Genomic DNA, 56,475 nt, shown 5'->3' on the forward strand with positions numbered 1-56,475 from the left:
GAAATCACAGAATCGGTCACCATGACCAGCGCAGCCCTGTTTGAAAGCAAGCTCGCCAAGCTGAAGCAAATGGGTGTGAAAATCGCCATCGATGATTTTGGCACAGGTTTTTCTTCACTCAGCTATCTGGATAAATTACCAGTAGACAGGCTGAAAATAGACCGCGCTTTCGTCAATCAAATCGATACGCCTGAGGGGCCGCGAATCGCCGAACTGATTACGCAACTCGGTAAAAAACTGGGCTTACAGGTGATTGCAGAAGGGGTAGAACATGAAACCCACTGGAAGACACTGGCAGCCATGGGTTGCCATGAGGGCCAGGGCTTTTACATAGGCCGGCCCATGCTGGAAGAAAATCTTGTTTCCTGGATCAATCTCAGAAAATAAAAGGCTGTCACAAAATGAGGGATAAATTCATCCTCCACCTCGCAACAGCCTTCTACACTTTTCTACCCTTAGTCTGAATATCAATGCCTGCATACGGCAAGCACTGATTTTTTTGAGCTTACTTCTTGTCTGTCATCGGAGGGTGATCGCCCGCTTTGTGGCCAGGACCATGTTCACCCATTTGCTTGCCCATGCGTTCACGCATATGGGATGCCATACGTCGGTGGCTTTCATCAAAAATCTTTTGCTGCTCAGGTGTTAACACGGCATAGAAAGTTTTCAGGGAAACCAGACGTGTTTGCATTTTCGCCAAATGCTCTTTCATTTTTTCCAGACCTTTTTCCATGCGTTCTGGTGTCGTCAATTTCTCCATTTCCTTGCGGTCAGGGCGGGCTGGCATGGCACCTGGATTCATGCCATCAATGAAAGTCTTCCAGGCTGGTTCTTGTGCCGCCGTGATTTTCAATTTGTCATGCAGTTCGGCCTGGTGTTTGGCCATACGCTCTTTCATCTTCTCTGCCCACTTGGCGGGATCGCCATGCGGCTGACCGTGGCCTGCAGGTGCAGAAGCAGATGGCGGTGCCGAAGATTGCGCCAGGGCGCTGCCAGCACTAGCGGCTATGCCCAAACTGATTGCTGCCAAAGCTATACAGAATTTTTTTTGTAAGGTTTTCATATTTTTTCTCTTTCAGAACAGAAGAACAAACTCATGCATCTGCAATATACATTTCACAAAAATACATCCACAAAATGCTGAGTTAACCTGGCTGATTGCTTTCTGGACTTGAATTAAATCCGGCATTGCTGTCTCAGACATGTGGTGTATCTTGCAGCAAGCTTGTAACGTCGAAATGTCCGTCTGCTCTCGCTTTGTATCGACGTGTAACAGTCAATAATGATAAGGTGGTATCTTACGGTTTAAGATAACAAGACGATACAAAATCAGGGTTTTTATCGACTAGATCGGGCTCATAATGAAGAACATGGACACACCAAATAAAATTCTCATCGTTGATGATGACCGCGACATCCGCAATTTGCTGGCTGATTATCTCGACAATAATGGCTACAGTACAGTCACGGCTGCCGAAGGTAATGCCATGTGGGCAGCCCTGCAAAACCACCAGGTTGATCTGGTCGTGCTGGATTTGAATTTGCCTGGCGACGACGGCCTGACACTGTGCCGTACCTTGCGCAGCAAATCAACTTTGCCCGTCATCATGCTGACTGCGCGTGGCGAACCGCTGGACCGTATCCTGGGTCTGGAAATGGGTGCAGACGATTACCTGCCCAAGCCTTTCGAACCACGCGAATTACTGGCGCGCATACGCAGCGTTTTGCGCCGCACCCAAACCAATGTCAATACACATTCTGGCGAGGCCCTGCAAAAACTTAAATTTGCTGGCTGGACGCTGGATTTGACGGCACGTCATCTGATCAGCCCGGATGGCATGGTGGTGTCATTGTCAGGCGCCGAGTTCCGCATGCTGAATATTTTCCTGGAACATCCTAACCGCGTGCTGAACCGTGATCAGTTACTGAACATGACGCATGGCCGCGATGCCGATCCGTTTGACCGTTCCATCGATATCCAGATCAGTCGCTTGCGACAAAAACTGCGCGAAGATGCACGCTCACCGCAGATCATCAAGACCGTCAGGAATGGCGGCTATGTATTGGCCGTTACCGTCGTCGTGGAGCAAGAAACATGAAAATCCTGTCGTCGATGTGGGGCAGGGTATTTGCCATCCTTTTGCTGGGTGTAATCGCTTCGACGGTACTGACCTGGTCGCTGGCTTTTGGCGAAAGACAAAAAACCATATCGCAATACCGGGATTCACACGCAGTTGAACGGGCTGAACAACTGGTGCTGGCGCTGGATGCCCTGCCAGCAGAAAACCGTGAAAAGTTTTTGGCCACGGCACCACGCCTAGGCTTGAAAGTTGCGACCCTGCCTGCCGAGACTACTGACCAGGCACCGCGTTCTGAATATGCTGCTGCTGTCAGCGAGAGACTGGGCAAGACTTTTCGTGTAATGTCTTTGGCGCAGGATCCGGAATCCTGCCCGCGCAATCCACAAAATATACAAACCAACCGCCTGCCTTGCGAAGCCCTGGGCATCACCCTGCATGACGGCACGGCCCTGCGCCTGACGGTATTACCACCGCGTAATCCTGCACCACCACTGCGCCCTGATTTCTTGCAATACCTGTTCCTGTTTTTGGCCAGTATTGCCGTGCTGGCATTCCTGATCGCCCGCATGACCATGCGGCCCTTGCAGCAAATGGCGAAGGCAGCCACTGCCCTCGGGCAAGATATCAACCGTCCTCCTTTGCCAGAAAAAGGCGCGACTGAAATCTTGCAGGCAACACGCGCCTTCAATGCCATGCAGGCACGCATACGCCAGCACATCGCCCAGCGCACCCATATGCTGGCGGCAATCACCCATGATTTGCAAACCCCGCTGACGCGTTTGCGTTTGCGCCTGGAAAAGGTCAGGGATGAAGAATTGCGCGACAAGCTCATAGAAGATTTGTCGGGCATGCAAATGATGATACGCGAAGGCCTGGACCTGGCGCGCAGCATGGACAGCAATGAAGCCTTGAAGCCGCTGGATCTGGACTCACTGCTCGACAGTGTCTGTGCCGATGCCGCAGATGCTGGCCAAAATGTCAGCTTTGTAGGCAAACCCGGCCTGACCGTCATGGCCAGGCCACAAGCCTTGCGCCGCTGCCTGACTAACCTGATCGACAATGCCGTCAAATATGGTCAATACGCCACGGTCAGCCTGGTGGCAGGCAAGGATGCCGCCAAGGATGTCTTGCATGTGCTGATACGCGACGGTGGCCATGGTATTCCGCCTGAATTTCAGAGCAAGGTTTTCGAGCCATTTTTTCGCATGGAAACTTCGCGCTCCAGAGAGTCTGGCGGCACGGGCCTGGGTCTGACGATAGCCCAGAATATCGCCCAGCAACACGGCGGCCAACTGCAATTGAGCAATCTGCCTGAAGGTGGCCTGGAAGTTCGCCTGACGCTGCCTTTGCAAACAGCTTGAGATGGTTTGACGCAGTTTGAATGGCTTGAGTTAGTCGCCCTTGCTTGTATCCTGTACCAGCCCCGCTGCATCGCAGTGGGGTAATCCTTCCTCAAGTCCTGCCTGCACGACAAAAACCTGCTGCTGTCAGCAAGGATGGTCAAAAAGTCTGCATTCCGTTCGCCCAGGCAAGCCCTCGTCCCTGTAAAATCCCGGGAAAACCTGAGGACTTGCACATGATTAATCTACAACTAAGTGATGTCAGCCACATCATACAACTCTCAATCGCCCCGGTGTTCCTGCTGACCGGTGTGGGTACCACGCTCTCGGTCCTGACCAGCCGTCTGGCACGCATCATAGATCGCTCCAGGGTAGTGGAAGACCTGTTGCATAGCGAGAATAGTCCGGCCATCAGCCCGCCGGGGGTCGAAGAAGAATTGCACGAATTGTATGAACGCTCGCACCTGATCAACCGCGCCATCACCCTCAGCACATCCTGCGGTTTGCTGATCTGTCTGGTGATTGCCACCCTGTTCATGGGCGATGCCACCAGTCTGAACCTGGACAAGCTGATTGCCACCCTGTTTGTGGGCGGCGTGTTTTCCCTGATAGGCAGCTTCATTTATTTCATGCGCGAGATTTTTGTCGCCACCAAAACCCTGACACGCCAGCGCAAACTGGGCAGGCGCAAAATCATAGAACGCGAATAAATCCACGTATCCAGCAAAAAGCCCCGCTATCTTTCGATGCGGGGCTTTTTGCTGGGTGCTTACTTTATTTCACGCTGTTATTTCAGGCTGTTATTTCACTACGGCTGGTGCCTGTACCGTGACGATGACATCAATGGAAGCCGTGCCAGGATTAGCCACGGTAATTGGCTGATAACTGCCAGTCGCCCGGAAAATCAGTGTCCCCGGTGTGCTAGGCGAAATAAATCCGGCATTGCTGGTACCTGCACCGGCTATGGCAACGGTGGTACCGGCAATCTGCGTCCAGCTGTAATAGATGATATTGCTGGTGTTTGACGGCGCATCGACTTTCAGGGTCACTGCACTATTGGTCAGCACGACTTGTACAGGTGTGTATGACACCAGTGAAATCGGTGGCAGAGGGTCTACATAAAACACCACGTCCAGTTGAACCAGCGGGTCCAGCGAAAAACCGCCAGGCTGGATGACTGAATTTGAGGCATTAAGGGTAAATACAAACGGGGTACGGGTATCGACAAATTTGGGCAGGGCGGCACTGGCCACGCTGCTGAATGCATTGAAAATTTCTACCGAAGGACCGGATTTTTGCTTCCAGTAATAATAGATGGGCGTGCTGCTGTCGACCTTGCCGTTGGCATCGTATTTGACTGATTTGCTGCCATCAAGAGTAATAGTAGAACCCGCAGCGACCACACCACCGCTGTAAGAGATAGGCACTACCGTCGGTTTGATGATAGGTGTCACCGTCACGGTCTGGGTGGCCGTACCCACTTTTTGCTTGTCGTCAGTGACGCGGCATTGCACTTTCAATGCCGTTGATGCTGTCACTACCGGCGCGGTAAAACTGGTGGCGGCGGTATCCGTCGGTGCCAGGGTAATGGTAGTACCAGCTGCATCGCTGACCACCCATTGGTAGGAATAAGGCTCACCCGTAGCTGCCGGTGTACCACCACTGCCAGCGCAACTCAGGCTGACCTTGTCACCCGACGTGGCGTTGGTAGTGCCGCTGACTTTGGCCACCGGATTGGCAGTTGTGGATGCTTCCTGCTTCACCAGCAAAGTGGTGGATGCCTTGATGGTATTGCCTTTAACGTCAACAGCATTGAGTGTGAGTTTATAGGTATAGTCCGCCGTCAAAAGAGTCGGCGGGGTGACTTGCAAGACACAACTGGCATCAGCACCCGTGGTGCTCTTGCTAATGGTCTTGCAATCTGCATTCGTCACTGCCGCCAGCGGGTTAGCTGACAGGGTCAGGTTCTCTACCTGCCAGTACATATTCGTGATGATACCAACGGTACTACTGGCCTGGCCACTAAAGCTAAGGGGTGCACCACTGGTCACAGTCAGGGCATCGGGAACTGCAATCGCCATTGGGTTGGCAGTCGTCCCGCCGGAAGTGCCGGTACCTGAAGTACTACCGCCACCACCACCGCAGGCCATCATAGCCAGGCTGGAAAAAACGATTAAGGCTGTTTTGATTTGCTGAAACACGCTGACTCCGATGACTTGCAAAATAGAGGAATGCTTATCATTGTAGCTTCATGCTGCCGTTTGCAATACCTTTACACCAAATGTTGACAAAATGTTTCAAGTTTCCGATAAACATCATTATTTTACGAACGACCGTGCAAAAAATAATTAGGTATGGCACTCTAATAAAAAAGCTATTCCAAACAGACTGGAGACCCTGATGAACACTTTGCATTATGCCCACTGGCCACAAGGCTTGCCCCATCATCTGATCGCGCCAGAAGCCAGCGTGTATACGAATTTGCAGGTATCGGCGCTGCGTTTCCCGGACAAGGCAGCGATCATTTTTTATGACACCGTTATCACTTACCGGCAATTGCATGAAGAAGTGCTGGCGCTGGCGGGCTATCTGCAAGAGGTTTGCGGCGTGCAAAAAGGTGACCGTGTCTTGCTGAACATGCAAAACTGTCCGCAGTTCATCATCGGTTTTTATGCCATTTTGCGCGCAGACGCCATGGTAGTGCCAGTCAATCCCATGCTGATGACGGATGAACTGGCGCATTACATCGCCGACAGCGGTGCCAAAACAGCCCTGGTCTCGCAAGAAATTTTCTCGCGCCTGCAACCATTAGTAGGCCAGGGTATCTTGCAAAATGCGATAGTGGCTACTTACTCTGATCATTTGACCGCAGCAACCAACCTGACCATTCCCGATTTTGTGAAGGCAGATCGCCAGGTGCCAGTACAGGCTGGCGTCAGTAGCTGGCAAGCTGCGGTGACAGCCGGCCATCAGGCGCAAGCCCATCAGGCGGGACCAGAAGACCTGGCCTGCATGCCTTATACCTCAGGCACGACAGGCAAACCGAAGGGCTGCATACATACCCACCGCTCAGTCATTTTCAATACGGTAGCCAGCCCCACCTGGTCGGGCAATATCGTTGCCAATCATGTCTCTCTCGCAGTGCTGCCGTTTTTTCATGTGACGGGCATGCAATCAGTGATGAACAGCATGATTTACTGTGGCGGCACCCTGGTTATCCTGCCGCGCTGGGACAGGGATGCGGCCGGTCAGCTCATCACCCGCTATGCCGTCAGTAACTGGACGCTGGTACCATCGATGATGATAGATTTCCTGTCCAACCCGCGTCTGGCTGAATATGATATTTCCAGGCTGACCCGGGTATCCGGTGGCGGCGCAGCCATGCCCGCCGCGATTGCCCAAAAGCTGCTGGACTTGTCCGGGCAGGTATACATGGAAGGTTATGGCCTGTCAGAAACCATGGCCGCTTCCCATGTCAATCCGGCACAGCGCATGAAACAGCAATGCCTGGGCGTGCCCTATTTCAATGTCGATTCACGCATCGTTGACCCAACCACCCTGCAAGAAGTGAAACAGGGCGAAACCGGTGAAATCTGGATCCATGGCCCGCAAGTCTTTCAAGGTTACTGGAACGACCCGCAAAAGACCGCCGACTCATTTGCCGAACTCGACGGCAAAAAATTCTTCCGCTCCGGCGACCTCGGCTACATGGATCCGGAAGGCTTCTTCTTCTTCACCGACCGTCTGAAACGCATGATCAATGCCAGCGGTTTCAAAGTCTGGCCCGCCGAAGTCGAATCCATGATGTACCAGCACCCCGCCATCCAGGAATGCTGCATCATCGCCGCCCACGATGCCTACCGAGGCGAAACCGTCAAAGCCGTGGTCGTTAAAAAACCTGGCAGCGACGTGACTGCAGAGGACATCATGACCTGGGCGCATGAAAAGATGGCCGCGTACAAGGTGCCGAAGTTTGTGGAGTTTGTGGACAGCTTGCCGAAATCGGGAACGGGGAAAGTGATGTGGCGGACGTTGCAGGAGAAGGAAGCGGCTAAGGTCAAGTAACAGATCTGGCAGTAATGGCACTGGTTTTGCCGTTGGGGTTGGTTTTGACTTTTGCAGTTCCCATGTGTCGATGCCTTTGCTGCAAGGCAGAAAATGGAAAAAGAAGGATCGATGTTTGAGCGCAGCGAGTTTTCGAGCCTTCCCATTTTTTGCCTTGCAGCAAAGGGAACCCCCTTTAGGGGGCAGCGACGCCTGGGTCGCCTTTCTTTGAGTACTTTCTTTGGCGACCAAAGAAAGTACTTCGGCCGCCGGGCCGAGACCCGGCTTGTATCCACGAAGGGTAATCGTTTTAATCAAAGTACGGCAATGCAACGAACGCCGCTGGAGCGCCAGCCCGGTAGCCTCCAGCCTGCGCTGGAGCGACGAATTTGAAATTGCCGCTTACGTTATGATTGCCGTTCATCGCCAGAGCCCCATAGGTCTCTCAAGGCAAAGGAAAAATCAAACATGTCGTCGTTGCATGCGCATAAATCCTCCCCGCCGCATCCACGATACGCCCCTCCGCCGTACCCACTTGTTTACCCACCTGTATCACCTTGCCCTCAGCCCGCACAGGCCCGGTCTTGCTGCTCATCGCACGGATCAGATTCACCTTGATCTCCAGCGTGGTGTAACCCACGCCTGCTGGCAACATCGATTGCACGGCACAACCAACAGCAGAATCCAGCAAGGTACAGAAATAACCACCATGTACGCTGCCCAAAGGATTGTAGTGCTGCAGACCAGGCGTGCCCTGGAACACGATGCGGCCAGCTTCACCTTCTACCGGGATGAAATCCAGGGTCTTGCCTATGTGGGCGACCGGGTATTTCCCTTCCAGGATGCCGCGTAAAAAATCCATGCCGCTGACGGCTTTCAATTGCTCAAGACCTAAGACCCCAGGTTCTGCCATGCGGGCGCGGACTGCGGCTTCCTGTTCCTGCCATTGTTTCAAGACCGCAGTTGCGTCACCCTTTGCATCATTCTTTGCGTCACTCATCATGCATCCTTCCGGGGGAATAAAATCATTTGGGTACAACGAAACAGGGCAATCGTCTTACCCTCATAACTGACTACCGCATCCCAGACCTGGGTAGTACGGCCCAAATGCACGGCAGTGGCAAGCACGCTGATGGTGCCTGCGCGGGCAGTGCCCAGATGATTGGATTTCAATTCAATTGTCGTAAAGCTTTGCGCGCCTTCAGGCAGGCTGGCGACGCAACCATAACCGCAGGCGGTATCAGCCAGGGTAACCACGCTGCCTGCGTGCAGATAACCGTTGGGAGCCAGCAAATGCGGCAAGACCGGCAATTCTGCGGTGACTTTGCCTTTTTCTACCGTCAGGATATTGATGCCCAGGTGGCCGGGTAAAAATTTGGCACCGAACTGGTTCAGGCGTTGAGCCTGTTCTTCTGCTGCGACCGTATTAGTGGCAGTATCTGCTGAGGTCATCATTTTTCCTTTACTCATATAAACTACTTTCCAGACTACATTCTAGTTATTGCAGGAAAGTGCTGACAGTGTCAGTATTGACTCTTTTAATGCAGATTACGACAAATGGCACATATCGAAGTCTGGCTCTACCCTCAATGCATGGCATCTGCGGTCACTGGCCCGCTGGATGTGTTTGCTGTCGCCAATGCCATCTGGTCGCTCAAGAACGTCGATGAAGTAGATCCCTTGTTCACCTGGAGCTTGCATTCCATTGATGGAGAGTCTGTCATGACGCCCGCCAAAGTCAGGCTGAGTGCCGACTCCAGCATACAGGCCGACAGCAAGGCCGATATCATTTTATTACCAGGCCTGTACATGGAAAACGGTATTACCGGCCTGACCAGCAGCATGCATGCCATGCGTGAACTATTTCCCATATTGCGGGCCAGACATGCGCAGGGCTGTGTGCTGGCGGCAAATTGCAGTGCCACGTTTTTACTGGCGGAGGCTGGTTTGCTGGATGGTGGTCATGCAACAACGACCTGGTGGCTGGAAAGGGCATTCAAGACCCGTTACCCTGAAGTCAGCCTGCGTCTGTCTGAAGTGCTGGATGAATATGAAAATATTCTGACCAGCGGTGCTGCCACCAGCTTCCTCAATCTTGCCTATCATCTGGTGGAACGCTTTGGTGGCCAGGATATAGCCAGCGGTGTCGCCAAGACTTTGCTCATCGATGCCAACCGCACTTCGCAAATGCCGTATATGCAGATGCTGAGCCTGACCCAGCAAGATACCCACCAGCATGAAAACATCCTGGTGCAACGCGCACAAAAATGGCTGAGCCTGAATCACCACCTGCCCTTCCGCCTGCCTGCCCTGGCCGGGCATCTGGCTGTCAGTGAACGCACTGTCATACGCCACTTCCATCAGACGCTGGATACTACGCCGGCCAGCTATGCCCAGCAAGTCAAGATGGATATCGCCAAGCGCCTTCTGGAAACCACTACGCTGACACTGGAGCAAGTGGCAGAACGCACAGGCTATAGCGACCCCAGTTCATTCCGCCGCCTGTTCAAAAAACATTCTGGCCTGTCACCCGCCAGTTATCGCGAGCAATTCAGGCCAGCGAAGCGGGTTGCCGTCAGCACTTAAGTAGAAAAAAACAAGCTACAAAGTTGATACAAAAAATAGCATGAAAAACTGCAATAATTTCCACATGGAAATTATTGCAGTAATTTTTCTCTATATAATGCTGCCATGCACAAGCTACCTGGAAAAAGAAAAGTCTCTTATGGCGCTGATACAGTAGCGCCAGAAGCGCCCGCATTGCTGAAGGATGCCGCGCTTGAAGATGGCCCTTTGACACCGCCATTTGTGCCCCCGGACTTGGGGGATGCCATCCTGGTGCAGGATACGCCCCCCTCTCAAAATGCAGCGATTTCGGATACGCTGGCCAAGTTCAATGTCGTAAAAACGCAGTTATTGCGTTCACATAACCGCTATCTGGTGAAATGGAAAATTGCCCTGATTCATGAATTCGGCGGTAAAAAACTGAGTTATTACGGCAAGATCAATGATATTTCCGAAAATGGTCTCAGCATGTTCTGTGACTACAATGTCTTTTTTAACGGCAAAGTGAAGCTGGTCATGACGCTGCCGCCCTTGAACGTGGGTATGCAAGCGCAAAAAATAGAAGTCGAGAGCAAGATGGTGTACACCATACTCTCGCAATTTTCTTTCCGCATCGGTCTGGAATTCTTGAATTTCAACGATGGCGAAAAGAAAATATTGATGGACAGGCTGGAAAGCAGCAATGCTGCGCTCAAGCCCAGCGGTGCCTGAGACGACACTCAAAGTAATTTGGAACTAGTGTCAAACTAATGCCGAACTAATGTATTAGTCAGCCTAATCTCCACCTCCGCCACAACCACCACCGCAGCCCCCGCTACAGCCCGAACCACTGCTGTCACCCCCACTGTCACTACCACCTGCATCTGCGCTACTACCACTGTGGTGCGTACTGTCGCCAAAATCGTAGGATGTATCGCTGCCGCTACTGCCACTGCTGCCGCCATAAAAATCACCGCCGCAATACACAGTACCATCGCCATTCTTGCGCAAAGCACTGCAATCGGGTTCGTAACGAAAACCATCGGCGATATTCCATTTGGCATCCAGCGCAAACAGCAGTGGCAAGCGCGTCGCGCGGCGAGGATTGATGTTTTCTTCCAGGCAGGCAAACCACCAAGTGCGGCGCAAACCCTCATTTCCACGCTGGCTGGCACCCAACACCGCAGCTGGTGTGTGGTGCATGTAACGGCCAAAAGCCTTTTTACAAAATTGTTCGTAGTTTTTTGTATATAGTATAAATTCATGCCACAGGTCATCGACTACCTGCGAAGGCATGGAAATATGTTTGAAACCCGACTTCAGATACACCAGAAAAAACTGCCGCAAGGCGCGTGCAACCAGTTGCTGGTCTTTCTGGTTCAGGTCGGGACGCTGTTTGTGTAGTCTTTCCAACAGTCCGGGTGGAAACATATACGTGCGAATATAGTCAGCCTGCGCCGCCCGCCGCCAGCGCGTCCAGACGTAGATCAGACTAACCGCCAGCACAAGTACAACAACACTGAGTAATAAGGGCATCAAGCTTGCTCTCAATCAATAGAATTTAACAAAAACATGTGCCATACATGCTTTGCGGCAAAGCAATTTTGGCATAGTATGGATACAAAGGTATATCGTACCGGCAAGCCAGACTGCACCGTAGCTTATTCCAAGAGCGGCATGAGATACCAGATTTTCTCTTCCCCGAATTCTGATATGTTGTTTTATGAAAAATATTTTTTCTAAGAACCGGTTTTACGATCTGTAGCAAGCGTGCGTCGGCGGGATCAGGGTAACAAAAACGCAGCGCAAAAAGCGGAATGTACTCTAGTACATGAGCATTTTGAGCAGCACATGAGTCCCGATCACGCTCGCGCTTAAGATCGTAAACAGGTTCTAAGGGGCTGATCTGAAATCTTGTACATCATTCACATGATTGCCTGGAGTGACGAATGAAAACGTCGCACGACAAACACGGATAGCGCTGGCATGCGACTTGCACGTTGTCATGCACGCGGATAAGTCAGGCTAAGAGCAATACCGGGCAAAGATTTTATGTAAGCACGACCTCGTAGTAACTGAACTTCTTTAAGGGAGATTCACTATGAATTTGCGTCACTTGCGCATAGGTACCCGACTCGCTGTGGGCTTTGGTGTGATACTGGCGACCCTGGTACTCATCCTGTTCATCGACAGCATCTTCAGTGCCAGTAACCGCAAGGAAATGGTTGCAGGACTGGAACTCTCTCACAGTAAAAGTGAACTTGCTGCCACCATGAAAAGCAGCATGCTGGAAAGTGGCATAGCCATCCGCAACATAGGCTTGCAAACTGACCTTGGCGAAAGCGACAAACAAAATGTCATCTCCAAAAAACAGCAGGCCCGCTTTGCTGAAGCCAGGGAAAAGCTCATCGCCCTGGGTTTGAGTGCAGAAGAAAAAAAGATTATCGATGCAGTATCCGATCTGGACAAGCAAATCGATTTTCCCATCAAGGAAGCAATGAAAATGTTGCTTGCCTTCAATGGTGAAGAAGCCGTCAAACTCATCGCCACCCAAGTTGATCCACTGCAACAAAAAGCCATATTGGAAATCAACAAACTGGTCGAGATACAAAGCAAGTCCGCTTCTGAATTATCTGCCACGGCAGAAAGCAAGGGCAAGCAACTGACCTTCACCCTGTTCGCCATTGGTGCAGTGATCTTGTTATTTGGTGCAGGCTTCTCCATCTTCCTGACGCGCAGTATCACGACACCCTTGCGCGATGCGGTCTCGATTGCCAAGCGCGTTGCTGCCGGTGAGCTGACTTTCCGTGAAGCTGCCGATGGCACGGATGAAATCAGCGAGTTGCTGAATGCCCTGAAAGAAATGAGCGATAACCTGCATAATATCGTCAGTGAAGTCAGGCAAGGTACAGATGCCATCGCGATTGCGGCGGTAGAAATCTCTACCGGCAATTCTGATTTGTCTTCCCGTACCGAAACCCAGGCGGGCGCACTGGAAGAAACCGCCAGCTCCATGGAAGAAATCACGGCAACCGTCAGACATAATGCCGACAATGCCAGACAGGCCAATGGCCTGGTCACCTCGGCTTCCAACTTCGCCATCAAGGGTGGTGAAGAAGTCGGCAAGGTTGTTCACACCATGAACTCCATCAAGGAAAGCTCACGCAAGATTGTCGATATCATCAGCGTCATCGACGGCATTGCCTTCCAGACCAATATCCTGGCCTTGAATGCAGCGGTGGAAGCAGCGCGCGCTGGTGAACAGGGTCGCGGCTTTGCCGTGGTGGCTTCTGAAGTGCGCAATCTCGCGCAACGCAGCGCCAGTGCAGCAAAAGAGATTAAAACCCTGATCGGTGATTCTGTAGAAAAAGTCGATACTGGTGGCAAACTCGTTGATGCAGCTGGCAAGACCATGAATGAAATCGTCAGCTCGGTGAAACACGTGGCAGAAATCATGTCCGAAATCACGGCAGCCGGTCAGGAACAAAGTTCAGGCATAGAAGAAGTCAACCGTGCCATCAACCAGATGGATGAAATGACGCAGCAAAATGCAGCACTGGTAGAACAGGCCGCCGCCGCAGCAGAAAGCATGGAAGATCAGGCCAATAATCTGGCCAGGGCAGTGTCAGCCTTCAAGCTGGATAATTCCAGCAATACCGTGCGAAGGGTACAGCAAGTACAACCAGTACAAGCTACTCCCGTGCGCAACGACTATACTGAAGAGGAACCCTCCTTGATCATGGCAACTGCTGGTAAACTAGTGAGGGCACTGGGTTTCAATAAAAATTAGCGAACCGTGGGGAGCAGATGCCCTTCATGGTACTGCTCCAACAAACACATTATGAACAAGTCGGCAGCATTAAAGAGTATTGTTGAACAAGCCAGCAAGGGTGATCTGGTCTTCCCGACCAATGTCAACGCCTCGCTGAAGATACAACAAGCTCTCGACGACCCGGACTGCGGTATAGAGACAGCCGCAAAACTGGTCATGACTGAACCCCTGATGTCAGCCCGCGTGGTTGCCATTGCCAATTCTGTTGCCTATAACCGCTTCGGCGGCGGCGTCACCAATATCCGCACGGCCATCACCATCCTCGGTTTCAATACCCTGCGCTCAGTCACTGCCGCTGTCGTCATGCGCCAGTTAAGCGCCGCGGTCTCTGACCCGGCCATACGCAGCAAGATGGAGGCCCTGTGGCGGCATTCAGCTTATGTAGCTGCACTGGCCCACCTGATTGCCCGCAAGGTCAGCAAGGTAGATGCCGAAACTGCGCTGTTCGCTGGCATCGTGCATGAAGTTGGTGGTTTTTACCTGCTGTCGCGGGCACAGGAATTCCCGGCCTTGCTGGAAATCGATGCTACTCCAACTGCCACAGATGCCCTGGCAGAAACCGATGAAACCTTCATAGGCCGCGCCGTCCTGAACAAATTGCTGGTACCCAAACGCGTGGTATCAGCGGTAGAAGCCCTGTGGTATGGCATGCGCGTCATGCCACCAGAAACCCTGGGCGACACCCTCTTGCTGGCGAACGAACTGGCCGCCGTGCCATCACCGCTGGACCCACGCTCGCCAGAAAGCATACGGCAGTCAGCCTCGGAAATTGATTTTGCGGTGGGCGAAGGTACCTTGACTTCCATCCTGTCTGAATCGGCTGAAGAAGTCGATGCCCTGACTGCGTCCCTGATCAGCTAATACTGGTCAGCAGGCGAACCAGTGGCTCCCAACGAAGTTGGCAGAAATTCGGCATAATAGCTGTCGCATTTACAATTTTTGTGCCTCCTACAGCAAGCTGTCAGACTAAGTCAGCAGCATGCTGCATCCCCGCCATCTTCAAAGGAAAAACCATGCAATTGAAAAGTTTGCTCCGTTCCGGCCTGTTCAGTTCTTCCATTCTCGCTGGCATCGCCGTGTTTGGCATACCTGCCATTAGCGCCCACGCTGCCGCACCGATGGCAAAAACCAGCGCGCCGGGTTTTTACCGCACCATGCTGGGTGATTTTGAAGTCACCGCCTTGTCTGACGGTACTGTACCCCTGCCAGTCGATAAACTGCTGACCAATACCACGCCAGAAAAAGTCGGCAAGGCGCTTGCCAAATATCATCAGCAGAGCCCGGTCGTCACCTCGTTCAATGCCTTCCTCATCAATACCGGCAGCAAGCTGATTTTGATCGATAGCGGTGCTGGTGTATTTTTTGGTCCTACCGTCGGCAAGCTGCAGGTTAACCTGAAAGCATCCGGTTACCTGCCTGAGCAAGTTGATGAAATCTACATCACCCACATGCATACTGACCACATCGGTGGCCTGGTGGATGGTGACAAAGCCGTATTCCCTAATGCCACCATACGCATAGACCAGCATGATACGGATTACTGGTTAAGCCAGGCCAACCTGGACAAAGCCAAAGCGGACGCCAAAGGCAGCTTTGAAAAAGCCATCGCCATCCTGAAACCCTATGTGCAGGCAGGCAAACTAAAACCGTTTGAAGGTGATACGGAACTGTCACCCGGTATCAAGGCAGTAGTAGCACATGGCCATACCCCTGGCCACAGCACCTATAAAGTCGAAAGCAAGGGACAGACCCTGATGCTGTGGGGTGACCTGATGCACGTCGCAGCCGTGCAGTTTGACGACCCCACTGTCACCATACAATTCGATAGCGACAGCAAGGCTGCCTATGCACAAAGGCAAAAAGCCTACGCTGATGCAGCGCAGCATGGCTATCTGGTCGGAGCCGCCCATCTGGCATTTCCTGCACTGGGTTATGTGCGCAAAGAAGGTAAGGGCTATGCCTGGACGCCACTGAATTATGCACCATTGCCATAATCTGAATTGTCGTCTGCCTGATTGACAGTACCCGGCAAATCGGACACAGTGCAAACTCTGTCCTTTGCCGGGTTTTTTATGAATCCTGAGTATCAGAATAACTCTTCATCATCTCTGAAAATTGCAGATGATTTTGACCTGCGCCACCTGCCCGCAGATTTTTACCAGAACCCCTATCCCTACTACCACGCCCTGCGCGAGCAGACACCCGTGCGCAAAATGCCGGATGGCTCTTACCTGCTGACGCGCTATGCCGACCTGGTACATGTCTACAAGGATGCGAAGACCTTTAGCTCGGACAAGAAGCTGGAATTCAAACCCCGCTATGGTGATTCGCTGCTGTATGAACACCACACCAACAGCCTGGTCTTCAATGACCCGCCGCTGCATACGCGGGTGCGCCGCCTCATCATGGGTGGTCTGACACCGGCAGCCATGGCGGATACCGAACCCGGTCTGATTAAGCTGGTAGATGGTTTGCTGGACCAGATGGCTGACAAGAGCGAGGTAGATCTCATCACGGATTTCGCCTCTGCCATACCGGTAGAAATCATCGGCAATTTGCTGGCTGTGCCACATGATGAACGCGAGCCTTTGCGCGAGTGGTCACTCGCCATACTGGGTGCGCTGGAACCCGCCATCACGCCAGAATTTTTTGCCTATGCCAATCAATGTGTCGCCGAATTTCTGGATTACCTGAAACAACTGGTGGCACAGCGCCGGCTGCATCCCGGAGACCCAAAAACCGATATGCTGACGCGCCTGATAGAAGGCGAAGCCAACGGCGAAAAACTGACTGAAACCGAGCTCTTGCAAAACTGTGTTTTCCTGCTCAATGCCGGGCATGAAACCACCACCAACCTGATAGGCAATGGCCTGGTCGCCCTGCAGGAATGGCCAGAACAAAAAGCCCGCCTGATCGCCCAGCCAGAAATGATCAACACTGCCATAGAAGAATTCCTGCGCTTTGAAAGTTCCAACCAGTTGGGTAACCGCATGACGACGGTGGATACGCAAATCGGCGACGTCGCTATCGCCGCTGGCAGCCGCATCAGCCTGTGCATAGGTGCGGCCAATCGCGATCCTTTGCAATTCCCTGATCCTGACCAACTCGACCTCAGCCGCGGCCCGAACCGTCATCTGGCTTTCGCCTCCGGCATACACCAGTGCGCGGGCATGTTTTTGGCTCGGCTCGAAGGCAGGGTAGCAATTTCCCGCCTGCTGGCACGCTTCCCGAATTACCAATTAAGCGCCGCACCCGTCAGGGGTGGACGCGCACGCTTCCGCGGGTTTTTATCAGTACCCTGCAAACTATAAAACGACTCACAACAAAAAATACGGAGACAAAATGAAGACAAATATACACATCAAAAAAAACCTGCTGGCAGCAGCAGCGATCATGCTGTGCGCCAGCATCAGTATCAATGCGCAGGCACAGATCAAGATAGGCGTCACCATTTCATCGACGGGCCCAGCTGCATCTTTAGGCATCCCTGAGAAAAATGCGATTGCCATGCTACCCAAAGAAATAGCAGGCAAAAAAGTCGAGTACATCGTCCTCGATGATGCATCTGACACCACGCAAACAGTGACCAATACCCGCAAGCTGATCTCGGAAGAAAAAGTCGATGCCATCATAGGTTCGACCACTACGCCCAACTCCCTCGCCATGCTGGGTGTCATCGGTGAAGGCAAGACCCCAACCATCAGCCTCGCATCCAGCAACCGCATCATAGAACCCATGGATGCGAATAAAGCCTGGATGTTCAAGACGCCGCAAACCGACACCATGATGGCGATTGCGATTGCCGAAGACATGAGCAAAAAAGGTGTCAAGACCATGGGCTTCATCGGCTTCTCGGATGCCCTCGGTGAAGCCTTTCTGGTGGAAGTGACGAAGTATGCCGAGCTCAAAAAAATCAAAGTCGTGGCGACAGAACGCTTCAGCCGCAATGATAACAGCGTGGTCGGCCAGGTCTTGAAACTGATGTCCGGCAACCCCGATGCCATCGTCGTCGGCGCCTCAGGCACACCCGCCGCCCTGCCTCCCAAAACCCTGGCAGAGCGCGGCTACAAAGGCCGCATCTACCACAACCACGGTGTCGCCAACAGTGACTTCCTGCGCGTCTGCGGCAAAGACTGCGACGGCACCTACCTGCCCACCGGCCCGGTCATGGTCGCCAAACAACTGGCCGACAACAACCCCGTAAAAAAAGCCGCCCTGGATTTTTCCAACAAGTTTGAGACCACTTACGGCGCTGGCAGCCTGGCCGCATTCGCATCTTATGCCTGGGACGCTGGCCTGCTGCTACAACAAGCCATCCCAGTCGCCTTGAAAAAAGCTGCCCCCGGCTCTGCAGAATTCCGCGCCGCCTTGCGCGACGCGCTGGAAGCGACACAAGGTCTGGCGACCACCAACGGTGTCGTCAACATGAGCAAATCCGATCACCTGGGCCTCGATCAAAGAGCGCGTGTCATGGTGCAGATCAAGGGCGGGAAATGGGTTTATCAGGGGGAGTAAGGAGAGAAAATTTTAACTGACTAGTCAACAGCAATAACCGCATTGCTGTTGCTGTTGCTGTTGAATTTAGCAGTTCCCATGTGTCGACGCCATTTGTGCATTACAGAAAATGGAAAGAGAAAGACCGATGTTTGAGGTATAGCAGGGGTTTCGGACAGCATGCTGTCCGCCTGCGTAACGACATGCGCTTGCAAGCGCATGTTCCTAAAGCAAGGCCGCAGGCGAGTTTTCGGGCTTTCCCATTTTTTGTAATGCACAAATGGGAACCCCGCAGGGGCGACGACGCCTGGGTCGCCTTTCTTTGAGTACTTTCTTTGGCGACACAAAGAAAGTATTTCGGCCGCCGGGCCGAGACCCGGCTTGCATCCACGAAGGGTAATCGCTTTAATCAAAGTACGACAATGCAACAAACGACGCTAGGCTCCAGCCTTCGCTGGAGCGACGTTAATACGATAGCGATTTATCGTCTTCAATTCATATAGTCCATCGCAAAAAAACTAACGGCAACTAACACAAGCCCCCTCCCTCTCTATCCCCCCAAAACCATATTCAATATTACCTTCACAAACCTCTATCCCAACAATTTTCCTCCAAGATAAAAGCTCATGCTGACCCCGAAGCCAGCAGTAAAAATACCCGGAGGACGACCATGCAAACCCACATCCGCAATAACACAATCTTCAGGACAGCACTACTGATCATGAGCCTCATGATCAGCATGACAAACAATCCAGCCCGCGCCGCAGAAGCACAAAAAATCTTCTACGTACGCCCAGTCCCCGACAACGACGACCCTTATTTGCAACAAGGCAGCGACGGCATCAAACAGGCAGCGCAAATGTACCAGATGCAAGCCACCACCTTAGCCAGCCAGTCCGACCGTACAGGCAGGCAAAAGCAGCTGGAAAATGCCATCAGGCTGGGGGCGAATATCATCGTCATGATAGGCTATGAATTCAGGGAATTGCTGGACAGCGTGCCACGTACAGCGCTACAAGTACGTTTCGTGATACTGGAACAATGCATCACTAATCCACCACCGAACCTGCTCTGCATCAGCTTTCGTGAAAGCGAGGCCAGTTACCTGGCAGGTATGGAGGCGGCACTAGTGTCAGCCAGTGGCAAGATAGGCGTCATTGGTGCAGTGAAAACGCCATTAAAACAAAAGCCTGTTGATGCCTTCATCGCTGGTGCCAGGTCAGTCAGGCCGGATGCTGACCTGAACCACATCGTCTGGATAGAAGGCAGCCAGCCCTTCAATGACACAACGCGTGCCGAGGCACTGGCGAAGAGCATGCTGGCCGATGGTGTGGACATGATTTATGCCACCGCTGGCAGCAGCAATAATGGGGTGTTCAAAGCGCTTGCTGGTAACACCAAGGCGCGGGCCATAGGCAGTTATGTGAATCAGTGCCCGAAAACTGCGGGCAAGGTTATCGACAATATGCAGGTGCATGGTGATACAGCTATCAGCCTGGCGGTTGCTGCCATTCTGGGTGGATCAACTGCGACCAGAATTGAATATGGTTTGAAAGAAGGCGCAGTATCGCTGACCGGTATCAGCACTGATGCGGCATATTCCGATTGCGATATCCTGCGCCAGCGGCCAGTGCTGCAAAAACTGCGCGAAGCTAGTCAGACCATTATCAAGGGCAAGCTGAAAGTTGAGTGAAGCGTATATTCTCAGCGTTCTCTGGCTTGCTTCAGCCTTTAGTTTTCTCTGACCACAATACGCCAGCAGTCGCCCAGTTATCACGACTGACATCTTGCAAAATGATGCTGACGCTTTCGGGCGCAGCACCCAGTGTCTGACAGGTTGCTTCGGTGAGTGCTTTGACAAATGCACGTTTTTGTTCCGGAGTACGGCCTTCAAACATTTGTACCTGAATAGTTGGCATATGGCTTCCTTTGAATAAGTGATTACTGGTCTGCTGCAAGATAAAGCAGACCAGTATCATATGCCAGACAGCATTTATTTTCAGGCGGCGCGCCGATGAACCAGTTTGCCTGCAGCATAGGTTGCCGCTACCGTCCTGTCATCGCCCAGCAAAGCCAGTGCGAATAATAATTCATCCAGGCTCTCGGTATGCCCGGTACGGCGTGCCAGCAAGGGTGTAGCCTGCGGGTCAAGCACGATGAAATCGGCTTCTGCATCCTTGACGAAATTACCTATCGTGCCTTCAAGCTGCATGCTGCGTGCACCACCCAGGGTTGCCAGGTAAAACATGCGCAGCGCAGGCAGGTAGGTACCTCCCAGACGTGCCATTTTGTAGGCTTCATTCATGGTGCGCAGCATGGAGAATGAAGTACCGCCACCGACATCGGTTGCCAGTGAAAGGCTGACTTGCTGGGCATCGGCGCGTTCAAAATTGAACAGGCCGCTGCCGAGGAAGAGATTGGAGGTCGGGCACATCGCCACCGCTGATTGCGTCTCTGCCATGCGCGCACGGTCGGCATCGTCGAGCCAGATGCAATGGCCGTACATGGCGCGCGGGCGCAGCATGCCGTACTGGTCATATACATCGAGGTAACTGCGTGCTTTGGGATACAGGGATTTGACCCAGGCCACTTCATCGGTATTTTCTGCGACATGGGTCTGCAGGAAAGTATCGGGATAAGCCTGCGCCAGTTCACCTGCGAGCTGCATTTGTGCGTCGCTGGAGGTAGGTGCAAAGCGTGGGGTGATCGCATACAACTGGCGGCCACGTTTATGCCATTTCTTGATCAGGGTTTCGCTGTCGCGTATGCCACCCTCGGCGGTATCGCGCAGGAATTCAGGGCAATTCCTGTCCATCAAGACCTTGCCCGCCACCATGCGCAGATTGCGTGCTTCACTCTCGGCAAAAAAGGCTTCGACGGATTCTGGATGGACAGTGCAATACACCATGGCTGTCGTGGTGCCTGAGCGCAGTAATTCATCAATGAAAAAATGCGCGACCTGGGCACTGTGATTGATGTCTGCAAACTGACGTTCAGTCGGGAAGGTATAAGTCTCCAGCCAGGGCAGCAAACCGGGCGCTGGCGAGGCGATCATGTCAGTCTGGGGGTAGTGGATGTGAGTGTCGATAAAACCCGGCACAATGAGTTTGCCGCGGTAATCGATGACCTCTGTCCCCTCGGGCAGGCTGGCATGCAATTGCGCATATTCGCCTGCGGCGACGATCTTGCCGTCGTCGACAATCAACAGGCCATCTTCATGCCAGGCATAAGCCTGCGCATGAAAGGCAGGGTCTTGCTGGAAATGCAGCACGCTGGCGCGGTAAGCTTGCAGCGTGTTTTTACTTGAAATATTGCTCATCGTGGTCTTTCTGGATTCTTGTCTTGCAGGCGCAATCAAGCCAGACCACGACTTGTTCATCAAGTCTGCCGGTCTGGCGTCACATTCGCATTGTTCTGGTGGGTGCTAAGCGCTAACAGCGAGAGTTTAACGCTTAGCCAGCAAGTGACACTCATATAGTGAACTGTAACAGTAAAAAACAGAGTGCCTTCCACTTGCGCGACGATCATGGCTGCGTTGCAAATGCTCGCGATAGTTCACTATCGCTGCGCTTTGCGCCTCGCCCTGATCGCCGGGCAAGCGTCTTTCACTTCCGTTTTTACTATTACAGTCCACTTGCCTGTCTTTCTGTATTAGATGCAAAAACATCAGCGCCTATACGCGCAAGCACGCGGCTGAGTTCTTTTTGCTGATGAATTTCATGCTCTTCCCAGACTTGCAAGAGCTGGGCAACCACGGAGGCAGCGATCACTGCGGGTTGCTTGCCATGTATGCCGGGCAAACCTATGGGGCACACCATGTCATTGAGACGGGTAGCCGGTATGCCGCGTTCACGCAGGCGGCGTTCAAACTGCACGCGCTTGGTTTGTGAGCCTATAAGGCCAAACCAGCCCACGTCTGGCAGGCGCAGGATGTGTTCAGACAGTTTTTGGTCCAGTGCATGACTATGTGTGAGCACCAGGAAAGATGTTCCTGGTGCTGCCTTGGCGATCAAGGCTTCTGGCGTATCCGTCGCTTCTACCGTGACATTGGCTGCCAGCCTGGTGGGGAACATGTCTTCGCGTTCATCGACCCAGGTGATACGGCAAGGCAAGTCAGCCATGGCACGCACGATGGCGGCACCGACATGGCCAGCACCAAACAACATCAGGTGGGCGCGGTAAGCGAGGCAGGAATCCAGCAGCCAGCGCTGGCCTGCCTTATCGGTCAAGACCTGGCAGGGATTGCTGGTATCGATTTGCACTGGCAAACCCACGGGCCAGGCCGGGCCTGTCAGGTGGGTGCCATTGGCATCACACAAGGTTGGCGCTTGCGCACTGTCCAGCGCCAGCAAACGCCAGCTATCCTGCCCTAACCGCCAACGCTGGTTCAGGCAATTCAGATAAGCCAGGCTATCAGCCTGCACGCGTTCAAAGGCCAGGTGTACGACGCCGCCGCAGCATTGCCCCAGGCTGGGGCCTAGCGGGAAGCGTTCAAAGCGGCGCTGGGCGGCAAGCTGGCTTTCGGGCATGGCCAGCATGCTGCGGGCAATTTCTGTTGCCTTCATTTCGAGATGACCGCCACCTATGGTGTCGAATAATTCATCTGCCGTGACCAGCATCTTGGCTCCCGGTTCACGCGGGCCGGAACCCAAGACAGTAGCGACCGTCACCAGTATCTTGGGTGCGGACTGACTGGCGATAGCGTTTAACCAAAGCTTCATATGCGGCTCACTTTTCCTGGCTGGATGATGCTGCCATTGCTTCTACGCCATTGATGGCGGACAAAATCGCTTCACTGGTTGCCGGTGCATTCAACGGCGGGTTGTAGCGGTACTCTGCCACGCTGGCAATCGCATCACGTATTGCAAAGAAAACAGAAAACGGCAACAGCAAAGGCGGTTCACCGACGGCCTTGGACCTGTGTATGCTGTCTTGCACATTGCGGTTCTTGTAGAGGCTCACGCGGAAGTCTTCAGGACAATCAGAAATCGCCGGTATCTTGTAGGTTGAAGGTGCATGCGTCATCAGCTTGCCACCCTTGTTCCACCATAATTCTTCTGTGGTCAGCCAGCCCATGCCCTGTATGAACGCACCTTCCACCTGGCCGATATCAATGGCAGGGTTCAGAGAATTACCGGCATCGTAGAGCGCATCGGCACGCAAGAGTTTCCATTCACCAGTCAGGGTATCGACAATGACTTCAGATACCGAAGCACCATAGGCATAGTAAGAGAAGGGATTACCGCTCATGGTCTTGGGGTCCCAGTGCAAGCCCGGTGTCGCATAAAAACCGTCAGACCATAATTGCACCCGCGCCAGGTAGGCTTTTTGCACCAGGGCTTCAAACGGGATATCAAGCCCATTGACACTGACCAGGCCTGCCGCAAAGCGTATGTCTGCCAGTTCGCCACCATAAGTTTTTACTGCAAATTCAGCGAGGCGCTGGCGCAGGGTATGCGCGGCGTTTTGCGCAGCCTTGCCATTCAAATCTGCACCCGTCGAAGCAGCTGTGGCCGAGGTATTCGCAACCTTGCTGGTATCAGTGGCGGTAGCGCGTACCTTGTCCAGGTTAAGGCCCAGCTCATGGGCGACTACCTGACACACCTTGGTATTCACGCCCTGCCCCATTTCACAACCACCATGATTAACGAGCACCGAGCCATCGGTATAGATGTGTACCAAAGCACCAGCCTGGTTCAGGTGCGTGACGTTGAAGGCGATACCAAATTTAACCGGCGTCAGTGCCAGGCCTTTTTTGAGGACGAGGCTGCTGGCGTTGAACGCTTTAATGTCAGCACGGCGCTGTTGATATTCGCTGCTGGTTTCGAGTTCTGCCACCAGTTCATGGATGACGTTATCGACAACCTTCTGGCCATACTGGGTGATATTGCGCCCCTCTTCATCATTGCGGCCATAGAAATTGATCTTGCGTATCTCCAACGCATCCTTGTTCAGGTCGCGGGCGATATTGTCGACGATGTATTCAATCGCAATCGCCCCTTGCGGGCCACCAAAACCACGGAAGGCGGTATTCGACTGGGTATTGGTCTTGCCGCACATGGCGCGGATATCGACGTCACCAAGGTAGTAGGTGTTATCGAAATGACAGACTGCACGGGTTGCTACCGGTGCTGACAAATCGGCAGAATAACCGGCGCGCGAAACCATCTCTACCCTGGCAGCAATGATGCGGCCTTCATCGTCATAACCGACTTCATAATCATAATGGAAGCAATGGCGTTTGCCTGTCACCATCATGTCGTCATCACGGTCAGCACGCAGCTTGACCGGACGTTTCAGGTGGACGGCAGAGATTGCAGCCGCTGCTGCCCATAGAGCAGATTGTGATTCCTTGCCACCAAAGCCACCGCCCATGCGGCGGCATTCAACCACGATGTTATGGCTGTGTACGCCGAGTGCGTGGGCCACCACATGCTGCATTTCACTGGGGTGTTGGGTAGAACACAGCACCAGCATGCCACGGTCTTCCTTCGGTATCGCGTAAGAAATCTGGCCTTCGAGGTAGAACTGCTCTTGCCCACCCACATACAATTCACCCTTGACGCGGCGAGGTGAACGCTCGAACGCGGCCTGTGTATCACCACGTTGCAAACGCATAGGCGGCAGGACGAAGGACTGGGCTTTTTTTGCTTCTTGCGGTGTCAGTATTGCTGGCAATTCTTCATAGACTATCTCGGCCTTGCGCACGGCGCGACGTGCATTGTCATGCGTATCGGCGACGACGATAAAGATGGGCTGGCCTACATATTCAACCAGGCCTTCTGACAGGATGGGGTCATCATGGATGATGGGGCCACAGTCATTGGTGCCTGGGATATCCTTGGCGGTATATACCGCCACGACGCCACGTGCGCTTTTGACTGCATCAAAATTCATGGACACAATATTTGCATGCGCCTTGGACGACATGCCAAGCGCCGCATGCAAGGTGCCCTGCACTTCAGGGATGTCGTCGGTATAGCGTGCCTCGCCCAGCACATGCAAGACTGCTGATTCATGCGGATGTGATTTACCTACCTCTGCCCAGTCTGCATTGTCTTTGGCGAGGTTTTTGTCAGTCAGGAAAGCTTCAGTTTGGGTATTCATGTTTTCTCCTGAGCTTAAGCTGTGACGGTGACGGGTGCAAAGACATTGATGGCTTGCAGTTTCAGCGGCGCATCGGTACGTGTCTCCAGCCAGAAACGGCGCAAGAGATTTTGTGCTGTCTGCATGCGGTAGGTATTGCTGGCACGCATATCGGTCAGCGGTGTGTAATCCTGCGTCAGCAAGGCCATCGCATTTTTCACTGTCGCTTCATTCCAGGCTTGCCCGTTCAAGGCAGCTTCGGCCAGCGGTGCGCGGCGTGAGGTAGCGGCCATACCGCCGAAGGCGATGTGTGCATCACGCACGATGTCACCATCCAGATTGATTGCAAAAGCGGCGCAGACGGCCGAGATGTCCTGGTCATAGCGCTTGGCGAGTTTATAGGTGCGGAATTGCTGTCCGGCTTTAGGCAGAGGTATGCGCACGGCTGCGACAAATTCGCCAGCTTGCATATCCTTTTTCATATAGTCGAGGTAAAAACTTTCCAGCAACAGAACGCGCTGGCCGCGCACACTGTGCAAGACTATCTCAGCACCCAGGGCGATCATCCAGGGTGCTGAATCACCAATCGGCGAACCATTGGCAACACTGCCACCGAGCGTGCCGGTATTGCGTATGGGTTGCGAAGCAAAGCGCTGCCACATCTCGGTCAGTTCATCCGGATAATGCTGGCAGACTGCGCCATAGGCATCATTCAGTGATACGGCGGCACCTATCTCCAGCATGCCATCCACGGTCTTGATGTGTTTTAACTCATCGACTTCACGCACATAAATGATATTGCCCAGGTCGCGCATTTGCTTGGTCACCCAAAGACCGACATCGGTAGAACCTGCCAGTATGGTGGCCCTGGGATTAGCTTCACGCACCTCAGCCAGTTGCTGCAAAGTGCGCGGCGCATGGAAAGTCTGGCCATCAGCCGTATAACTGAACATCTCGCCACGCTGCAAACCTTGCAGGCCACTGATGACAGCCGCACGGTCAAACTCAGCCGCAGGCAACTCACCCATGCGCTTTGCGGCGTCGATGATGGGGCGGTAACCTGTGCAGCGGCAGAGGTTGCCAGACAGGGTTTCGTCTATCTCCTTGCGGCATGGCGGGACAGTATTACCTTCTTTTTTCAGGTACAGGCTCCACAAGGACATGGCAAACCCCGGCGTGCAAAAGCCGCATTGCGAACCATGGCATTCCACCAGCGCCTGTTGCACAGGATGCAGTTCACCATTCTTTTGTTGTAAGTCTTCTACCGTAAACACGGCTTTGCCATCAAGCGTGGGCAGGAATTGTATGCAGGAATTAACCGATTGCAATTCCAGCTGCCCATGTTTCATTTCACCAACGACTACTGTACAGGCACCACAATCGCCCTCGGCACAACCTTCCTTGGTGCCGGTGCAATGCAAGTCTTCACGTAGATGCTGCAACAGCGTGCGCGTAGGCGCAGCATTGCTGACCTGCTGGATTTGGCCTTGGTAATAGAAACGAATAGGGTCAGACATGAATGCTCCGGTATGAAATTCTTATGGGGCGAGGTTAGCATCCGCGGCGCTGACATCTATATGCATAAAATGATGTAGCTTATCTGCGTGTAAAAATATAAAACACCAAACCAACACCCTGGCAGGCTGGAAAGCCTTGCCAGTATTCAGTATAGACAGTACAGGGAAAAGCGCAGACCAGTGCATGAATGGGGAATATCACGGTTTTTATATACTGAACCGAGCAATCAATACGCCTGGTCTGAGCCCCTGTTTCACTGCCTGCATGATAATCTGGCCTTGCGCTAGGAGATTAATCCACTGTAAGAACGCGGACACTGACCGCTGCAAAAATCAAAACAACATCATCATCGTTACGGTCAATATTCAAACTATGATCAACCATGAAATAAAACTCAAGAAATCTACAAATTTATGTATGATTTGCAACTCTTTTAATCAGCCGGGCTTGCGCATGTACACATCTACGTTCACTTTCAAGAAAAAACAGTACGACGATGTTTTTTATGCGCTGGATGAACAGATAGCCAGCTTGGCTAAATCCACGCCCGGTTATCTCGGTGAAGAGACTTGGGAAAACGCGGCTACGGGCCAGATTTCAAATGTATATTACTGGGACAGCCTGGAAGCCCTGCAGGCCTTGATCGCCAATCCCATACACCAGCAAGCCAAGGCTGCCCAGGCCAACTGGCTGGATGGTTATCAGGTCGTCGTGGCAGAAGTCTTGCGTACCTATGGTGATGGCAAGCTGGAACATCCCTGTGTCATCATTCGCGCTCACGAATGAATAGACCTATCTGCCTGATTTTTGATTGTGATGGCACGCTGGTGGATAGCGAGGGCCTGTGCAACCTTGGATTGCAGATAGAATTACAGCGCTACGGCATAGAAGAAAATCTCGCTGAACTGGCACAGCGGTTTCGTGGCCGCAAATTGACAGATATTTGTAGTGCCTTGTCGCTGCAGCATGGCTTGCATCTGGATGAGAATTTTATCCACAGCTACCGACGCACAGTGGACTTATTATTCGATGAACATTTGCAGGCTATTCCCGGCGTCATCGAAGTTTTGCAGCAACTGGATTTGCCTATGTGTGTGGCATCTGCCGGGCCGCAGCAGAAAATCAGGAAAGCATTAAGTCTGACCGGATTGAGCAAGTTTTTTGGTGAGCATATCTTCAGCTCGTATGACATTTCTTCCTGGAAGCCAGAGCCAGATTTGTTTTTACACGCCGCCAGGCAAATGGGTTTTTCACCAGCAGATTGCGTCGTGATTGAAGACAGCAAGGTAGGCATACAGGCCGCCATCGCGGCAGATATGCAAGCCTGCTGGTTTGGCGATGCGGGACAGGTGGCGACTTATCCACAAGTACCACGATTTTCCAGCATGAATGAGTTACCATTCTTATTGTCGAATCTGCAAATCTACTCATGAAGGCTGCAAATATGAAAACCGGTCTCAGCATAGTTCTGGTTGCCGCTTTATTGAGCAATGCACCAATAGTCAAAGCAAACAGCCAGGATGAACAGGCATTGATGGCTGGCGTGCAGGGTTTTTATGGCTGGGTAGTGAAAAATGGCAAACAGGTTTCAGCCCTGCAGCCGCAAATCAAGGATATTGCGGGCAGCAAGAAATTCCAGCTGGATACCAAAAACCTCAAGACTTTCAGTGGCAAGTTCATGGCTTCCGGCTATTTTGCACCAGACTTTCCTGCAACGCTGGAGCGTTACTATGGCAAGTACCAGCAGCAATTCAAGGCTTATACAGATGCCGAGTTTGCCCAGATGGCCAAGGATGGCCGTGGGCCTCTGATGGAAACAGAAGACATGGATATCTTCTTTTGTGCTCAGGAGTATGAGTACAAGCAGTCTTTCATCAAGAAAATCAAGGCCAAGACTATCAAGCTGGATGGTGACAAAGCCAGTGTTATCGTGGTTTCACCCTATCAGTGGGAAGCTGAATTCAAGTTCGTCAAAGTCGATCAGCGCTGGTTGATTACTGGCTACTGTGTGTTCCAATAAGCCTGTAATCCAGTAAGGCGGCTGCATAAGTCTGTGGCTCATGGCTAGGGTTTTCTTGTGCATGCTATATTATGTTTTCTTGCAACTTCCTGAACAGGGCTTATGAGCGGTCCTACCACCGTTTTGACCAGAGCCGATGCGATGCGGGTTTTGCTGTCAGCAGTAGGCATACGTGCTGCCATGGCTGTCAAGCAGGCGCATCAGGATGCCGGGCTCTTGCGCACGCAACAGAATGAGCGGCAAGCCATTCTGCAAGAACGCCTGCGTGCTGCAACTGGCTTGAGTCAACAGGCTTTGCAGCAGCAATTGCAAACGACAGAGCAAGACTATGCCGATTTATTGCTATTGGCTGAAAAAATAGGCTGCAGTGATCAGGTACAGGCTATTCGTCCGCTGTCTCCACAAGGAGCGGATGAGCAGGAAATCATTACTTACCTGCGTAACTTGCAGGCACTGGTGTATGAGCTCAGACCTGTGCTTTTGCAAGAGTCAGCCAGACGGGCCGATGCCCTCTTTGATCAGACAGATTTTGATGTAGCAACGGCCAGCAGTGCAACTCTGCCGCAAGATCGGTTGGCGCGCTTGCTGAAACGCGTCGCCCACCTGCCACAATTACCAGAAGATATCGCAGGAATGGCAAAAGAGCTGGAAATATCCCTGCCCGGTGAGCGGGCTGATCTGCTTGCCAGCGATTTGCGTCTGCACATCCAGAATTTGCTGGAAGTCGAGAAAAAGCGTGAGGTAGATGAAGCCCAGGCCCTGATACTGGAACAGACTTTGAAAGACCTTGGCTACCAGGTCGAAGAAATATCCCATACCCTGTTTGTAGAGGGCGGCACCGTTCATTTTCGCCGTAGCAGTTGGGATAAATACATGGTACGCATGCGTATAGACAGCAAAACCGGGCAGGCCAATTTCAATGTCGTACGAGCCGTCAAACAAGATGAGAATGAGCGTAGCGTACTCGATCATTTGGCAGAGGACCGTTGGTGCAGCGAATTCCCGACTTTAATGGCCGCGCTCGAAGCACGTGGCATACAAATGCAAGTAACCCGACTATTGCAGGCTGGTGAACTGCCAGTACAATTGGTCGTGGAAGACAAGCTGCCGCAATTTTCAGAAGAAGAGCAAATTCAAAATCATAGACAACAACGTAGCAACAAATTGCCATGAACGTACCTGAAACACGCTGGCTGCAAGATCTGCAGCGTTTGCTGCCTATACGATCCCAATATGTGGTTTCTGGCAGCATACGTGACAGTTTTTTGTTGCCGCTTGATACAGCATCTGGCAGTGCCACCCTGGTGCCGTTTAACCGTGCCTTGTGGGAGTTTTTAAAAAACCAGGACTACAGCCTTTTGCTTGTCTTCGACACGGTTGATGGCTTGCGTGTCTATCCTGACGAGGCGGCACAACGTGATTTGGCCGCTCGCCTGTTCGATGTGAAGTTGACGGAAGGCTGTCAACAAATGAGCCTCGAAAGCCTGGGCAAGCTGATGAAAAAACTCAGTGCTGAGCGCGAAGTACGTTGCGCCCTGGTCCTCGATTTTGCCTCACGCATTACCCGCAAGGCTGACCAATTGAGTGAGGCTGAACATCGCTTCTTTGTCGCTGCAGAAAAAATCTCGCTGAATGCCTCTGCCATAGTCCCGCGTCAGAATGGTGGACCACCGTTATACAATCCCATATTGTGGCTGCTTAACCGTGCGCAGGATTTGCCATCCTGGTTCACGCTCGATAGTGAACGGATTGCGACCCTGCATATCGGCAAACCCGACTTTGAAATGCGCCAGGCTGCGGCACAACAACTGGCACCCTTGTTTGCCGGGTTTGTCGATGCGAAAGCTGATGTCCGCACCCAATTCGTCAAAGCTTTTACTGAAGGAACGGATGGCATGTCCCTGTCTGCCCTGGCAGATATCACTGAGCTGGCGGACCGGCAAAAACTCGCTATCAGTGATATAGATGATGCAGTACGCTGCTATAAAGTTGGGGTGCTGGATAACCCCTGGCGCAAGGAATACCTGCGTGACAAGATACGCGACGCTGAAAATTTTATCGAAGACCGGGTCAAGGGCCAACGTCCTGCAGTCATCAAGACCCTAGATATTCTGAAGCGTTCGGTCATGAGTTTAACTGGGGCGCAAACACGCTCGGTCGGTAGCCGGCCACGCGGGGTGCTGTTTTTTGCGGGCCCTACCGGTGTCGGTAAAACCGAACTGGCCAAGACCCTCACACAACTGGTGTTTGGCGATGAGGCGGCTTACACACGTTTTGACATGAGTGAATTTGCAGAAGAGCATACCAGCGCCAGGTTGCTCGGTGCCCAGCTGGGTTTCATTGATTCTGAAGCTGGTGGCGAACTCACCAACGCCGTCAGGCAAAAGCCTTTTTCTGTCGTGCTGTTTGATGAAATCGAAAAAGCCCATCCGCGCATACTCGATAAATTCTTGCAGATACTCGAAGATGGCCGCCTCACCGATGGCCGTGGTGACACTGCGTATTTTTCTGAAACCATTTTGATCTTCACTTCCAATCTCGGTATCTATGTAGAAGACAATCACGGGCAACGCCATGAAAATGTCAAACCAGGCGACAGCTATGAAACCGTGGAATTCAAGGTGCGCGAAGCCATAGGTAATTATTTCAAATTCAATTTATCACGGCCAGAATTATTGAACCGCATCGGTGACAATATCGTGGTTTTTGATTTTATTTCTGCCGAAGTCGCCGCCAAGATTTTTGATGGCATGCTACGCAATGTCGCGCGTCGCTTGCAGGAAGAGCTCAAACTGCAACTGGCCATGCCAGCGACGGTGCGCGATGAATTGCTGGCACGTTGCATACGAGATCTTAGCAATGGTGGCCGTGGTGTAGGCAACCAGCTGGAATCGAATTTCATCAATCCCTTGTCACGCGCCCTGTTTGAACAGGAACTTGAGGGCAAGCAACGCGTCACCGTGACAGCGATTACCGAAGCCGATAAAGTCATCAGCCTGAGCCTGCAATTAGCATGAAGATTGCCATCAATAAAGCGCATTTCCCGGTCACGGTACTGGGGCCGGGAAGGCGCATAGGTATATGGGTACAGGGTTGCAGCATAGCTTGCAAGGGCTGTGTCTCGCAAGATACCTGGGCCAGGGATGGCAGCAAGGAAATGACAGTCGCAGCTTTGCTGAGCTGGTGCCGCGAAGTCAGTGCCGGGCAATTTGATGGCATCACCATCTCAGGTGGAGAACCTTTTGAGCAGCCCAAAGCCCTGCATGCCTTGCTCGATGGTTTGCATCACTGGCGCAACAGTTCAGGGATGGATTTCGACATACTCTGCTATAGCGGTTATCCACTCGCAACCCTGCAAAAGAAACATGCAGACTTGCTGCAAAAACTCGATGCCCTTATCCCGGAACCTTTTATCGCCAGCAAGCCACTGATCCAGGCCTGGCGCGGCTCATCCAATCAGCCGCTGGTGCTCTTGTCAGACCGCGCCAGGACGCGCATGCAAAGCTATGTCGATGCCCCCATCGATGAACAGGACAAGCGCATACAGACCATGATAGATGGACAGCGTGTATGGTATGTAGGCATACCGGCGCGTGGTGACATGCAGGCACTGGAACAATTATGTGCCAGCCGCGGCTTGACATTTGATAGCGTCAGCTGGAGACCCTGAGTGAGCCAGACCTACATACGCCGCTGCCCCGCATGCGAAACCGAAAACGCGCCCGAAGTCATGCGCTGTGTTTGCGGCACCTTGTTGTCTGGTGTGGACTTGATGGAAAAGCGCGAACAGGCAGAACCTGAAGTTGAAGTAAAACAGGCAATCGTCAGCGCGACAGAATTAATTTGCAGCTATGAAGATTGCGAGCAAAGTAATCCGCCCGGTAGTGAACTATGCGTATATTGCAATCGCCCCTTGATCAAGGAATTAGCAGCAACAACGCCAGATAGCAGCGAGTTTCATAGCCAGATTCACAGCCTGTTGTCATTGCCGCAAGCCCTGCGTGATCGCTACAAAATACTGCATCATTTGCCAACCTTGGGGGCAGAGGCCGAGCTGTTACTGGTAGAGGAAAATACCTCTGCCATACAGCGCGTCGCCAAGATATATCGCCACGGCATATATGGCAAATCTGAAGTCAGGGAAAGACTGCAAGCAGTACCAGCCGAGCACCGCGTGGTCGTGCTGGAAGCGGGTGTCTCGGATGGTCATGCCTATGAGCTCATGGAGTATTGTGAGCTTGGTTCATTAAAAAAATTCGTACAAGACAAACGACCAGATCCTGCCATGCTGGAAAGCATAGTACGTGAACTGGCAACTGCCATCGCCAGTGTGCATAAAGCCGGACTTCTCCACCGCGACCTCAAGCCTGAGAATATCCTGGTGCGCACGCTGCAGCCGCTCGATTTGATACTCACTGACTTTGGTATCTCTTCTGTGCTGGATGCCACGCAAAGGTTGACAGGCACGGCACGCACCTTGCCCTATGCCTCACCAGAAAGCCTGTCCGGCGTCATCGATGCCAAGGCAGATTATTGGGCGCTGGGCATGATCATGCTGGAGCTGGCTCTGGGCCAGCATCCGTTTGCCGGTTTGTCAGAAGCCGTGATCCTGCACCACCTGACCACGCGCGAGCTTGAACTCAATGCCGTGCCGGATGCCTATCTGCGCAAACTGTTGCGCGGCCTGCTGTTGCGTGACCCTAAAAAACGCTGGGGTGAGGAACAGATCATGCGCTGGCTGGCGCGCGATGCCAGCTTGCCAGATGCCGTTGAAACCATGGCCATGGGCGGTTTTCGCGAGCCGTATCATATAGGCCAGTATCTGTGCCACACCCGCGAACAACTGGCAGTGGCGCTGGCCCGCAACTGGGATGATGGCGTCAGGGACATATCGAATGCGCAATTGCTGGCCTGGTTCCGCGACGTACAAAAAGACCAGAACTCAGTGCGGGTCTTGCTGGATATGCGCCAGGATAAAAAGCTCTCGGTAGATGTCCAGTTACTGCGCCTGATCCTGCATCTGGCACCCGGTATACCGCCTGTCTGGCGTGGTGAAACCATAGAATTGCCCGCCATACTCAGCTATGCCAACCGTGCACTGAAAGGCGATGAAGCCGCCAGCAGTTGGCTGAACCAGCTCTATAACTATGGTGTGCTGGAAGCCTATGCCGACGCTGGTAACAAAGAGGTCGCCAGTATCGTGCAAAAATGGCAGCATTGCTGCAAGCAAATCGAGCAGGCCTGGCAAGAAGCTTTTGGCCTGGTGAAAGACTATGCCAGCAAGCAATTACCGGGTGAACATAGCAATATCGACAAACTCATGTACGGCCTTGATACAGATGACAGCGCACCCCTGCATAAATTGCATGCGCGAGTGCTGGCGCTGGCCTATGATGAACGCTGGCCAGAACGACTGCGCAAGCGCCTGGTAGTCGCCTATGCTGGCCTGAGAGCCTATTGCCCCTGGCTGGCTGCGCTGGGTGAGATAGAACAAATGCCGGTCGCTTCGCTGCTGGTACTGGAAGCCCTGTTGCCGGAAGCGCAAAAAGCCGTTGAACGCCAGCAAAAAGCCGAGACCTGGCAGCGCACTTCAGACCAGGATGCTGCACTGGCCATGAAGCAGGAAGTATTGCGCACTATCAAGGCGCTGCGTGTGGCGGCCACTGACAGTCTCTTGCCTGCCAGTGCGGTAGAAGATTTGCACAAGACATTGGACGAGTATTATGTATTGCTGGAAAAACTGCGCGCCTCTGCCAGCACAGAACTGCCATGGCAGGAAGCAAAAAAAGCGGCATTACGCGTAGAGCATATTGCTGCAAAAATATCACGCCTGCTTGATAGCCTGGTGGCACGACGCACAGAAAATCAGGGCTGGGCGGGGCAGGAGATGCAGATTTTCGTTGTCATTGCCGTTATCGCTGTGCCAGTTTTTTTCAGGGGCGGCAATTTTTACTGGATATTGCTATTGGCCCTGGCTGTTGCTGCGTGGCGCTTCTTGCCTAATTTTTTGACCATGCGCAAGATTCGTGAGTTGGGTGAGCAACTATAAATCATGGAGTGACTATGTCTGCCATTTTTACCAAATTGAATCTCAAAGATCAGAGCGAAATCCTGGTCTTGCATGCACCGGCATCGTTTGAGCCAGAAATCGCGGCTTTGGAGGGTGTCAAGGTGCTCAAGAAATTGTCTGGCGTCAAGAAGCTGAGGTTTGCTTTGGTGTTTGTCAGCAAGCAGCAAGAGCTCGATGAGATGTCTTTGGCCTTGAGCAAGCTGGTAGAAGGGGATGCCCTGCTGTGGTTTGCTTATCCCAAGGGAAGCTCGAAAAAATATCAATGTGAATTCAACCGCGATACTGGCTGGGATGTGATCAAGGCGGCGGGGTTTGATACGGTGAGGATGGTGGCGATTGATGAAGACTGGTCAGCATTACGGTTCAGGCACGGTGACTTTATAAAAAATTCTACCAGGAAGGCTGCTGGCTGAACATCCGATTATTTTACAGATAAAAATATTGACTCAATCCAGTTAGCCTTGAACTGGATTGAGCGGGTTTGAGCTTTAAGGCAGCCTGGCAAGGCAATACTTCAAACCTGCCCACTGCCAAACCAGCCTTTCATCTTATCCCTGGCGCTCTGCTTCACTTCATCCGTAATATAAAAACTGACGGTCACCAGCGCACCAGCGATCACACCCAGATCATCGCTGTAACCAACCACAGGCAGCATATCGGGCACTGCATCCAGCGGAAAAATGAAGTAACCCAATGCCCCGAAGATGACAGTCTTGGCCCAGGCTGGTGTCTCCGGCCTTTGCGCTGCATAGTACAGGCACAGCACTTTTTCTATGACTTCGCTGCCTGCCGCTTGTGCATATTTCTTGAGCTTTTCCCAAAAACCGTTTTCACTATACGCTTTGCTATGTGACATGATTTTCTCCTCAGTCATTCGCACGTTTAACTGTTGCCAGCAAACCCGCCGCTGCCACAAATACGCCGCCAGAAAACTGATTGAACATCTTTGCCTTGCCCTTGGAGCGCAGCCACGGCCCCATGCGTTCGGCAAATATGGCATACAGCATCAGCACGCTGAATTCAAAAAATACAAAGGTGGTGCACAAGACCAAAAATTGCGGCAGCTTGGCGGCAGCGGGGTTGATGAATTGCGGGAAGAAGGCGGTAAAGAACAGTAATGCCTTGGGATTGCTGATACCGACCAGCATGCCTTTGACATACAGGCGCAGGCGGGTGCCGCGCAGCTCGGTTTCTGCTGGCAAGACAAAATCACTGCTCTTGGCGCGCAAGCTGCTAATACCCAGATATAGCAGGTAAGCCACGCCCAGGTATTTGATGATGGTAAACACCAGCGCCGACGTCGCCAGGATGGCACCGATGCCTATTGCCGAGCAAGTCATGATGGCGATGAGGGAGGTGATATTCCCCAAGGCCGGGAACAGAGTCATGCGGGCACCGAAATTGATGCTATTGGTGATACACATCAACACGGCAGGGCCGGGGGTAATGGTCAATACCAGTACGGCAACGACATACAGCAACCAGGTTTCTATAGACATGAGGGTTCCCTGAAGTGATTTAAATATCCTGACAGGGATATCTTAGTCGATTTCAGGGACAGCTATCGCTTTTGCTAAAACTCAGGAAGGTTTCACCGCTTTGCGTGATGCCGGTGGTGCAGGTGGTATATAAGCGGCCCATTCGGGCTTTTGCTCTTTGCCGCTGTCGACAATGACCATATAGCGTCCAGCCCATGGATTGTCTTCACGGTTTTTGTCGAGTACCCAGAATTTCTTGCCCTCTGCCAACCCCTGTATATAGTCGGCATCCAGTACGGAATAACGGTCCAGCAGGAAGTTCAAGGTACCTGGTATGCGCACACAACCCTTGGATTGCACCGTGCCCAGACGCGATTCGAGTATGCCGGGGTCCGTGGCATGCATTTGCAGGCGCATGTCGGCGATGATTTTGTCGCCCCAGCCTTTTTTGGCCTTTTGCCAGCCAAAATCAAATACGCGCCTACCCTTGGCACCATAACCGCGTATGCCCTTGCTGTTTTTACTACCTTCAGCGCGATAATCCAGATTGGCCAGACTATGGGTATACACACCTGTCGGGGTTTCAAAATGTTCAAAGCCGGGGGAGCGTCCTGTCGATACAGGTGAAGCACCTATGAACTGATACTGCCCTTCCTGGTCCAGCCAGAACAACATGGCAACCTGGACTTTGGGATTGCGGTCGACCAGCATAATATATTGTGATGACAGATTGCTGATACTGGTACTGGCTAGTGCGACCGTCATCTGGTCTACATAAAGTTGCAGGTCTTCTGGCGGCGGCTGGACTTGCTGCACCACCGTGCTGGTATAAATGTCTTTCAGGCTCAGGGCAGACTCCAGCGCTTGAGCCGGGTATGGTGCAGCAAAGGCCAGCGCCAAAGTGATGGCTATCGCAGGTTTAAGCAGGGATGAAAGCATGTTGAATGGGAAAGGATGGTCGGCTGTGCAATGAAGCTCTGGTTTGAATACATATCGCTTGAACACTTTCAATATGCCGCAGTTTCATGCTCCCAGACAAGCATAAACAGCGCGATAGCAGGTAGGTTGTTGCAACTTTGACTCATCTCAAACACTCTAATGCCGAGCTTAGAACTCATTTCATCAATAGGGGTGAGTGCGAACAAGACGATTTGGGATGCAGTGCAAGGCGTGACGCGAAGCTAAGGCTGGTGCCTTAGCGAGGGCGAGGTAATAAACTGCACGCAGCAATGCGCCCAAATCGTCAGTTCCCGAAGGGTTTGCCTCATAACGCGTGCTGGACTGTGTTGGACTTGTTATCAATAGGCAAAGCTATTGACTGCCTCGTCCATAGTTTTACCATTGGCCAGCCCGCGTTATGAGGCAAACGCATCTCATCCCTATTGATGAAATGAGTTCTAGTATATTGATTCCTGACCTGAACACTTTACGCTGGAGTACCATGCCGTGAAATATGCAAAATTAGCCATGTTGCTGCCCTTGTCACTTTCGCTCTGCCTGAGCATGCCTGTGCTGGCGGCGGGGAGTAATTGCTCGAATAAGGATATCGCTTGTGTATCTGGCGGCATAGGCAGTACAGAACGGGAAGAGTTGCAGCAGCAGGCGGGGCAATACAGCTTGTGGCTGCGTACTGCCGCCAGCAAATCGGGCGCTTATCTGGCGGATATCAAAGTCATCGTCCGCAGTGAAAAAACCAAGGCCGTGCTACTGAGCACCAGCCTGGATGGCCCCTGGCTATTCCTGGCCCTGCCTGAAGGCCGCTACGAAGTTGAAGCCCACTATCATGACAAGGCGACCCGCTCAGACCAGATCGTCAAGAAAGTGACTGATATCAAAAAAGGCAGCCAGCGTCAGATGATGATGTATTTTGAGGCCAGCAATGTGGGTGAACTGAATTACAAACCCGCTTCCTGAAAGTGGGCGAGTGGGTGAGCACGGGATAGATTTATTCCAGGTAAATCCTGGGTTTATATACTTCCATGAAATTTTCAGGCTTGCTGAGTGGCGTGAAACCAAACTTTTCATACAGGCCAGCAGCTGTGCTGGTGGACAGTGTGAAGCGGCGCAGTTTTTTTACCACCGGATGGGCCATGACTTCTTCCATGAGTAATCTGGAGATGCCCTTGCCACGCATGTCGGTCACGACAAACACATCAACGAGGTTACCAAAGGTCGCCATGTCGGTGATGACGCGGCAAAAGCCCACCATGCGGTCTTGCTGGAAAATGCTGAAACACAGGGAATTGCGCAGGGATTCTTCTACCACAGCTCGTGAAATGCCGGTAGCCCAGCCACTCTCGGTTGTCAGGAATTGATGCACAAGATCAATGTCGATCTTGTCCTTGTCTGTGGTAATCCAGTATTCGCCAGCCTGTGTTGCATTCATGCTGTCCTGTCCTTCTATTTGGATGTTTGAAAATCTCTCAAAAATAGTTTGCCAGGTTCAGACCACAAAGCCGTTTTCAAGTTCATTCAGATGGCTGCTCAGCGACGCTGGCCAGGTAATTATTCTTGATGCGCACATAGTGCTCGGCTGAGTATTTGAAATAGCTGATTTCCTCCGCAGTCAGGGCGCGGACTTTGACTGCCGGGCGGCCTACATACAGATAGCCGCTTTCCAGCACTTTGCCCGGTGGCACCAGGCTGCCGGCACCCAGCATGACATGCTTGTGGATAACTACGTCATCCATGACGATGCTGCCCATGCCTATCAGGCATTCATCGCCTATGCTGCAGCCATGCAGGATGACGGAATGGGCAATCGTCACATAATCACCAATGATCAAAGGTGAACCGGCAGGCTTGCTGGCATTCTTGTGTGAGACATGGCCCATGGCCAGGTCCTGGAAATTGCTGCTATGGCCTATGCGTATGTGATTGACATCGCCACGCAAGACGGCATTGCACCAGACCGAGCTGTCCGGCCCGATTTGTACATCACCGATGATCTGGGCACTGGGGTGGAGGTAGCAATTCTCGGATATTTCAGGAAAGGTGGTCAGGTAAGGGCTGAGTGGCATGGTGCAATCTTTGTGTTCATTGGCAGGTTTGAACAGCAATTTTAACTGATCACAAATCTCAGGCGCATGTGGGTAAGTACTTAGATATCCACAGGATCAATTTCCACCGACCACCTGACCCGGCTTTTCATGGCGCGCAAATCTGCTATCCAGGCTTTGACGAAGGCTTGCAGCGCCGGGCGTGAGACTGATTCGACCAGCAATTGCGCCCTGTCCACATTGGCCACCCGCGTCATGGTCATGGGGATGGGGTCATTGATCATGATGCCCTGATGTTCGGTACAAAGCGCTGCTTCTTTCAAAAAGGCGATGGCGGTTTCCAGCTCTTTGGCTTCTGCCCGCAATAAAGCCTGGTACATGAAAGGCGGCATGTGGGCTTGCTGGCGTTCATCCAGCAAGTCTTTGGCAAAGTCCGGGTAATTGTGTGCCATCAGCGCATGATAGAGCGGATGGTCCGGGTAGCGGGTTTGTACCAGCACCTCGGATGCATTGCCGCCTTCCTTTTGTGCAGCCCGCCCGGCCCGGCCTGCGACCTGCATGAGCTGGGCAAACAGGCGTTCACTGGCGCGGTAATCTTGCGAGAACAGGGCAGCGTCCGGATTGAGCGCTGCCACCAGGGTCAGGCGTTTGAAGTCATGCCCCTTGGCCACCATTTGTGTGCCTATCAGGATATCGACTTCACCGGCATGCACACGTTCAAAGGCAGCGGCGGCGCTGCCTTTGAGGCGGGTGGAGTCGGCATCGATGCGAAATACCCTTGCCTCCGGGAAAAGCAAGGCCAGGCTTTCTTCCATGCGCTGGGTGCCGCGGCCCAAAGGTTGCAGGTCGATATTGCCGCAAGTCGGGCATGAGCGAGGTATGCGTTGTTCCAGGCCGCAATGGTGACAGCGCAACCTGTGGTCGCCTTTATGCAAGACAAGATGGGCAGTGCAACGGGTGCAATTGCTGATCCAGCCGCAGGCATCGCAGGCCAGCACAGGTGCATAACCGCGCCGATTCAAGAATAGGAGTGATTGCTCACCCTTCTCCAGACGTAGCTTAATCGCGCCTATTAGCCTTTGCGTCAGGCCTTCGCTGGGCTTTTCTCTTTCCAGGTTAATGATGCGTATGATGGGCAAGACGGCGTGCTGAACTGCCCGCTCGCGCAATTCCAACAGGCGGTAGCGGCCAGTCTGCGCGCCCTGCCAGCTTTCCAGCGAAGGCGTGGCAGAACCCAGCAAGATGGGGATAGACAGTTGCCGCGCCCTCCACACGGCAAGGTCACGCGCGGAATAACGCAAGCCTTCCTGTTGCTTGTAAGAAGGATCATGCTCTTCATCGATGATCAGCAGTTTCAGCCTGGGCAGGGATGCCAGCATGGCCAAGCGCGTACCAAGCACGATACGGGCACGACCCGTATGTGCTGCCAGCCAGTGCAACATGCGTTCACCTTCTGCCATACCGCTGTGCAGGGTAGACAGCATCAGGCCGGGGAAACGGGCGCGGATATGGGATTCCAGCTGCGGCGTCAGATTAATCTCTGGCACCAGGATCAGGATCTGGGCATCCGGGTTTTTTGCCAGTACTTTGGCGGCCGTCTGCAAATACACTTCAGTCTTGCCGCTGCCTGTGACCCCAAACAAGAGGTGCGGGGCATAGCCCTCGGCAGTGGCAACCGCATCCACGGCAGCTTGCTGTTCAGGATTTAATTGCGGCTCGCCCACCGGGCTGACATCGGCCAGTTCTGGCAACTTGTCCAGCTTCTTGATGGCGCGTTGCAGGGAAACCGTTTTGATGGCTTTCAAATTCTTGGGTAAGGCAGGTATCGCCACCTCGCCTATGGGACGCTGGTAATACTCGGCGGCAAACTGACATAGCGCCAGCCATTCCTTGTTCATGGCCAGCAACTCGTGCCTGACGGCGATGACGTCGCGCAGCTTGGCGGACGGGACTTCGGTCTCGCTCACCACATCCATGATCAGGCCAACTACTTCCTGGCGGCCAAATGGCAAAGCGACCAGTTGTCCAATCTGGGGCGGGGCTACAGTAGTACCGCCCTCTTCTTGTGCTGTCCATCGATAATCGAAGGTGCTGTCAAGGGGGGTATCAAGGGCTACTCGTAAATAAACTTGTTTCACGATCTAAGCTTGAACATGAAAATCAGCGCTAACTATTGATTTCATAAGGCTTTTTGACATATCCACAGTTTCTGTGGATAACTTTGTGGAGAAAGATCTATTGACATCGGTTTTCGCTAGCGTTTACGTGGGTTTCCACAGAATGCCCTATCTCAGCGCCTAGAATTTAGTCTTTTAAAATCAATGACTTACAAAAAATGCTGGAAGACAAAAAAATATTTTTGAAAATATTTTTTGTCGCCCCGATTTTGTGCATAAGTAACAGAAAATGTGCATAGAAATGCAAAATTTTACTGCGGCTAATCCATTGGTTTTCCACAGCTTTCGGGCTGGAAAAGCACGCCAGGACTATGTTTTGCAGAGCAACATAACGCAAAGACAAGCATTTCCGGCACTTGTTGTTTTACCAGTGCCTAAAAGCCCATACTTTGCCACTGGCCTGACCAGAAATACTGGCTGGACAAGCCACTTTGTAATCAGTCAGTGGCGAAAAACCATGCATATTTTATAAACAAATACCGCTACCTGCTAGGCTTGACGCTGTTGACGACTATATTCATGCACCGTTTCGACCAGCACGCTGACTGACTCAACTGGCGTAAATTGCGAAATACCATGACCCAGGTTGAATACATGGCCATGACCAGCCGCAGGTTTGCCATAACTATCCAGAGTGGCAATTACCTGCTGACGAATTTGCGACGGTTCAGCAAACAGCACCGCCGGATCAAGATTACCCTGCAAGGCCACTTTATCACCAACCTTGGCGCGTGCCTGGCCCAGGTTCATCGTCCAGTCCAGGCCCAGGGCATCTGCACCGATATCAGCCAGTTGTTCCAGCCACAAACCGCCACCTTTGGTAAAGACGATGGCAGGAATACGCTTGCCATCTTTCTCTTTTTGCAGCTGGCTGACGATATCGCGCATATAAGATAGCGAAAACTCTTGATAGGCCCCATCCGCCAGCGCCCCACCCCAGCTGTCAAATATCATCACGGCCTGGGCCCCGGCATCGATTTGCGCATTCAGATAAGTAGCGACAGCGTCGGCATTGGTGCGCAGGATGTGGTGCATGAGGTCCGGGCGCTTGTACATCATGCTCTTGACTGTATGGAAGTCGCGCGAGCCCTGGCCTTCTACCATATAGCAAGCCAGCGTCCATGGGCTGCCGGAAAAACCGATCAGCGGTACACGGCCATCCAGCGCAGTGCGGATTTGCGTTACTGCATCAAATACATATTGCAGGCTGCCTGCTTCTGGCACTTTGAGTGCCATGACGTCTTTTTCATCTTTTAGCGGGCGCTCAAACTTCGGGCCTTCGCCTTCTTCAAAGTACAGACCCAGGCCCATCGCATCCGGTACGGTCAAAATATCAGAGAACAGGATGGCAGCATCCAGGCCATAACGGTCTATAGGTTGCAAAGTCACTTCAGTGGCAAAGCCGGGATTCTTGGCCAGGCTCAGGAAAGAGCCTGCACCTTTGCGGGTGGCACGGTATTCTGGCAAATAACGGCCCGCCTGGCGCATCAACCATAGTGGTGTGTAATCAGTTTCCTGGCGCAACAAGGCTCTCAGGAAGGTATCGTTTTTGAGCGGGGCAAAATTCATGGACATAAGGGCTTTCGGTGACGCTGCGTGCATCTGCTTATCTACTGACATTGTCAAACTACGCAGTCTATTGCTGTATAAGCGACATTATCGCCTATGCGCGCAGGATAGGCATCTGATCTGCAGCAAGTGGCGCAATTTTCAGCAAAATTTCCGGCAATAAACTGTGGATAACTTTGTGGATAGAAATGACAGAATGCCAGTTTACTGATTTATTTTAAATTCGGTTAACAGGATTATTCTGTAAGTCATTGATTTTATTGGGAAGGAATACCAGTTTATGAGAAATTCGCGTTTTTTAACATAAATCGCGTGCAAGCGAAATTGTGCATAAGTACCAAAGCCATATTATTTTTCTTGACGATTTTGCAGAAATGTTTTTGCTAATTCTTCTGCCCAAATACTAACGCCAAGTGCTGACGGATGGTAGCCATCTTCGGCCATCTGGCGCACATCTTGAAGATTTGCGGTAAACGGCAAATGCAAAACCTGCTGCCGGGATGCTGCCATTTCGCGGTTTATTTGATCCAGCGCACGCGCTTTCATGCCCAAAACCTGGCGCAAAGGAGCGGGCAAGGCGGGAAAAACCTGCATCGGTGGCACGCCCGCCAACACGATAAGACCACTTGGTTTTAGCAACATCTGCAATTCATCCAACAGGCCTTGCAATTCTGCGCGGTAGCTATTAACGGGGCAAAAGCTGGTCGTATCATTGACACCAAAAGCGACCAGAATGAGATCCCACGCTGGCGATGCATCGCTTTGCGCCTGGCGAAATGCTGGCAAAGCTTGCCTGGCCCAGGACAGGCGTGCGCCATTTTGCCCCAAAGCCTGCCATTCCACAGCAGTATCGAGTTTGCCAGCCAGTGCTTTGGCCAGTTGTGCCGTGATGGATTCTTTATAATTAGCCACGCCCACACCCGCAACCGGTGACTCGCCTATGCCCAGAACCCGCAAGTTATCCACAGCAGGATGGGTATGACTCCACAGCCCATATGCTTGGTCACTGGCTTCAGGCAAGCGTGGTGTCACCGCTCGGGTGCGCCGCCCCTGCCATGCCAGCAAGGGATAGATCGGCGCTGCAAGCAGCTCAGGCCAGTAGCTGAACTTCATTTACTGAGCTTCACTCTACCTTGATCTTGCTGTAATCAGGATTGCCTGGCGGATATTTGAGTTTCAGGCTCAGCAGTTTTTCTTGCACTATGCTGGCAATGACGAGGTTGCGCTGGGTCTTAGAGTCTGATGGCACGGCATACCAGGGCGCATGATCGGCGTCCGTTGCCAGCAAGGCATTTTCATACGCCTCTTGATATGCTTCCCAGTATTTGCGTTCGACCAGGTCCTGGGGATCAAACTTCCAGTGCTTGTCGGGATCGGCCAGGCGCTCTTCCAGCCTGGCCTTTTGCTCAGCCTTGGAAATATGCAGGAAGAATTTCAATATCACCGTACCGGTTTCGGCCAGCATACGTTCAAAATCGCGGATCTGCGCGTAGCGGCGCTTGCATTCGGCCTGGTCTATCCAGTCATGGACGCGGGTAATCAGGACATCTTCATAATGGCTGCGATTAAAGATGGTGACTTCACCCTTGCCCGGCACTTCTTTATGAATGCGCCACAGGTAGTCATGATTTTTTTCATCGGTACTGGGTGCTTTAAAGGCGACCGTCCGTGCCCCCAGAGGATTGATTTGCCCGAACACGCCGTTGACCGTACCGTCTTTACCGGATGTATCCATACCCTGCAGGATGATCAATAGCTTGCGGTCATGAGCGGCATACAAAACATTTTGCAGGTCAGAAATTTCTTCTGCGAGTTTTAAGGTTGCCAGTTTGTCGGCTGCCTTGTCTGCATTCTTTTCTGTGGCCGCCGTACCCAGCAGTTTTTTATTGGCATCAGCATCCTTGACCTGAAAACCCTTACCTACCCGAAACAAGTCCGCAACTGTCATTCAAGTCCCCAATCAATATTGTTTAGCTTACGCAAGAAGTATCTCAGATTCAGAGATAATGTTTTGATGATAATATGAAAAGCACTTCTTCCCATAGCCAGTATGTAAACTAAAGGACTTATTGTGCGTAGATTTACCGCAATCATATTGACAGCCGCATTTGCAGTTTCTGCTTACGCTGAAGAGCCAACAATCACCGTCATCAGCGATGTCAGGCTAGCTATAGCACATGCCAAAGGGGTGGAATTTTCTGCTGATTCTGAGGCCTTGCAGAAATTTGTCGATACCAGGCAATTTGGAGAAGCCGATAAAAGAGCAAAATCGAATTGTGCATCTTATGAATCCATCTTTGACCGCAACAAAAAACAGTATACATTCCAATCTGATGAGGAATTTGAGGAATTCAGCAAATCCAGCAAGCTGGATTTTGAATGGATAGACTGGGGTTACAAAACCTGTCTGCAAACTCAGGCTTTTGTCGCGATAGAAAGAAGGGACTTGCAACAAGCCTTGTCCATGCTCAGGAAAGTGGAATCGCTGGCCCCGGTATCCGCTGGCACCTCGTCTGAAATTGGCTATGTATTGAATCAACTTGCTAAACCGGCAGAAGCCTTGCAAGCCTACCGTCATTCCCATGAACTGAGCAAACGATATCTTTCGCAACGGCCTTACCTGGCGATCGCCTTGCGTGGCATGGGGTTTTCTTTGATAGAGCTTAAGCGACTGGATGAAGCAGAGAAAGCTTTTCAAGAATCATTGCAAATCGAACCTGGCAACAAACTGGCCAATAACGAACTCGTTTATATACAAGGATTGCGCACGCAGCAAAAGTAAACTTAGTGCTGGTAAAGATGCTCTATCTTGATGCACCTGTCCATGACGACTTTAATACCCGCAGCCTCCGCCCGGGCAGCAGCGGCTTCATTGACGATGCCTGACTGCATCCACAAATAAGGCGCAGCAATCTGTATGGCCTCTTCCACAATCGGTGGAATATCAGCCGCATTGCGGAAGCAATCGACGATATCGATACGGTGTTCTGCTGCTGCAGTAATCAGGTCAGGATAGCAATATTCGCCAAGGATCACATTCCCCGCTTCACGCGGATTTACCGGGATAATCCGATAACCATGCGCCTGCATATAGGCAGCCACTCCATGGCTGGGGCGTGAAGTTTTTGAAGACAGCCCAACGACAGCAATAATTTTACTGCTACCTAATATGCTGGTAATCAAGTCAGTTTGCTTAATGCTCATAAAATCCTGTTTTCTATTTCTGAGATTATCTTCAGTATCTCACCTGGTATCTGTTCACGATCAGCACATGCCTGTCGTCTATTTATGATTGACATCCATATTAAGGGATTGCTAATGTTGCGTTTTGCTAATTTACAATAGTATTGAGCATGTCAGGTAGGTTGCCATTCATTTCAAGTAAGTTTCCCAAACCTATGGGCACGCAGTTTTGACCAGGTCGTTCCCTATCTGCGGCCTGAGTCTGCTGCTGTTTGCAGGTAGCGCTATGGCTGGGGAGACGCAACTGGAGCAAGCTACCCCGCAACAAGTCGTCGTGACCGGCGTGCAAACTGACATGGATGCCCGACGTGACTCAACGGCGGGCAAGACCATTATAGGCCGCAAGCGCATAGAAGAAAGTGGCGTCGAGAAGGTCGGTGATTTGCTTGCACGCGAACCGGGGCTGCCCAGCACTTTGGGTGCGCTTGGCAGCCCGACTTATACACAGTTTCTGATCGATGGTTTGCCCCCTGCCAAAAACCAGAATCTCGCAGACATGGATTTGCAGCTGGTCGAGAAAATTGAAATCATCAAAACCACAGTCGCTGAATTTGGCCCGTATGGCATTGCTGGCACCATCAATATCATCACCCGCAAAATCATAGCCGAACAAAAAAAGACAGACCTCAGGGTCGCGTACAACACCAGTGCCGGTCAACCTGGTATCAATCTTTCTTCGTCTTTGAGCCACGGAAAAGAAGAAGACGTGCTAAGCATGAATATGCAACTGTCTTCATCTTATAAAACCCAGGAGAGCAGTGGCAGCCTGAGCCAGACATCCTCCTCATCGGGTAGTGGCATAGCACAGCAATTGCAGGGGCAATCTAGTACAAGCAACCGCTTTGTCACGCTGGCGGCATCAGGTAATATGATCTGGCGACCCAACCAGCGTCACCAGCTTATCTTCTCGCCAGCGATTAATACCAGCACCAGCGTTTGGGCAAATAGTAATATCCGTCAATGGGATGATGGCAACAGTCTGGAGATGAATGAGCATTTTCACGGAAATACGGAACAATTCAGCCTGCCACTAAGCTGGACTATTCGCCTTCATGAACAAAGCCAGTTAATGCTATCAGCGCGTATCAACCGTGACCGCGGTCGTATGGAAACAGTCTGGAATGAATACCGCAGCAGCCTGGGAAGCAGCCTGCGTCGTACTTCTGCTGATAACTCAGGTACTGCAGCTACATTCAAGCTCGACTATAAAACCCTGCTAGCAGATGCACATGAAATCAAGGCGGGCATGCATTTGATGCGTAGTAGTGACAGCCTGGATGAAAAACACTGGCTCAACGGTAATCCTGACCTGGCTCTTGATGAATTCAATGCGCCCTATAGCCTCGTAGAAACTAAGCTCCGCTGGTTCTGGCAAGATGACTGGCGCCTTGACGATAGCCTGTCCCTGAATCTTGGCATATCCGGAGAGCAGACAATACTGGATCTGCAAGAGCTATATTATCAGTCCCATGCCCTTTATCGCGTGCTGTCGCCATCCATGCATTTGCTAAAGAAACTGAATGCAGACGGTACGCAAAGAATGCGCTTTAGTCTGGCGCGCTCGTTTAATGCACCACGCTCCAGCGATTTGATGCAACGCCCGTTCATTAATGCTCTGGCTCCATGTCTGGTGAATGGCGTATGCATTGCAAATGGCATAGAAACCGCAGACAGCTCTGGAAATCCGGATTTGCAGCCTGAGCGCTCGCTGGGGCTGAATGTCACTTACGAATATGATCTGGCTGCGAATAGTCTCTTGTCCCTGGGTTTATACACCAGGGATATCGATAAAAAGCGCGGCTCGGAAATACGTCTAGAGAATGTGGCCTGGTCAAATCAGGCGCGCTATGTAAGTCGCCCGGTGAATTTTGGCGATGCCAGTGTGCAGGGGATTGATATGGAATTGCAACTGGCTTTGCGTGATCTGAATGCACAAGCACCGGATGCCAGTTTGCGCGCAGGCTTGGGCCTGGCACGCTCCAGGGTAAATATACGCTCAGGACTGGACATGCTGACGGACAGCCAGACGCCTTGGAATGCCAAACTGGGCGCGAGTTATACGGCCAGGGCCTGGCCTTTAAAACTGGATATCGATGCCCATTGGACACCCGGAAACTGGGTGCGTATCAATGCACAGCAGCGCTCTTTCTCACCCCGGCAATTTAGCCTGAATGCAGGTGCCGTATGGAAATTCAATCCGGATACCAGTCTGACGATTAATTTGGGAAATATTCTGGCAGACAGCAGGGCTAGCGTGACTGAGTATGCGGGTGTCGATGGCGTAGTGCGGCAGCAGAGCCTGAACAAATCGCATACCCGTTTGAGTGTGCGCTTGAATTTCAAACTCTGAATATCATGGTTCTGCATGCACCAATTGGATAAAAACGAATTTCTCCAATGAGGCATCAGCGTGAGCTCTCATTGCTGTCCAGTTCACGCCAGATATGGTGATGGACATAGACTAAGTTCAATCAATTATGATGAGACAGCGCCAAAAACAAAAGGCAGCCAAGGCTGCCTTTTGTTTTAATGCTTGCTTACTACGCAGCGGAGTGAACCGCTATCGTATTAACGCTTTTGACGCAATCTTTGTATCGCTGCCAATTGGGCGATCGCAGAAGCCAATTCTGCCTGTGCTTGCGCATAGTCAATTTTGGAATCACGATTAACCAAAGCTTGTTCTGCCAGTTTCTTGGCTTCGCTGGCTTTGGCTTCGTCCAGATCTTGACCGCGAATCGCGGTATCGGCCAAAACTGTCACTGCATTTGGTTGCACTTCAAGCAGGCCACCGGCGACGAATACGAATTCGTCTTCCGCTTTGCCTGGAACCTTGATGCGCACCGCGCCCGGCTTGATGCGGGTAATCAGTGGTGTATGTTTCGGATAGATACCCAATTCACCAGCCTCACCCGGCAACGCGACGAATTCGGCTTCACCAGAGAAGATCAACTCTTCTGCGGAAACCACGTCAACGTGAATAGTGTGTGCCATGTTGGACCCTTATTATTCGCTCAAAAAAGCTATGGTGCAGCTAATTGATTAACTGCACCCCTGTTCGCTTATAAAGCGGCAGCCATTTTTTTCGCTTTTTCGATTGCTTCGTCGATAGTACCTACCATGTAGAACGCTTGTTCTGGCAGGTGATCGAGTTCGCCGGAAGCGATCATTTTGAAACCACGGATCGTTTCTTTCAGCGAAACGTATTTACCTGGAGAGCCGGTAAACACTTCAGCAACGTGGAAAGGCTGAGACAGGAAACGCTGCATCTTACGTGCACGTGCAACCAGCAGTTTGTCTTCAGGAGCCAATTCGTCCATACCCAGAATCGCGATAATGTCGCGCAATTCTTTGTAGCGCTGCAAAGTACCTTGAACAGCGCGGGCTGTTTCATAGTGCTCTACACCAACCACTTGTGGGTCCAGCTGACGGGATGTTGAATCCAGTGGATCAACCGCAGGGTAGATACCCAGGGAAGCGATGTCACGGGACAGAACAACGGTGGAGTCCAAGTGAGCAAACGTTGTTGCAGGAGATGGATCGGTCAAGTCATCGGCTGGAACATACACGGCCTGGATCGATGTGATCGAACCAGTTTTAGTGGATGTAATACGCTCTTGCAGACGGCCCATTTCTTCAGCCAGTGTAGGTTGATAACCCACGGCGGAAGGCATACGACCCAGCAAAGCGGATACTTCAGTACCGGCCAGTGTGTAACGGTAGATGTTATCCACGAAGAACAAAACGTCTTTGCCTTCGTCACGGAAACCTTCAGCAATCGTCAAACCTGTCAGAGCAACGCGCAGACGGTTACCTGGTGGTTCATTCATCTGACCGTACACCATTGCAACTTTGGAGTTTTCTGGATTTTCCAGATCAACCACTTTTGCGTCAGCCATTTCGTGGTAGAAGTCATTACCCTCACGAGTACGCTCACCCACACCGGCAAACACGGACAAGCCGCTGTGTGCCTTGGCGATGTTGTTGATCAGTTCCATCATGTTGACGGTCTTGCCCACACCCGCACCACCGAACAGACCGACCTTACCACCTTTAGCGAATGGGCAAACCAGATCAATAACCTTGATACCGGTTTCCAGCAATTCCTGGGATGGGGACAGTTCGTCGTAAGCAGGGGCTTTACGGTGAATGGATGCTGTCTGCGCGTGGCTGACAGGACCGCATTCATCAATAGGGTTGCCCAGTACGTCCATGATACGGCCCAGCGTTGCTTTGCCGGTTGGTACCATGATAGGGTTGCCAGTGTTGGAAATAGTCATGCCGCGACGCAGACCATCAGAAGTACCCAGAGCAATGGTACGGACTATGCCGTCACCCAATTGCTGCTGAACTTCCAATGTCAGTTCGGAGCCTTCCATTTTCAAGGCGTCATAAATCTTAGGCATCGCGTCGCGTGGAAATTCAACGTCCACAACAGCGCCGATACACTGAACGATTTTGCCATTAGCCATGTTCGTTCCTTCTTAATATTTAAATTCAGTTTAGACCGCTGCCGCGCCGGCGACGATCTCGGAGAGCTCTTTGGTAATGGCGGCTTGACGGGTTTTGTTATAAACCAGTTTAAGTTCGCCAATCACGTTACCTGCGTTATCAGTTGCTGATTTCATCGCCACCATACGGGCCGATTGTTCAGATGCCATGTTTTCCGCTACAGCCTGGAAAATCAGTGCTTCTACATAACGTATCAACAATTCATCAATCACGGTTGCAGCATCTGGCTCATACAGATAGTCCCAGGTATGGGCATTCTTCTCTGTCGTCAGCCTGTCCGCTGTCAGGGGCAATAACTGCTCCATCACCGGCTCTTGCTTCATGGTGTTGATAAATCTTGTATAACTCAGGTAAACCGCGTCCAGCTTGCCTTCCTGATACGCATCCAGCAAAACTTTGACTGGACCTATCAGTTTGTCGAGGTGAGGAGTGTCGCCCAATTGTGTGACATGGGAAACTACTTGCGCACCTACGCGATTCAGGAAGCCGAGACCTTTATTACCAATTGCGACCGCTTCTATCTTTGAACCCTTACCTTCGAGTTCACGCATTTTGCTGGTGACCAGACGCAACACGTTGGTGTTGAGACCGCCACACAAACCTTTATCTGTAGTTACAACAATCACGCCAACTTTCTTGGACAGATCTTGTTGCACCATAAAAGGATGCGTGTACTCTGGGTTGGCCTGTGACAAGTTAGCCGTAATCGTACGAATCTTTTCACTGTACGGGCGAGCCGCACGCATCCGGTCTTGCGCTTTACGCATTTTGGATGCGGCGACCATTTCCATCGCCTTCGTGATCTTCTTCGTATTTTCTACGCTTTTGATCTTGCCACGTATCTCTTTGCCTGCAGCCATGAGTATTGACTCCTTCTAGCTACAGTAAATTAATAAGTGCCGGATTTTTTGAAATCAGCAATTGCGGCAGCCATGGCAGCTTCGCCATCTTTGTCCAGTTGCTTGGTTTCTTCGATCTTCTGCAGCAATGCTGCATGGCTCGTTTTCATGAAATTGTGCACGCCTGCTTCGAATGCCAGCACTTGCTTGACCGGTACATCATCCAGGAAGCCTTTGTTCACGGAGAACAATGTAACGGCCATCAGGGAAATGGACAGCGGAGAATATTGAGCTTGCTTCAACAATTCAGTCACGCGGGCACCACGATCAAGCTGCTTGCGTGTTTCTGGATCGAGATCAGAAGCGAACTGGGCAAACGCTGCCAATTCACGGTACTGTGCCAAGTCATTACGGATACCGCCGGACAAGTTTTTGATCACTTTAGTCTGAGCAGCACCACCAACGCGGGATACCGAGATACCAGCGTTAATCGCTGGACGGATACCGGCATTGAACAAGGATGTTTCCAGGAAGATCTGACCGTCAGTAATCGAAATTACGTTGGTAGGAACGAAAGCAGAAACGTCACCAGCCTGGGTTTCAATGATAGGCAATGCTGTCAATGAACCTGTTTTGCCTTTGACTTCACCGTTAGTGAATTTTTCAACATAATCAGGATTAACGCGTGCTGCACGTTCCAGCAAACGGCTGTGCAAATAGAATACGTCACCTGGGTAAGCTTCGCGGCCTGGTGGGCGGCGCAGCAACAGGGAAACCTGACGGTAAGCAACAGCTTGTTTGGACAGATCATCATAAATGATCAGTGCATCTTGACCGCGGTCACGGAAGTATTCGCCCATTGCGCAACCGGAGTAGGCGGAGACGAATTGCATCGCTGCAGATTCAGCAGCAGTAGCTGCAACAACGATGGTGTATTCCATTGCGCCGTGGGCTTCGAGAGCGCGCACAACGTTTTTAACGGAAGATGCTTTTTGACCAATCGCTACATAGATACATGTAACGTTTTGACCTTTTTGATTGATCACGGCATCGATCGCAACAGCTGTTTTACCAGTTTGACGATCACCAATGATCAATTCGCGCTGACCACGACCAACCGGAACCATGGCGTCGATAGACTTCAGGCCCGTTTGCATAGGTTCAGAAACGGATTGACGTGCAATAACGCCAGGCGCGATTTTTTCGATCGGCGCGGACAGTTTTGCATTGATAGGACCTTTGCCGTCGATAGGCTGACCCAGCGCGTTAACTACACGACCACGCAGTTCAGGACCGATAGGTACTTCCAGAATACGGCCAGTACATTTAACTGTATCGCCTTCGGAAATGTGTTCGTAGTCACCCAGGATAACGGCGCCAACGGAATCACGTTCCAGATTCAATGCCAGGCCAAATGTGTTGCCTGGGAATTCCAGCATCTCGCCTTGCATCGCGTCAGACAGACCGTGAATGCGGCAGATACCGTCGGTAACGGAGATAACCGTACCTTGATTGCGAATCTCAGCTGTGTCGCCAAGGCCTTGAATCCGGCTCTTGATCAGCTCGCTGATTTCAGATGGGTTGAGTTGCATACTAACTCCTAATATTTATTACGTTCTTACGCGGTCAGGGCGACGTGCATTTTCTGCAGCTTCGCGCGTACCGACGTGTCGAGCACCTGATCACCAACCACGATGCGTACACCACCGATCAAAGTGGAATCCACTTTGACTGTCGGGTGCAACTTGCGGCCAAATTTCTTTTCCAAGAGCACTGATAGCTCGCTCAACTGAGCTGCCGACATTTCAAATGCGCTAGTCACTTCTGCATCTGCAGCGCCTTCGTGGGCGTTTTTCAGAGCATGAAACTGGAAAGCGATTTCCGGCAGCAAAGTCAGGCGGTCATAGTCAGCAAGTGTGTTGATGAAGTTTTTCGCTTCAGCAGTCACTGGAGATTTGATCGCAGACAAGAAAATCTCAGCTTTTTGATCAGCCGAGACTTTGGGGTTGTGTGCAAGAGCTTGTACATCGGGATGCGCACCTACCTGTGCCATTTCGGTAACCAGTTCCGACCAGGCGGACAGGTTACCGGTTTGGGCAACACGAAACAGCGCTTCTGCGTAAGGACGAGCGATCGTTGCGATTTCGGCCATGATTACAGCTCGGTTTTCAGTTGGTTCAACAGATCAGCGTGAGCAGATGCGTTGACTTCACGTTTCAGAATTTGTTCTGCGCCCTGGACTGCCAGAGTGGCAACCTGGTCGCGCAATTCTTCGCGTGCTTTAGTCACTTGATTATTCGCATCAGCATTCGCAGCGGCGATAATACGAGCAGCTTCAGCAGCAGCAGTGTTGCGGGCTTCTTCAATGATCAGAGCAGCGCGTTTTTCTGCGTCGCTGACACGTTTCTGGCCTTCTTCACCAGCAGCAGCCAATTTAGCTTGAACGAGTTTTTGCATTTCTTCTAACTCTTTCTTGCCTTTGTCACCTGCAGCCAAACCGTCTGCAATGCGCTTCATGCGCTCATCGATCGCACCAATCACTGGTGGCCAGATGAATTTCGCAGTCACCAAAGCCAGGATGAAAAACACCCCAGCCTGGTACCACATGGATAGATTCAGATTCACTTTAGTTTCCTTATCAAATTAATCGTTCCGCAGGCCAGAGACCTGCGGTAGAAAAAGGAAAGCTATTAGCCTTTGAATGGGTTTGCAGTTGCGAAGAACATGGCGATACCAACACCGATAATGAAAGCAGCATCGATCAGACCAGCCAACAGCAACATTTTACCTTGCAGTTTGTCCATCAATTCTGGTTGACGTGCAGACGCTTCCAGATATTTACCACCCATCATAGCGATACCGATACAAGCACCCAAAGCGCCCAAACCGATGATCAAACCACAAGCCAATGCAACGAAAGCGACGTTAGTCATGAGAAAACTCCTAGAAAGTTAAAATTAAAATACCAAAATCAAAAAACTAAAACCAAAACTAAAACCAAAAACCTGAAACTTCAAAACTTGATTAATGCGCTTCGTGAGCCTGACCCATATACACCAGAGTCAACATCATGAAAATAAACGCTTGCAGAGGCACGATCAGGATGTGGAAGATGGACCAGGCAGAACCCAGTACCAAATGACCAATACCGCCAAAGATGGAATCGGAAGCACCCAGCAAAGCTGCAATCAACAGGAACAACAATTCGCCAGCAAACATATTGCCGAACAACCGCATACCGAGCGAGAAAGTTTTCGCTGCGTATTCAACGACGTTCAACATGAAATTGAACGGGAACATCCATGGACCAAACGGTGCGCTGAACAGTTCCTTGATGAAGCCGCCTACGCCTTTGATCTTGAAACTGTAATACATCATCAGGCCGAAGATGCCGATGGAGATACCCAGGGTACCGTTCAAGTCAGCCGTAGGAACCACGCGGTGTGGCATTTCATTATCCAGGCCAAACAAAGGGAACAACCATTGAGAGAACAAATCAACTGGCAGGAAATCCAGGGAGTTCATCAATACGACCCAGACAAATACCGACAAGGCCATAGGGGCGATGAAGCTGGTGTTGCCGTGAACGATGCTTTTTGCATTGTTGTCCACCATTTCGATGAGCATTTCAACAGCGCACTGGAAACGGCCAGGTACACCAGAAGTTGCCTTGCGTGCTGCCAGATACATAATGAGAGAACCCAGCAAGCCGCAAACGACTGACCAGATAACCGTATCAATATTCACATACGACATATCCCACAAGGAGGTTTGCGCATGGTGGCCATGGTTAGTCAAATGCCCAAGATGATGGGATATATATTCTGACGGAGTGACTTGTTCAGCTGAGCTCATGATCAGTGCCTAAAGAGTAAAATGAAATAGCTTTTCAGTACGACGATGAAGGCGATCAAAAAGGCCGGCCAGTTGACATCGGGGTACCAGAAGACAACCGCTGCCATCAGCGCGACTGTCGATATAACTTTGAAAAATTCACCGATGAAAAAACTCATCGGATTTGCTCCCCCAGACCTCCGGGCGCTCATACTCATGCGCAACGCGAACAAGGCATTTGGAATCGCACAGGATAATCCCCCGAACAGGGCGGACAATCCGTAAGAAATATTGCCGAAAATTCCAGCAAGCAAGCCCGCAACCAGCGCTGCTACCAGTTGCAGCAGTATGATGCGTGCCATGCTTCCCTCATTTATCCAGGACTTGCGCAAAATAGCAGCAGTGCATGAGCTCATTGTTAGCCCCGTCGTCCAGTTTTGCACTGTGTTCGCTGCGGGGCCTTGCTGGCCTATCTTGCGTAAGTCCTACAATTTTATAAATATGACAGTTGAATTTGACTGGCTTGCCACGATATAACCGGGCAGCGCAAATCCTCGCCGATCAAAACCACGGAATTATACGTGGTAGTGCGTTATAACGTCAAACGTTTGATGCATAAGGCCAAATGTTTGGTGCATTGCATCAAAATGCGCCATTTTAGTGCTTTTTTACTATTGTACCGTTTTTGCAATTAGTGCGTTGAGCCAGTCCTGGCCTTGCTTCCAGCTACCCAGACCGGACTCTCCATTGATATGTCCTTTTGCACCAATCAGGTGCAACTCCGCTCCCCAGCTTTTT

At 51.8% G+C, this 56,475-nt stretch carries 56 protein-coding genes (2 of these 56 running past the window's edge); 26 read left to right on the top strand and 30 right to left on the bottom strand.

The window, feature by feature from the left end:
• Positions 1-387: the 3' end of a bifunctional diguanylate cyclase/phosphodiesterase gene (locus ACO0LD_RS12160; protein ID WP_423007055.1), read on the top strand. Its footprint begins 1,845 nt before the window's first position; only the last 387 of its 2,232 coding nucleotides appear in the window; the start codon falls outside the window, past its left edge; the stop codon is at positions 385-387.
• A 118-nt stretch (positions 388-505) separates the two neighbouring features.
• Here ACO0LD_RS12160 and ACO0LD_RS12165 read toward each other — a convergent pair whose 3' ends face one another.
• Positions 506-1,063 carry a Spy/CpxP family protein refolding chaperone gene (locus ACO0LD_RS12165; RefSeq protein ID WP_423007057.1) on the bottom strand — a complete coding sequence of 186 codons (558 nt, stop codon included), beginning with the start codon at positions 1,061-1,063 and terminating at the stop codon, positions 506-508.
• Positions 1,064-1,370: 307 nt separating this feature from the next.
• Between ACO0LD_RS12165 and ACO0LD_RS12170 the strand changes: the two genes are divergently transcribed.
• From ACO0LD_RS12170 to ACO0LD_RS12180, 3 genes are all read left to right on the top strand, one after another.
• A complete protein-coding gene (locus ACO0LD_RS12170; protein WP_423007059.1) occupies positions 1,371-2,099 on the top strand; it encodes a response regulator in 729 nt (242 codons plus the stop codon).
• Complete coding sequence (locus ACO0LD_RS12175) at positions 2,096-3,442, top strand: ATP-binding protein (protein ID WP_423007061.1); 1,347 nt, start codon at positions 2,096-2,098, stop codon at positions 3,440-3,442. Before ACO0LD_RS12170 ends, ACO0LD_RS12175 begins: the two co-directional genes overlap by 4 nt.
• Positions 3,443-3,660: 218 nt before the next feature.
• The gene (locus tag ACO0LD_RS12180) at positions 3,661-4,131 is read left to right on the top strand and encodes a DUF2721 domain-containing protein (protein WP_423007465.1); all 471 of its coding nucleotides are present in this window, start codon (positions 3,661-3,663) and stop codon (positions 4,129-4,131) included.
• Between the two features lie 90 nt (positions 4,132-4,221).
• Here the strand turns inward: ACO0LD_RS12180 and ACO0LD_RS12185 are convergent, their stop codons facing one another.
• Positions 4,222-5,622 carry a hypothetical protein gene (locus ACO0LD_RS12185; RefSeq protein WP_423007063.1) on the bottom strand — a complete coding sequence of 467 codons (1,401 nt, stop codon included), beginning with the start codon at positions 5,620-5,622 and terminating at the stop codon, positions 4,222-4,224.
• A gap of 199 nt (positions 5,623-5,821) precedes the next feature.
• On the opposite strand from ACO0LD_RS12185, the gene ACO0LD_RS12190 reads away from it, so the two are divergent.
• Both ACO0LD_RS12190 and ACO0LD_RS12195 read left to right on the top strand, forming a co-directional pair.
• Positions 5,822-7,486 carry a long-chain fatty acid--CoA ligase gene (locus ACO0LD_RS12190; RefSeq protein WP_423007065.1) on the top strand — a complete coding sequence of 555 codons (1,665 nt, stop codon included), beginning with the start codon at positions 5,822-5,824 and terminating at the stop codon, positions 7,484-7,486.
• A gap of 93 nt (positions 7,487-7,579) precedes the next feature.
• Complete coding sequence (locus ACO0LD_RS12195; protein ID WP_423007067.1) at positions 7,580-7,858, top strand: hypothetical protein; 279 nt, start codon at positions 7,580-7,582, stop codon at positions 7,856-7,858.
• 52 nt (positions 7,859-7,910) lie between these two features.
• Here the strand turns inward: ACO0LD_RS12195 and ACO0LD_RS12200 are convergent, their stop codons facing one another.
• Together ACO0LD_RS12200 and ACO0LD_RS12205 are read right to left on the bottom strand one after the other, a co-directional pair.
• Entirely contained in the window at positions 7,911-8,468 is a 558-nt protein-coding gene (locus ACO0LD_RS12200) for a PaaI family thioesterase (RefSeq protein ID WP_423007069.1), read from the bottom strand.
• Complete coding sequence (locus tag ACO0LD_RS12205; RefSeq protein WP_423007467.1) at positions 8,465-8,917, bottom strand: PaaI family thioesterase; 453 nt, start codon at positions 8,915-8,917, stop codon at positions 8,465-8,467. Before ACO0LD_RS12205 ends, ACO0LD_RS12200 begins: the two co-directional genes overlap by 4 nt.
• Positions 8,918-9,022: 105 nt before the next feature.
• Between ACO0LD_RS12205 and ACO0LD_RS12210 the strand changes: the two genes are divergently transcribed.
• Together ACO0LD_RS12210 and ACO0LD_RS12215 are read left to right on the top strand one after the other, a co-directional pair.
• Positions 9,023-10,051, top strand: coding sequence for a GlxA family transcriptional regulator (locus ACO0LD_RS12210; RefSeq protein ID WP_423007071.1), 1,029 nt, complete (start codon positions 9,023-9,025; stop codon positions 10,049-10,051).
• Between the two features lie 105 nt (positions 10,052-10,156).
• Positions 10,157-10,741: a PilZ domain-containing protein gene (locus ACO0LD_RS12215; protein WP_423007073.1), complete on the top strand. Its 585-nt coding sequence runs from the start codon at positions 10,157-10,159 to the stop codon at positions 10,739-10,741.
• Positions 10,742-10,804: 63 nt separating this feature from the next.
• Here ACO0LD_RS12215 and ACO0LD_RS12220 read toward each other — a convergent pair whose 3' ends face one another.
• The gene (locus ACO0LD_RS12220) at positions 10,805-11,545 is read right to left on the bottom strand and encodes a glycine-rich domain-containing protein (protein ID WP_423007075.1); all 741 of its coding nucleotides are present in this window, start codon (positions 11,543-11,545) and stop codon (positions 10,805-10,807) included.
• Positions 11,546-12,110: 565 nt separating this feature from the next.
• On the opposite strand from ACO0LD_RS12220, the gene ACO0LD_RS12225 reads away from it, so the two are divergent.
• From ACO0LD_RS12225 to ACO0LD_RS12250, 6 genes are all read left to right on the top strand, one after another.
• Positions 12,111-13,799 (top strand): methyl-accepting chemotaxis protein, encoded by a 1,689-nt coding sequence (locus ACO0LD_RS12225; RefSeq protein ID WP_423007077.1) that lies wholly within the window; start codon positions 12,111-12,113, stop codon positions 13,797-13,799.
• Between the two features lie 51 nt (positions 13,800-13,850).
• Positions 13,851-14,702 carry an HDOD domain-containing protein gene (locus ACO0LD_RS12230; RefSeq protein WP_423007079.1) on the top strand — a complete coding sequence of 284 codons (852 nt, stop codon included), beginning with the start codon at positions 13,851-13,853 and terminating at the stop codon, positions 14,700-14,702.
• A gap of 152 nt (positions 14,703-14,854) precedes the next feature.
• Positions 14,855-15,835 (top strand): MBL fold metallo-hydrolase, encoded by a 981-nt coding sequence (locus tag ACO0LD_RS12235; protein WP_423007081.1) that lies wholly within the window; start codon positions 14,855-14,857, stop codon positions 15,833-15,835.
• A gap of 78 nt (positions 15,836-15,913) precedes the next feature.
• On the top strand, positions 15,914-17,152 hold the full coding sequence (locus tag ACO0LD_RS12240; protein WP_423007083.1) for a cytochrome P450: 1,239 nt from the start codon (positions 15,914-15,916) through the stop codon (positions 17,150-17,152).
• A 31-nt stretch (positions 17,153-17,183) separates the two neighbouring features.
• Entirely contained in the window at positions 17,184-18,356 is a 1,173-nt protein-coding gene (locus ACO0LD_RS12245) for an ABC transporter substrate-binding protein (protein WP_423007085.1), read from the top strand.
• Positions 18,357-19,005: 649 nt separating this feature from the next.
• Positions 19,006-20,028: a BMP family ABC transporter substrate-binding protein gene (locus tag ACO0LD_RS12250; protein WP_423007087.1), complete on the top strand. Its 1,023-nt coding sequence runs from the start codon at positions 19,006-19,008 to the stop codon at positions 20,026-20,028.
• 31 nt (positions 20,029-20,059) lie between these two features.
• On the opposite strand, the gene ACO0LD_RS12255 is transcribed toward ACO0LD_RS12250, so the two are convergent.
• The 5 genes from ACO0LD_RS12255 to xdhA form a co-directional block, all read right to left on the bottom strand.
• Positions 20,060-20,314, bottom strand: a complete 255-nt coding sequence (locus tag ACO0LD_RS12255; RefSeq protein WP_423007089.1) for a 4-oxalocrotonate tautomerase — start codon at positions 20,312-20,314, stop codon at positions 20,060-20,062.
• Positions 20,315-20,334: 20 nt separating this feature from the next.
• On the bottom strand, positions 20,335-21,654 hold the full coding sequence (guaD, locus tag ACO0LD_RS12260; RefSeq protein WP_423007469.1) for a guanine deaminase: 1,320 nt from the start codon (positions 21,652-21,654) through the stop codon (positions 20,335-20,337).
• 304 nt (positions 21,655-21,958) lie between these two features.
• Positions 21,959-23,056, bottom strand: coding sequence for a xanthine dehydrogenase accessory protein XdhC (gene xdhC, locus ACO0LD_RS12265; protein ID WP_423007091.1), 1,098 nt, complete (start codon positions 23,054-23,056; stop codon positions 21,959-21,961).
• 7 nt (positions 23,057-23,063) lie between these two features.
• Positions 23,064-25,442 (bottom strand): xanthine dehydrogenase molybdopterin binding subunit, encoded by a 2,379-nt coding sequence (xdhB, locus tag ACO0LD_RS12270; RefSeq protein ID WP_423007093.1) that lies wholly within the window; start codon positions 25,440-25,442, stop codon positions 23,064-23,066.
• 14 nt (positions 25,443-25,456) lie between these two features.
• Positions 25,457-26,938, bottom strand: coding sequence for a xanthine dehydrogenase small subunit (xdhA, locus tag ACO0LD_RS12275; RefSeq protein WP_423007095.1), 1,482 nt, complete (start codon positions 26,936-26,938; stop codon positions 25,457-25,459).
• Positions 26,939-27,392: 454 nt separating this feature from the next.
• Between xdhA and ACO0LD_RS12280 the strand changes: the two genes are divergently transcribed.
• The 8 genes from ACO0LD_RS12280 to ACO0LD_RS12315 all read left to right on the top strand — a co-directional run bounded on the left by ACO0LD_RS12280 (position 27,393) and on the right by ACO0LD_RS12315 (position 35,442).
• The gene (locus ACO0LD_RS12280; protein WP_423007097.1) at positions 27,393-27,725 is read left to right on the top strand and encodes an antibiotic biosynthesis monooxygenase family protein; all 333 of its coding nucleotides are present in this window, start codon (positions 27,393-27,395) and stop codon (positions 27,723-27,725) included.
• Positions 27,722-28,372 carry an HAD-IA family hydrolase gene (locus ACO0LD_RS12285; RefSeq protein WP_423007099.1) on the top strand — a complete coding sequence of 217 codons (651 nt, stop codon included), beginning with the start codon at positions 27,722-27,724 and terminating at the stop codon, positions 28,370-28,372. Before ACO0LD_RS12280 ends, ACO0LD_RS12285 begins: the two co-directional genes overlap by 4 nt.
• A complete protein-coding gene (locus tag ACO0LD_RS12290) occupies positions 28,369-28,959 on the top strand; it encodes a hypothetical protein (protein ID WP_423007101.1) in 591 nt (196 codons plus the stop codon). Before ACO0LD_RS12285 ends, ACO0LD_RS12290 begins: the two co-directional genes overlap by 4 nt.
• A gap of 102 nt (positions 28,960-29,061) precedes the next feature.
• Entirely contained in the window at positions 29,062-30,132 is a 1,071-nt protein-coding gene (locus tag ACO0LD_RS12295; protein WP_423007103.1) for a hypothetical protein, read from the top strand.
• Positions 30,129-31,976 (top strand): AAA family ATPase, encoded by a 1,848-nt coding sequence (locus ACO0LD_RS12300; RefSeq protein ID WP_423007105.1) that lies wholly within the window; start codon positions 30,129-30,131, stop codon positions 31,974-31,976. Before ACO0LD_RS12295 ends, ACO0LD_RS12300 begins: the two co-directional genes overlap by 4 nt.
• A complete protein-coding gene (locus ACO0LD_RS12305) occupies positions 31,973-32,629 on the top strand; it encodes a 4Fe-4S single cluster domain-containing protein (RefSeq protein WP_423007107.1) in 657 nt (218 codons plus the stop codon). The genes ACO0LD_RS12300 and ACO0LD_RS12305 overlap by 4 nt, the downstream gene beginning before the upstream one ends.
• On the top strand, positions 32,630-35,008 hold the full coding sequence (locus tag ACO0LD_RS12310) for a protein kinase domain-containing protein (RefSeq protein WP_423007109.1): 2,379 nt from the start codon (positions 32,630-32,632) through the stop codon (positions 35,006-35,008).
• A 14-nt stretch (positions 35,009-35,022) separates the two neighbouring features.
• Positions 35,023-35,442, top strand: a complete 420-nt coding sequence (locus tag ACO0LD_RS12315; RefSeq protein WP_423007111.1) for a hypothetical protein — start codon at positions 35,023-35,025, stop codon at positions 35,440-35,442.
• Positions 35,443-35,543: 101 nt separating this feature from the next.
• On the opposite strand, the gene ACO0LD_RS12320 is transcribed toward ACO0LD_RS12315, so the two are convergent.
• The 3 genes from ACO0LD_RS12320 to ACO0LD_RS12330 all read right to left on the bottom strand — a co-directional run bounded on the left by ACO0LD_RS12320 (position 35,544) and on the right by ACO0LD_RS12330 (position 37,446).
• A complete protein-coding gene (locus ACO0LD_RS12320) occupies positions 35,544-35,885 on the bottom strand; it encodes a YkvA family protein (RefSeq protein ID WP_423007113.1) in 342 nt (113 codons plus the stop codon).
• A gap of 10 nt (positions 35,886-35,895) precedes the next feature.
• Positions 35,896-36,528: a LysE family translocator gene (locus tag ACO0LD_RS12325; protein WP_423007115.1), complete on the bottom strand. Its 633-nt coding sequence runs from the start codon at positions 36,526-36,528 to the stop codon at positions 35,896-35,898.
• 81 nt (positions 36,529-36,609) lie between these two features.
• On the bottom strand, positions 36,610-37,446 hold the full coding sequence (locus tag ACO0LD_RS12330) for a L,D-transpeptidase (RefSeq protein ID WP_423007117.1): 837 nt from the start codon (positions 37,444-37,446) through the stop codon (positions 36,610-36,612).
• Between the two features lie 507 nt (positions 37,447-37,953).
• Between ACO0LD_RS12330 and ACO0LD_RS12335 the strand changes: the two genes are divergently transcribed.
• Positions 37,954-38,421 carry a hypothetical protein gene (locus tag ACO0LD_RS12335; RefSeq protein WP_423007119.1) on the top strand — a complete coding sequence of 156 codons (468 nt, stop codon included), beginning with the start codon at positions 37,954-37,956 and terminating at the stop codon, positions 38,419-38,421.
• 31 nt (positions 38,422-38,452) lie between these two features.
• Here the strand turns inward: ACO0LD_RS12335 and ACO0LD_RS12340 are convergent, their stop codons facing one another.
• The 3 genes from ACO0LD_RS12340 to ACO0LD_RS12350 form a co-directional block, all read right to left on the bottom strand.
• Entirely contained in the window at positions 38,453-38,893 is a 441-nt protein-coding gene (locus ACO0LD_RS12340; protein WP_423007121.1) for a GNAT family N-acetyltransferase, read from the bottom strand.
• 82 nt (positions 38,894-38,975) lie between these two features.
• Positions 38,976-39,527 (bottom strand): gamma carbonic anhydrase family protein, encoded by a 552-nt coding sequence (locus ACO0LD_RS12345; RefSeq protein WP_423007123.1) that lies wholly within the window; start codon positions 39,525-39,527, stop codon positions 38,976-38,978.
• A gap of 80 nt (positions 39,528-39,607) precedes the next feature.
• Entirely contained in the window at positions 39,608-41,644 is a 2,037-nt protein-coding gene (locus tag ACO0LD_RS12350; protein WP_423007125.1) for a primosomal protein N', read from the bottom strand.
• A gap of 280 nt (positions 41,645-41,924) precedes the next feature.
• Here ACO0LD_RS12350 and ACO0LD_RS12355 point away from each other — a divergent pair, with 280 nt between their 5' ends.
• Positions 41,925-42,155, top strand: a complete 231-nt coding sequence (locus ACO0LD_RS12355) for a hypothetical protein (RefSeq protein ID WP_423007127.1) — start codon at positions 41,925-41,927, stop codon at positions 42,153-42,155.
• A gap of 17 nt (positions 42,156-42,172) precedes the next feature.
• Here the strand turns inward: ACO0LD_RS12355 and hemE are convergent, their stop codons facing one another.
• The 3 genes from hemE to ACO0LD_RS12370 form a co-directional block, all read right to left on the bottom strand.
• Positions 42,173-43,258, bottom strand: coding sequence for a uroporphyrinogen decarboxylase (gene hemE, locus ACO0LD_RS12360; RefSeq protein WP_423007128.1), 1,086 nt, complete (start codon positions 43,256-43,258; stop codon positions 42,173-42,175).
• Between the two features lie 342 nt (positions 43,259-43,600).
• A complete protein-coding gene (locus tag ACO0LD_RS12365; protein ID WP_423007130.1) occupies positions 43,601-44,365 on the bottom strand; it encodes an SGNH/GDSL hydrolase family protein in 765 nt (254 codons plus the stop codon).
• A gap of 10 nt (positions 44,366-44,375) precedes the next feature.
• A complete protein-coding gene (locus ACO0LD_RS12370; RefSeq protein WP_423007132.1) occupies positions 44,376-45,200 on the bottom strand; it encodes a PPK2 family polyphosphate kinase in 825 nt (274 codons plus the stop codon).
• A 123-nt stretch (positions 45,201-45,323) separates the two neighbouring features.
• Between ACO0LD_RS12370 and ACO0LD_RS12375 the strand changes: the two genes are divergently transcribed.
• Positions 45,324-46,034 (top strand): tetratricopeptide repeat protein, encoded by a 711-nt coding sequence (locus ACO0LD_RS12375; RefSeq protein ID WP_423007134.1) that lies wholly within the window; start codon positions 45,324-45,326, stop codon positions 46,032-46,034.
• A gap of 2 nt (positions 46,035-46,036) precedes the next feature.
• On the opposite strand, the gene ACO0LD_RS12380 is transcribed toward ACO0LD_RS12375, so the two are convergent.
• The gene (locus ACO0LD_RS12380) at positions 46,037-46,456 is read right to left on the bottom strand and encodes a CoA-binding protein (protein ID WP_423007136.1); all 420 of its coding nucleotides are present in this window, start codon (positions 46,454-46,456) and stop codon (positions 46,037-46,039) included.
• Between the two features lie 265 nt (positions 46,457-46,721).
• On the opposite strand from ACO0LD_RS12380, the gene ACO0LD_RS12385 reads away from it, so the two are divergent.
• The gene (locus ACO0LD_RS12385) at positions 46,722-48,845 is read left to right on the top strand and encodes a TonB-dependent receptor plug domain-containing protein (protein WP_423007138.1); all 2,124 of its coding nucleotides are present in this window, start codon (positions 46,722-46,724) and stop codon (positions 48,843-48,845) included.
• A 218-nt stretch (positions 48,846-49,063) separates the two neighbouring features.
• Here ACO0LD_RS12385 and ACO0LD_RS12390 read toward each other — a convergent pair whose 3' ends face one another.
• The 10 genes from ACO0LD_RS12390 to ACO0LD_RS12435 form a co-directional block, all read right to left on the bottom strand.
• Positions 49,064-49,486: a F0F1 ATP synthase subunit epsilon gene (locus ACO0LD_RS12390; protein WP_423007140.1), complete on the bottom strand. Its 423-nt coding sequence runs from the start codon at positions 49,484-49,486 to the stop codon at positions 49,064-49,066.
• A gap of 68 nt (positions 49,487-49,554) precedes the next feature.
• Positions 49,555-50,964 carry a F0F1 ATP synthase subunit beta gene (gene atpD, locus ACO0LD_RS12395; RefSeq protein ID WP_423007142.1) on the bottom strand — a complete coding sequence of 470 codons (1,410 nt, stop codon included), beginning with the start codon at positions 50,962-50,964 and terminating at the stop codon, positions 49,555-49,557.
• 30 nt (positions 50,965-50,994) lie between these two features.
• Positions 50,995-51,864, bottom strand: a complete 870-nt coding sequence (atpG, locus tag ACO0LD_RS12400; protein ID WP_423007144.1) for a F0F1 ATP synthase subunit gamma — start codon at positions 51,862-51,864, stop codon at positions 50,995-50,997.
• A gap of 29 nt (positions 51,865-51,893) precedes the next feature.
• Complete coding sequence (gene atpA / locus ACO0LD_RS12405) at positions 51,894-53,435, bottom strand: F0F1 ATP synthase subunit alpha (protein ID WP_423007146.1); 1,542 nt, start codon at positions 53,433-53,435, stop codon at positions 51,894-51,896.
• Between the two features lie 26 nt (positions 53,436-53,461).
• Positions 53,462-53,995: a F0F1 ATP synthase subunit delta gene (locus tag ACO0LD_RS12410; RefSeq protein ID WP_423007148.1), complete on the bottom strand. Its 534-nt coding sequence runs from the start codon at positions 53,993-53,995 to the stop codon at positions 53,462-53,464.
• Positions 53,996-53,997: 2 nt separating this feature from the next.
• Positions 53,998-54,468, bottom strand: coding sequence for a F0F1 ATP synthase subunit B (locus ACO0LD_RS12415; protein WP_423007150.1), 471 nt, complete (start codon positions 54,466-54,468; stop codon positions 53,998-54,000).
• Between the two features lie 65 nt (positions 54,469-54,533).
• Complete coding sequence (gene atpE, locus ACO0LD_RS12420; RefSeq protein WP_186917574.1) at positions 54,534-54,776, bottom strand: F0F1 ATP synthase subunit C; 243 nt, start codon at positions 54,774-54,776, stop codon at positions 54,534-54,536.
• Between the two features lie 91 nt (positions 54,777-54,867).
• Entirely contained in the window at positions 54,868-55,698 is an 831-nt protein-coding gene (atpB, locus tag ACO0LD_RS12425; RefSeq protein ID WP_423007152.1) for a F0F1 ATP synthase subunit A, read from the bottom strand.
• 2 nt (positions 55,699-55,700) lie between these two features.
• Positions 55,701-56,039 (bottom strand): ATP synthase subunit I, encoded by a 339-nt coding sequence (locus tag ACO0LD_RS12430; protein WP_423007156.1) that lies wholly within the window; start codon positions 56,037-56,039, stop codon positions 55,701-55,703.
• A 309-nt stretch (positions 56,040-56,348) separates the two neighbouring features.
• On the bottom strand, positions 56,349-56,475 hold the final stretch of the coding sequence (locus tag ACO0LD_RS12435) for an RBBP9/YdeN family alpha/beta hydrolase (RefSeq protein WP_423007158.1). Its footprint extends 422 nt past the window's final position; the window shows 127 of its 549 coding nt (coding positions 423-549); its start codon lies off the right edge, out of view — the gene reads right to left on this strand; it ends in the stop codon at positions 56,349-56,351.

The organism is Undibacterium sp. Ji83W, assembly GCF_049340385.1.
Taxonomy (GTDB): Bacteria; Pseudomonadota; Gammaproteobacteria; order Burkholderiales; family Burkholderiaceae_D; genus Undibacterium.

What these genes read in the sequence shown, in the direction of transcription:
- ACO0LD_RS12200 (WP_423007069.1), bottom strand. Translation starts at nt 8,468, where the DNA reads ATGATGAGTGACGCAAAGAATGATGCAAAGGGTGACGCAACTGCGGTC.
- atpD (WP_423007142.1), bottom strand. Translation starts at nt 50,964, where the DNA reads ATGGCTAATGGCAAAATCGTTCAGTGTATCGGCGCTGTTGTGGACGTT.
- ACO0LD_RS12170 (WP_423007059.1), top strand. Translation starts at nt 1,371, where the DNA reads ATGGACACACCAAATAAAATTCTCATCGTTGATGATGACCGCGACATC.
- atpB (WP_423007152.1), bottom strand. Translation starts at nt 55,698, where the DNA reads ATGAGCTCAGCTGAACAAGTCACTCCGTCAGAATATATATCCCATCAT.
- ACO0LD_RS12385 (WP_423007138.1), top strand. Translation starts at nt 46,722, where the DNA reads ATGGCTGGGGAGACGCAACTGGAGCAAGCTACCCCGCAACAAGTCGTC.
- ACO0LD_RS12340 (WP_423007121.1), bottom strand. Translation starts at nt 38,893, where the DNA reads ATGAATGCAACACAGGCTGGCGAATACTGGATTACCACAGACAAGGAC.
- ACO0LD_RS12315 (WP_423007111.1), top strand. Translation starts at nt 35,023, where the DNA reads ATGTCTGCCATTTTTACCAAATTGAATCTCAAAGATCAGAGCGAAATC.
- ACO0LD_RS12175 (WP_423007061.1), top strand. Translation starts at nt 2,096, where the DNA reads ATGAAAATCCTGTCGTCGATGTGGGGCAGGGTATTTGCCATCCTTTTG.
- ACO0LD_RS12225 (WP_423007077.1), top strand. Translation starts at nt 12,111, where the DNA reads ATGAATTTGCGTCACTTGCGCATAGGTACCCGACTCGCTGTGGGCTTT.
- ACO0LD_RS12215 (WP_423007073.1), top strand. Translation starts at nt 10,157, where the DNA reads ATGCACAAGCTACCTGGAAAAAGAAAAGTCTCTTATGGCGCTGATACA.
- ACO0LD_RS12345 (WP_423007123.1), bottom strand. Translation starts at nt 39,527, where the DNA reads ATGCCACTCAGCCCTTACCTGACCACCTTTCCTGAAATATCCGAGAAT.
- ACO0LD_RS12280 (WP_423007097.1), top strand. Translation starts at nt 27,393, where the DNA reads ATGTACACATCTACGTTCACTTTCAAGAAAAAACAGTACGACGATGTT.
- ACO0LD_RS12230 (WP_423007079.1), top strand. Translation starts at nt 13,851, where the DNA reads ATGAACAAGTCGGCAGCATTAAAGAGTATTGTTGAACAAGCCAGCAAG.
- ACO0LD_RS12320 (WP_423007113.1), bottom strand. Translation starts at nt 35,885, where the DNA reads ATGTCACATAGCAAAGCGTATAGTGAAAACGGTTTTTGGGAAAAGCTC.
- ACO0LD_RS12255 (WP_423007089.1), bottom strand. Translation starts at nt 20,314, where the DNA reads ATGATACTGGTCTGCTTTATCTTGCAGCAGACCAGTAATCACTTATTC.
- ACO0LD_RS12220 (WP_423007075.1), bottom strand. Translation starts at nt 11,545, where the DNA reads ATGCCCTTATTACTCAGTGTTGTTGTACTTGTGCTGGCGGTTAGTCTG.
- xdhB (WP_423007093.1), bottom strand. Translation starts at nt 25,442, where the DNA reads ATGAATACCCAAACTGAAGCTTTCCTGACTGACAAAAACCTCGCCAAA.
- atpA (WP_423007146.1), bottom strand. Translation starts at nt 53,435, where the DNA reads ATGCAACTCAACCCATCTGAAATCAGCGAGCTGATCAAGAGCCGGATT.
- ACO0LD_RS12380 (WP_423007136.1), bottom strand. Translation starts at nt 46,456, where the DNA reads ATGAGCATTAAGCAAACTGACTTGATTACCAGCATATTAGGTAGCAGT.
- ACO0LD_RS12300 (WP_423007105.1), top strand. Translation starts at nt 30,129, where the DNA reads ATGAACGTACCTGAAACACGCTGGCTGCAAGATCTGCAGCGTTTGCTG.
- ACO0LD_RS12430 (WP_423007156.1), bottom strand. Translation starts at nt 56,039, where the DNA reads ATGGCACGCATCATACTGCTGCAACTGGTAGCAGCGCTGGTTGCGGGC.
- ACO0LD_RS12410 (WP_423007148.1), bottom strand. Translation starts at nt 53,995, where the DNA reads ATGGCCGAAATCGCAACGATCGCTCGTCCTTACGCAGAAGCGCTGTTT.
- ACO0LD_RS12250 (WP_423007087.1), top strand. Translation starts at nt 19,006, where the DNA reads ATGCAAACCCACATCCGCAATAACACAATCTTCAGGACAGCACTACTG.
- ACO0LD_RS12235 (WP_423007081.1), top strand. Translation starts at nt 14,855, where the DNA reads ATGCAATTGAAAAGTTTGCTCCGTTCCGGCCTGTTCAGTTCTTCCATT.
- ACO0LD_RS12355 (WP_423007127.1), top strand. Translation starts at nt 41,925, where the DNA reads ATGCAAAATTTTACTGCGGCTAATCCATTGGTTTTCCACAGCTTTCGG.
- ACO0LD_RS12330 (WP_423007117.1), bottom strand. Translation starts at nt 37,446, where the DNA reads ATGCTTTCATCCCTGCTTAAACCTGCGATAGCCATCACTTTGGCGCTG.
- hemE (WP_423007128.1), bottom strand. Translation starts at nt 43,258, where the DNA reads ATGTCCATGAATTTTGCCCCGCTCAAAAACGATACCTTCCTGAGAGCC.
- ACO0LD_RS12365 (WP_423007130.1), bottom strand. Translation starts at nt 44,365, where the DNA reads ATGAAGTTCAGCTACTGGCCTGAGCTGCTTGCAGCGCCGATCTATCCC.
- ACO0LD_RS12165 (WP_423007057.1), bottom strand. Translation starts at nt 1,063, where the DNA reads ATGAAAACCTTACAAAAAAAATTCTGTATAGCTTTGGCAGCAATCAGT.
- atpE (WP_186917574.1), bottom strand. Translation starts at nt 54,776, where the DNA reads ATGACTAACGTCGCTTTCGTTGCATTGGCTTGTGGTTTGATCATCGGT.
- ACO0LD_RS12295 (WP_423007103.1), top strand. Translation starts at nt 29,062, where the DNA reads ATGAGCGGTCCTACCACCGTTTTGACCAGAGCCGATGCGATGCGGGTT.
- ACO0LD_RS12210 (WP_423007071.1), top strand. Translation starts at nt 9,023, where the DNA reads ATGGCACATATCGAAGTCTGGCTCTACCCTCAATGCATGGCATCTGCG.
- ACO0LD_RS12325 (WP_423007115.1), bottom strand. Translation starts at nt 36,528, where the DNA reads ATGTCTATAGAAACCTGGTTGCTGTATGTCGTTGCCGTACTGGTATTG.
- ACO0LD_RS12305 (WP_423007107.1), top strand. Translation starts at nt 31,973, where the DNA reads ATGAAGATTGCCATCAATAAAGCGCATTTCCCGGTCACGGTACTGGGG.
- ACO0LD_RS12205 (WP_423007467.1), bottom strand. Translation starts at nt 8,917, where the DNA reads ATGACCTCAGCAGATACTGCCACTAATACGGTCGCAGCAGAAGAACAG.
- ACO0LD_RS12195 (WP_423007067.1), top strand. Translation starts at nt 7,580, where the DNA reads ATGGAAAAAGAAGGATCGATGTTTGAGCGCAGCGAGTTTTCGAGCCTT.
- guaD (WP_423007469.1), bottom strand. Translation starts at nt 21,654, where the DNA reads ATGAGCAATATTTCAAGTAAAAACACGCTGCAAGCTTACCGCGCCAGC.
- ACO0LD_RS12285 (WP_423007099.1), top strand. Translation starts at nt 27,722, where the DNA reads ATGAATAGACCTATCTGCCTGATTTTTGATTGTGATGGCACGCTGGTG.
- ACO0LD_RS12390 (WP_423007140.1), bottom strand. Translation starts at nt 49,486, where the DNA reads ATGGCACACACTATTCACGTTGACGTGGTTTCCGCAGAAGAGTTGATC.
- atpG (WP_423007144.1), bottom strand. Translation starts at nt 51,864, where the DNA reads ATGGCTGCAGGCAAAGAGATACGTGGCAAGATCAAAAGCGTAGAAAAT.
- ACO0LD_RS12370 (WP_423007132.1), bottom strand. Translation starts at nt 45,200, where the DNA reads ATGACAGTTGCGGACTTGTTTCGGGTAGGTAAGGGTTTTCAGGTCAAG.
- ACO0LD_RS12190 (WP_423007065.1), top strand. Translation starts at nt 5,822, where the DNA reads ATGAACACTTTGCATTATGCCCACTGGCCACAAGGCTTGCCCCATCAT.
- ACO0LD_RS12290 (WP_423007101.1), top strand. Translation starts at nt 28,369, where the DNA reads ATGAAGGCTGCAAATATGAAAACCGGTCTCAGCATAGTTCTGGTTGCC.
- ACO0LD_RS12240 (WP_423007083.1), top strand. Translation starts at nt 15,914, where the DNA reads ATGAATCCTGAGTATCAGAATAACTCTTCATCATCTCTGAAAATTGCA.
- ACO0LD_RS12245 (WP_423007085.1), top strand. Translation starts at nt 17,184, where the DNA reads ATGAAGACAAATATACACATCAAAAAAAACCTGCTGGCAGCAGCAGCG.
- xdhC (WP_423007091.1), bottom strand. Translation starts at nt 23,056, where the DNA reads ATGAAGCTTTGGTTAAACGCTATCGCCAGTCAGTCCGCACCCAAGATA.
- xdhA (WP_423007095.1), bottom strand. Translation starts at nt 26,938, where the DNA reads ATGTCTGACCCTATTCGTTTCTATTACCAAGGCCAAATCCAGCAGGTC.